Genomic DNA, 51154 nt, shown 5'->3' on the forward strand with positions numbered 1-51154 from the left:
TGCCATCCGTCACTTTTAATATCTCGATAGCTAGACTCAATCCAAGAGCGAAAACCATACCATAAAGCATTACTTTGTTTTGGTTCTAAATCAGTAACAATTAACCAAGGATCTGGATAACCTTCGTCCCATCTTGCCAATAAAGTACAATCCAGGGGATTGCTGCGAAAACAAGTAACATTACCTGACCAACTGATTCCTGTTTTTTCCACTACTGTACCTAAACATTTCCATTCTTGTTCTCCGGCGATTTGATAAGTTCCTTGATGATTTATTCTCTCCGAAAGGATGCCAATTCAAAGTGCAAATTTCTTCAAACAGCCAATCGGCGTATAATCCTCTATCTGCCGAAACGATAACTTGCATTTCAGGAGGTACTGTATCTTTCAATGATTGAAACAGATGAAGCCAATGAGGTTTCCACGAGCCTTTTTCTGTACCTTTAACTATTTTCCAAGCAACTGGAATACCACAACCTTGATAGAGAACATGAAGAGACAACACCGTAAAATTCTGACCAACCGACGTTGCATCTATTGCTAATGGCAACCACTTTTCCTCACTATTCCATAAACTTAAAATCCATGAGAGTAAAGGTGCAAAGCATTTATCGACATCTAATTCTTTCCTTTTTTTTCCCTTCTTTGCCTTACTATCCTGATACCATTCTTTTAGTCTTTGTTTGACTGTATTATTTTTTTCTCCATTTATTTTGGCGATGAATTCAGATACTCTGGTAAGACTACTCGAATTAGTTATTACCATCCCAAAGCTCCAAGTAGCCAAGCCTGCTACTTCAGGCAATGATAAATCACAAAAGTGATTAGAAACAATTTTTGACCAGTCTTTGAGATATTGATTATGTAACATAGCTTAACCAATTAACCAATTTTCTGGATGATTAATCATTTTGACTAATCCACTTAACACTTGATTATAATTACTATATAATTCTCTTCCTTGTTCGGTAGATATATAGTCACATTTAACCGCAAATTTGAGCCAAACCTGAGTTTCTGCGGCTTCTGCTTCAGAGTCATTTAGCTCACGGGGTGACACAGAAGTCCTGATGTAGACAGGGTATGGGGTATCGGGTGTGGGGTGTGGTGAATTTATTTGGCGCTATTCAACGATATAGAAGTATTTTTCTCCTCAAAGAGACCAAAAATACCATAAATGGAATTTTAAATTAAATAATCCGTTGACTTTTTTCCCTACACCTACCCCCTACACCCTACCCCCTGCCTTGAGTTCAACGAAAGTTGTCACCCCGTCAGGTCATTTAGTTTAGCTACAAATGATCCTTTATACCGACGTTTTCTCCAGGCTTCGGCAAAATTAGTACAAACTGACCGGGATGAACGTCTAATCTGGTCAGTCAAAGAGTATCTTTCTTCTATGGGGAACTGCTGGGATAATTCAAAAATAATCATGGCTGTTTCAAACCCTTTTTGATAGATGACCAAATCTTCATGAGTTTTAATGGTTTTTTGCTCTTTTTCTCCCTTGTCCACTTTCCCCCCTTGTCTCCCTTGTCTTACCTCATGATAACTTTTCTGTAAAAAACCTACACTTGTGAGCTCTCCCCCTCTCCTCTTAACAAAACTTAATCTAAGCTTATTGACAATCTTTCTAAATAAGGCTTAAATAAATTTATTGCAAGGATTTAGCAATAAGCAACGTAACAATTGAGAAAACTATGCAAACGTACGATAATCCTACTGTAAAATACGATTGGTGGGCAGGGAATGCTCGATTTGCTGAACTATCAGGTTTATTTATTGCTGCTCACGTAGGTCAAGCAGCGTTGATAACCTTTTGGGCTGGGGCTTTTACCCTGTTTGAGATTTCCTGGTTTGACCCTACTTTACCTATGGGAGAACAGGGATTGATTCTGTTACCTCACCTAGCGACTCTCGGTTTAGGTGTGGGAGAAGGGGGCCAAATCGTTGATACCTACCCTTACTTTGTCATTGGTGCTGTACACTTGATTTCTTCTGCTGTTTTGGGTGCAGGTGCGTTATTTCATACCTTCAGAGTTCCCGCTGATCTTCAAGAAACCGAAGGTAGAGCGCGCAAGTTTCACTTTAGCTGGGATGATCCTAAACAGTTGGGAATTATTCTCGGACATCACCTTTTATTTTTAGGTGCGGGTGCATTATTACTAGTAGCTAAAGCTATGTACTGGGGTGGATTGTATGATAGTGTCACTCAGACTGTACGGGTAATCACTGAACCAACTTTAGATCCTTTGACTATCTACGGTTATCAAACCCATTTTGCCACTATTAATAGTCTGGAAGATTTAGTGGGTGGTCATATCTACGTGGGGATAATGTTAATTGCAGGTGGTTTATGGCATATTATCGTACCACCTTTACCCTGGGCGAGAAAAGCTTTAATCTTCTCTGGAGAGGCGATTCTTTCCTACTCCCTCGGTGGTATCGCTTTAGCTGGATTCGTAGCGGCTTATTTATGTGCGGTTAATACCCTCGCTTATCCCGTTGAGTTTTACGGTGCTCCTTTAGAAATTAAACTGGGAATTGCTCCCTATTTTGCAGATAGCGTAGAGTTACCTTTTGGACAACATACCGCTCGTTGTTGGTTAGCTAATGCACACTTTTTCTTAGCTTTCTTCTTCCTACAAGGGCATTTATGGCACGCTTTACGAGCTATGGGTTTTGATTTCCGTCGCGTAGAAAAGGCTTTAAATTCTCTAGAAGTCTAGTAATATCTTGTCCTTATAGTTAACTAAAAGCAAGGAAATGGCAAAAATTGGCTTATTTTTCGGTACTCAAACGGGAAATACTCAAAGTATCGCTGAATTGATTCAACGGGAATTAGGAGGAGATAGCGTAGTTGATTTACTCGATGTCTCTAATATAGAGACAGATGATTTTAATCACTACGAATATCTGATTATTGGTTGTCCTACTTGGAACGTTGGTGAGTTACAAAGCGATTGGGAAGGTCTCTACGATGAGTTAGATGATCTCAATTTTCAAGGGAAAAAAGTAGCCTATTTTGGTGCAGGTGATCAAGTGGGTTATGCTGATAATTTCCAAGATGCGATCGGTATTTTAGAGGAAAAAATCTCTTCTCTAGGTGCTAAAACCGTTGGTTATTGGTCCGTAGATGGCTATGATTTTAATGAGTCAAAAGCTTTACGTGATGGTAAGTTTGTTGGTTTGGCGATCGATGAGGATAATCAACCTGAGTTGACTAATAGTCGCATTAAAACTTGGGTAAATCAAATACGTAGCGAGTTTGGACTATAACTGTTTTTTCCTTCTTCCTATTTGGGGGAAGGATTTTCATTTGGGAGATTTTTAATGTTAATTGATAGTTTGTGGTTAAATGTTAGTCCTAGTTTAAATGAGTTAGATACTCCTTTACTTGATTGTTTGGCTAAAAAGTTTAATGTTGCTCAATGGCAATATATCCAGGAATTGGATCAGCCTAATTCTCTTTGTATCGCTATGTGTCTATTAGATAGTTATCTCGATAAGTTAAATTATCCCGTAAATCTGTTAGGACATGGTGTTAGTGGTTTATTAGCCTTATTATACGCTCGTCGTTATCCTGAAAAGGTACGTTCTCTAACTTTATTATCCGTTGGTGTCTATCCTGCGGTTGATTGGCAAGCTCATTATTATTTTAAACTGCAAATGTTGCCTTGTTCTCGACAGACTATCCTGAAAATGATGGTGCAGAATCTTTTTAATTATTCTGGTAACTTGAATAGAAAGTTTACTAGATTGTTGGATCAAGATTTACAGACTTCTTTATCTTGCCATAATCTCTATCAACAGTTAAAAGTCTTTCCAGGGGGTGTGTCTGTACCTATGTTAATCTGTGGTAGCGCTAATGATATTGTTATTGATCTAAATTCTTATCAAGGTTGGCAAACTTGGTTAAAACCAGGCGATCGCTTGTGGTTATCTCCCTTGGGACGTTATTTTTTCCACTATTTCTATCCCCAAGCTGTTAGTGAAACTATTCTAGATTATTGGCAATCTTTGACACCTGAAGCTAATAAAATGTTAATCTAAGCTTTAAATTGCTCTCGCTAAATAACGCATTTGAGCTAATTCTTGAGAGTCTAATTTACTAAGATTAGCTAAAACTAGATTCATACGTCCTAAAGATTTAAGTTGTTGTTGATGGCGATCGAGAAAATCCCAATAAAAGAAATTAAAAGGACAAGCAGATTCACCTGTACGATGACGATAATTATAAACACAGCGATCGCAATAATTACTCATTTTATGAATATAATTAGCTGAAGCTGCATAGGGTTTAGAAGCCAAAATACCGCCATCAGCAAATTGTCCCATACCCAAGACATTTGTCTGCATCACCCAATCATAAGCATCGATAAAAACGCTATGAAACCAATGTTCTAACTCCAGAGGAGATACACCAGCAATAAGGGCAAAATTACTCAGAATCATCAAACGTTGAATATGATGCGCATAACCTGTTTGTTCAATTTGCTGCAAAACTTGTTTTAAACAATTCATCTGGGTTAATTGACTATCCCAATAAAATGCTGGTAGAGGTTGGCTATGGTTAAACCAATTCAGTTGAAAATAATCTTCTGCTACAAATTGATAAACTCCTTGCAGATATTCTCGCCATCCTAAAACCTGACGAATAAAACCCTCAACACTATTGAGAGGATATTGTTGTTCATAATAAGCTTGTTCTACCCTTTGAATGACTTCTAAAGGAGTAATTAAACCGAGATTCAGGTAAGGAGAGAGTAAACTATGCCAGAGGGTATATTCTCCTGTTAGCATAGCGTCTTGATAAGTTCCGAAATTAGCTAAACAGTGGGTAATAAAATTTTCTAATACCTCTAAAGCTTGATCACGAGTCACACCCCAACAGAAAGGTTCAACTTCTCCGTAGAGAGGGAAATCTAGAGACTTAACCTTATTAATTACTGCTTGGGTAATTTCATCTGGTGAGAATTGAGTAAGTTTAGGGGTGGTTAAATTAGTTTTGGGAGGTTTACGATTTTGTTGATCATAATTCCATTTTCCCCCCAAGGGTTTACCTTGATCATCTAAGAGTATCTTAAAGCGTTTACGTCCTGCTCGATAAAAATCTTCTAGCAATAATCTCTTGCGAGGATTAGCCCATTCTTGAAAATCTGCTTGACTCCACAAGAAATGATTATTAGGAAACCAACGTAAGGTACATTCTAAGGATAAACCCTCGATTAAAGTTTTAAAGGGGCGATCGCTAGGCTGCATTACCCAGAGTTCGCTGATTTGATACTGAGCTAACCAACTCTTTAAAGGGGTTTGAAAGTCATCACTGATAGCGTAGGTAACCTCCCACCCTTTAGCTTTTAAAGTTGCCCCAAAGTGACGCATAGCTGACCAAACTAGTACCAATTTTTGACGGTGATAGGGTCTTAATTGCGCGTAATCTTGACTTTCAATTAGAATAACTGGACTAGGTGTGGGACAATTAGTTAAAGCTGCTTGATTTGTCCAGAGTTGGTCTCCTAATACCCAAATACCAATGGTCATTGTTCTTCTTTGACGGTAAATTTTTGGATAATTAACTGTATCCCTAAGAGAATTAAACCAATAGCAACTATCCCAAAGACACTCCCTCCTAATGCGACTAAACCTGAAACCAGAGTCCTTACTGTAATAGAGATATTAATAATAATAGGGTTAGTAGAAGTTATAGGTTTAGCGGCAAAAACGCTGTTAATCGCGCGCAACATCGCGAAAAAGGCGATCGCCAATCCTCCCGATAAACTTGCGCCAACCAAACAGCGCCAAGGTGTTACTTTTTGACTTGATGATTCTTCACTCATTTAAGTTGTTCTATAGCCTCTAAAGCGGGTTGATAATTAGGATCAATCCTTAAAGCTTGTTCAAATGAAGCTTTAGCTTCTGTATCTAATTGCAGTTGATAAAGAGTTATACCGCGATTGTACCAAGTATTGGCAGAATTAGGGTTAATCTTGATAGCTTGATTATAGGCTTCTAGGGATTCTTCGTAAAGACCTAAATCACTCAATGCCCAACCTAGGTTATTCCAAGCTGTGGCATAATTAGAATCAAGAGCGATCGCTTGGCGCAAAACTAGCAAAGCTTCTGCAGGTTGAGCTAGGATTAGCAGAATCAATCCTTGGTTATTAAGTATAACCCGAGAGTCTGGTAATCCATAGCTAGAGCGTAGTTTTCTGGCTTCAGTAAAAGCACTTAAAGCTTCAGGGTACTGTTGTAGAGCGAATAATAGCTCGCCTTTAGTTGCCCAATCTGCAGGATTTTTACCATTATAACCCATAGCCGTGTTAAGTGCTTCTAGGGCTGCATCGTATCTTTGTAATTGTTGGAGAGCACCAGCTTGACAGCGCCAAGAGTTATAATCATCTGGTTGTATCTGAGTAGCTCTAGCACAAGCGCCAAAAGCTTTTTCATATTCTTGTTGAAAACCCAAAGCAAAACCTTTAGCAAACCAGGAGAGGGATAATTGATTATTAATTTTAATAGCTTGGTCAAAAGCGGCGATCGCCTCTGAGAATCTATTTAGACGCCAATATTGATTACCCAATTCCAACCAATAAAGGGGATTATCCTGACTAGTTACCTCTAGATTAGGTTGCCAAGAGTTATTAATTAGGGAACTATCTAGAATAGGTGGAGGAGTATTCTCTATCTTAATCATAGCCTTAATCGGTTGTGTAGTTGCCCAATTCAGGAAAGTTTGTACAGGTATTCCCGCACTCAAACCGACTTTGATTCTGAAAGAGGATAAACCCGCTTCCACGAGATATTCACGAATAATTTGGTCATTTTCGTCTATTTCCTTACCATCTGCTCTACCATGAATAGCGATTAAACGACCATTGCTATCTAAAACTGGTCCTCCACTCATACCAGGGGAGGTTAAATTAGTATAGGTTAGTTCATAACCGCGAAAATCCTGGGTAACCTTTTCGGGATTGAGAATATCTGGATTAGAGATAGCGCTAGCCGAATTATCAAACAAGATACCTGGATTAAAGACTAATTTTGGGTTATTAAAAGCCCAACCTGCGACGAAGACATAAGGTTTATGATCATTATCTTGAAAACCCAGCTCATAATCCCGAGTTTGGTAGAGAGGATATTGATAAGAAGAGATAGTAACTACCTGATAATCTTCTTCAGCGCTAAACTCAACCAGTGCTAAATCTAGATAATCTGGGAGTTTTTGGATGTTGTTAGTATTAACCTGATGCTCTTTACCATCATGAGTTAATACTGCCATTTCCTCTCCTGGTAAAATAGATTCTACTACGTGTCTAGCTGTCAGCACATAATAGGTATTACCTTGTCTAGCGATAATTACTCCTGATCCTGGTGTAGATGATAAGAGTTTAACCGTGACAGTGGTGGCGATGGTTTCAATGTCTGGTGGGGTAAGTTCATAATTGGTTGGTTGAGCTAGGGTGTAGGGAAGAGTCAAACTAGCACCGGACAAAGATTCTCTGGAATTAACAACTTGAATATTTTTGCGGGAAAAATAGTACTTTTGTACTGGGGCAAGATTTGGCGTGAAGGCTTGGGGGATTTGGGGTAAGATAATCACTAATGCTGAACCCCTAGGCAAAAGGCAAAAGGCAAAAGTCAAAAGAGCGTTTCTAAATATCTTACTGCTCATCGCTTTAACTATTATTAGAGCCAAAAATGCCCTGATATTCTTCTACTCCTTCGTAAGCGTAGCGATTATAGCCATGGCTTTCAATCATTCTTTCGAGATATTCTACTCTTTCTGCTGGTGCGGGATGAGTTAATAACCAACGAGGAGTTCTATTTTCTCGATCTAACTGTTTAAAAATACCCATAACGCTATGTAAACCATCTGCTGCATAACCACTACTAGCGATTGCTCTTGTTCCGAGGATATCTGCTTGTTTTTCTAAGTCGCGACTATATTCTAAGTTACCCAATGTAACCAAAATATCACTTACTGGTACTATTTGACTAAAGTTTTGTAATAATGAGCCTGTTGCTATTTTTTGGAAGGTATGGGATAAGACTGCATGGGCGATTTCGTGACCGAGTAATCCTGCTAATTCTGCTTCTGAGTGCATTAATTCCAAAATACCTGTATGGACAAAAACTTTACCACCAGGTAAAGCAAAAGCATTGGGGGTAGGATCTTCTACGATCAAAAATTCATAGTCAAAGTCATTTCTACCCATCAACTGAGCTAATTTTTGTCCGATGTTATTGACATATTCTACTTGGCTAGGGTTTTCTACTAGGGTTACTTGTGATTTATATTGTTGAGCGAATATTTCTCCTGTTTGGGCTTCTCCTTGTATGAGTAGAGAGATAACATTGGCATCAGCATAGTTATTCCCTACCATCGTAGATAACAAGATATTACCTATACCTAAACCGATCATTTCTTCTTTGAGATTGGCTTGATATTTTTTGGTATATTCGTCAGCTAATTGTTGGTATTTAGCAGCTTCTGGATCGTCAGGATAACTGAGTGCGAATTGACGCGCGGCGATCGCTGCTTCTAACCATTGTTTCTGTTGTACCAAAACTGCAATTTTTTTCTCTAGGGGTTCTTTTAATTCGGGATATTGACTGGTAACCCTTTCGAGAATCTCTAAGGCTTTATCTGGCTGTTCATATAGTATATAAGCATCAGCATAAAGTAATTGACCTGGCACAAATTCTGGTTGAGTTTCCGTTAATAATCTCAATGGTTCAAAAATTTTGCTCTCTAGATTTTGTTCTATTCCTTCGTTAGCGATACGCCAATATACCTTAGCTGCTGGTTTGAGATTAGCTGTATCAATAACTGCATCGATTAAGTTTTCTGTATGCTGAAAATCTGGTTTAACTTCTCTTTGTATTTCTCTAGCTTTTTCGAGATTGCCCTGTTGATAAAATCTATCTGCTTCTGCTAAGGTTTGATAACGTGAGGGGTTATAGGTTTGGGCGTCTCCTGGGGAAAGTTGATTTAATAATAAGACTAGGGTTAAACTGATCAGGAGCAAAAACCAGAATAGTCTTTGCTGAATCGATTTAATCATGGTTTTTTCCTACCAAAGTGGTGTAGTTTCAGGAGTTTGGGAAGCTTCTTGTAAATAACTTTCAAAGTCTATATAGACTCTTCCTGTCGTTTCGTTAAGTACTGTAGATTGACTAACGCGCACAGCCATTAATTCTAATAAGGTTTGATTGGGATTGCTATCTGGTTTTAAGGTAAACAGTAATCCTTGACAAGGACCTTGATCTTGACTGGTTACACACACTATTGACTGACTATTCATTCTTCCTGTGGTTAGGTGTTTGATCATCCCACTATCATAGTAAGACTGAAAGCGTCGCGAAACTTCTGCACATCGTACTTCTGGAGTATAGCCAGAACCAGCAAAATGATCAGAAACCCAACGAATTATGGGGATACTTTCTGTAGGTGTTTTAGCTACTGTGGTTGGGATACCTTGATGATTTTCACAGACAAAACGAATAGTTTCTTCAGCAACAACTGATTTCTCTAGGGATACCTCAATTAATGCTAGGGAGGTTAAAGTAAGTAGTAGAGTAACTAGAGGTTTTTTCATGATCGCTAATGCTACTTGTTATAATTATCTTATCATATTTTTGTAATTATGGTATTTTGTCTAAATCCTAGTTGTACTAATCCCGATAATCCTGATACTCATAAGTATTGTCAGGGTTGTGGCGCTGTTTTGGCTGATAGTACTCAAGAATATTTGTTTCGTTCACGTTTTCAGGTGATTAAAAAACTAGGACAAGGGGGATTTGGCAGAACTTATTTAGCTAAAGATTTAGATTGTCGCGATCGCTTGTGCGTCATCAAAAAGTTATTAATTCAAGGTAATGATGTTTTAATCCAAAGAGTTAAAGAGTTATTCGACAGAGAAGGAGAACAATTAGATAAATTACAACATTCTCAAATCCCTAAGTTAATCGCTTATTTTGCTTATCAAGATGGACTTTATTTAGTCCAAGAATATATCCAGGGTAAAAATTTATACGAGGAATATCAGCAGCAGGGAAGATTTTCTGAAGAGAAAATTAAGGAGCTATTATTATCTATTCTTCCTGTCCTACAATATATTCATAGTCAACAAATTATCCATCGGGATATTAAACCTGAAAATATCATGCGTCGTGATGATGGCTCTTTAGTTTTAATCGATTTTGGCGCTACTAAGGTTGTTTCTGAAACTGTCCCGAGTCAATCTGTGCTTATTCCTTCTAGTCCTGGTTATAGTCCCTTAGAACAGCAACAGGGAAACGCAAAAGCAGCAAGTGATATTTATAGTTTAGGTGCTACTGCTATTCGTTTATTAACTGGTTGTTTTGTTGATGATTCTAATCAAGATTCTTTATTTGATGATTACCATAATCAGTGGATTTGGCGAGAATATTTAGAGAAAAGTAACCTTAAAATTAATCCTCAATTAGAAGCTATTCTTAATAAAATGGTAGCTGTTTCTTTGGCTAATCGTTATCAAGACGTTGCTGATATTTTAGCTGATTTCAATAATCTTTCTCAAGCATTTAATAATAGTCAAATAAACACCCAAGTGGTCAATATTGCTCCTGTATCTACATCTTCTCCACTTATTTTTAATAAAAAAATGTTAATGTTAGGAGTAGGAATAATCTTTTTAACAATTGGTAGCTTACTTTTTTTCTTCACTAGAGAAAATCCCAATCAATCAGAAATTACTACCTTAGCTTTTCCCGCAGAAGTTAATACATTTGAAGATGAGGAATTAGTAGTTATTATTCGTAAAGATAGTCCTAGTAATTATAGCTATGAAAGTCGTAATAAAAAAACCAACCAGTTTCTCAATCTAAAAGAATCTAGTTGTCAAAATAGGCAATCAGAGCAAGATTTAGAATGTATTTGGAGTAATGAAGGGATTAAATATCAGGTACTTTATAATCCCAATAATCCTAGTGAGATTAGGTTGTTAATTTATGGTTCTTGGGGAGAGGATTCTAACGAGAGAACCCTAAAATTATCTAATACCAAACCTTTATGGTAAATCAAACAACTCTCGGTGTATCTATGGGAAGGGGGAAGAGAGGGGCTGACAAGGGTAGGTTTTTTACAATAAGTTTGTAGTCAAGGTAAGACAAGGCAGACAAGGAGGGAAAGTAGACTCTCGAAGTATATGTATTTAAATATTACCTTGAATCAAAAACACACTTTTTGAATTGTAGTATCTACCTTGTCCCCCATTCTTCGTTCCTTCCTTGTCTCGTCTTCACCGAAATGTTAAAAACCTACACCTGTGAGGAAGAGAGGGGAGCTCCGGAGCAGGGAACTTCTGAGTATGATATATAGGAATAATAACACCGTTCCACCTAACCCCTAGCCCCTAACTCCGAACTAACCTATAGGGAGATAGAAATTAGTTAAATCCTAATCTCTAGATATTGACCAATCATTTGCTCTTCCCCTGCGCGAGAAATAATCGTTTGTCTAGTACGATAATTTTTACCGATTAGCTTCAATTCTTCTTCAAACGTAGAGTTATTATACTCTGTCTTTAAATAAAGAGTTTGACTATTGAGCATTTTATATTGAGCTTTGACTGGTTTAGGAGTAGCAAAACCGCGATCGCGATACAGAAAATTATCCCTAATACCAAATATAGTTTCTCCATGGGATAGTTTACGAACTCGATTGATATAATTGCTTTCCCAAGTTACTTTTGCTCCTCCAAAGAAATAGTTTACATCTTCGATTTGGTGCAACTTAGCTAAATCAGCTAATTCTGTTGAACCAGATTCTAGGAAACAAATTTGTATAAAACTTATTACCTCTTCTGGATCTACTTCGTTGGTTAAAGTGTAGTAACGTCGTTGAGATTTCCACTCACCGTGAGAATTACGAAAGAACTCTAGAGATTGAGTAATATTAGAGATTGCAGTTTGATTCAAGAGGGTCATTAAGTTACCTCAATAATTTATGATCCTTAAAACAGACCTTATGTCAAGTTATTTAGCTAAAATAGCTACAATTCTTAATATAACTTATTTAATTTAAAATTTTGTAAGTACAGATACTTAAGGCAAGATGAAAAACGTTATTTATAGAAAAGTTATCTTTAGGGAATAGCTTTCAAGCTAAATTTGAACTACTAATTAAAAATATTTTGCTATCGCTAAACGACTCAATCCTAATGGAGGTAAGCGGACTCGAACCGCTGACATCCTGCGTGCAAAGCAGGCGCTCTACCAACTGAGCCATACCCCCTTAGTGGTGTTTAAAAACTCATTTGTTTTTTATCCACTTTTGCTATTATACACAATATCAAAAAAAATGCAACCCTAAAAATGAAATTTGTTATAGCCAGTTTTTATAAGTTCGTCAGTTTACCTGATTTCGTCTCTCTTAAACCCTCTTTGTTGTTAAAATGTCAGGAGGAAGGCATTAAAGGGACAATTCTGCTAGCTGCTGAGGGGATTAACGGGACTATTTGCGGATCTAGTGAGTCTATCAGCAATATTTTAGCCTTTTTGCGCTCAGATTCTCGTTTAGCTGATTTACCTAGTTTAGAATCTAGTTGTGATTTTGTCCCCTTTGACCGTCTCAAGGTTAGACTGAAAAAAGAAATCGTTACTATTGGTATCCCGGAAGTCGATCCTACCTGTTGTGTGGGAACTTATGTCAAACCTCAAGATTGGAATAAGTTAATTAGCGATCGCGATGTTTTACTAATCGATACTCGTAACGACTATGAATATGAATTAGGCACTTTTCGAGGTGCAATTAATCCTCAAACTGATGCTTTTGGAGAATTTCCCGACTATATACGTTCTCGTTTAGCCGAAAATCCTAACCAAAAACTCGCTTTATTTTGTACTGGTGGGATTCGGTGTGAAAAAGCTACCTCATTTTTACTCGCTCAAGGCTTTAAAGATGTATATCATCTAGAAGGAGGGATTCTACGTTATCTAGCGGAAATACCACCCACAGAAAGTCTCTGGGAGGGTGAATGTTTTGTTTTTGACCAAAGAATTACACTTACCCATGGATTAAAACTAGGTCATCAGGTAGTTGCTAAACCCTTAGCAATCGGATATAATGGTTAATTGTCTATAAAATAAAGCGGGACTGGCGGAATTGGTAGACGCGCTAGATTCAGGTTCTAGTGTTCGCAAGGACTTCCGGGTTCAAGTCCCGGGTTCCGCATTATTGACGACGTTATGATAGAATTCCTCTAGGACTTTGACAGCGGTTATCCCCATTCAGCACTATTAATTTAGTGAGGTGAGGAATCCCCATCCTTTTAGGGTGGGAGGATGTCAATAACTATTTGAGTACGCCATTGAACATCTAATCCTAGTCTAATCGCTATGTCAAGATATTCTAATTCTTGCGTAGCGATCGTACTAGTAAGACCAAGCCTTGTTAAATCCCGTAAACCCAATAGTATCTAAAAAGATATCAGCAATAGTAAATAAATGCCAATAGTCAGTAAGATTTTTTGAGTAGGTAAGAAGATACAATAATCTTCTGCATCTAAATTGTAATCACTAAAAGCTTGTCTAATCCTGTTCCATAATTGCTGATAGATTAAGTCATTATTGCCTTTATGTACTTGAGGATGAACAAAGATAAATTTAGCCTCTGTTACTTGAGAAGCGATCGCAGGATATAAATAATCGTCTTGAATTATTGTTTGTATTAAATAAGACTAAAAAAGCTGGATTACTTAAAAAGGGTTTAAGACATCACGATACTGCTGAGAGTCATATAATAATATGATCCATAATAAATCTAACTTAATGATTACTAGTATAAAAAATCCTTTGATTAAAGAGATTAGGAAACTACATCAGAGTAAAACGAGACACAATCGCCAAGAAATACTATTAGAAGGAACTAATCTTTTAACCGCAGCAGTCGAGGTAAACTATCCTCTAGAGACGGTATGTTATACCCAAATATGGCAAGAAAAACACCCCCAACTCTGGGAAAAACTATCTCAACAAAGTAAGAGAGTAGAAATAGTTACACCAGAAGTAATTGGGGCGATCGCTACTACAGTCAATCCCGATGGTATTGTCGCTACCGCAACTAGACAGTCTCTAGTGAAACCTCCCTTAACCCTTAATTTAGGTTTAACGATCGAAAGATTGCAAGATCCAGGTAATTTAGGTACGATCATCAGAACAGCAGTAGCAACGGGTGTAGATGGACTCTGGTTAAGTCAGGGTAGTGTAGATTTAGACCATCCTAAGGTATTGAGAGCTTCAGTAGGAGCTTGGTTTAAACTACCCATGGGAATGACTTCTAGTTTAGCTGATTTGATCGTTAATTATCAACAACAGGGAATGCAAGTTATTGCTACCTTACCCCAAGCTGAGAAAACTTATTGGGATGTAGATTTTACTTTACCGACAATTATTTTAGTTGGTAATGAAGGGGGAGGTTTATCACCAGAGTTAATCGCGATCGCCCAAGAGAAGGTAAGGATTCCCCAAGTTGAAGAGGTAGAGTCGTTAAACGCAGCGATCGCCACTGCTTTATTGTTATATGAAGCCCAAAGACAGAGAAGATGACGTTTCCCTACCTTAAGGGAAGAGAAGGTTAATGGGAGTTTTTGAGTAGCCAAGCTACTAGTTTTTCTTCTGACATTTCACCAGCAGCTAAAGCTAACATTACTTTAACTACCTCTGTCTCAGGAACAATCAGATCGAAACCGTTTACTTTGAGAAAAACTGCCATAACTACAAAACCACAACGTTTATTGCCATCAATAAAAGGATGATTTTTAACTAATCCCCAACCATAAGCTGCTGCTAACTGATAAATATTGACATTTGAATTATAAAAATAAAGGTTTTGTGGTCTAGCCAGAGCCGAAGATAGTTTTCCCTCATCAAGGATTCCGGATACCCCACCAAACAAGCTTATTTGTTGTCCATGAATTGCTTTGGTTTGAGCTTCATTTATCCAAATATATTGATTCAATTAGCCAACTCTCGTAGAGCGTTATGATATCTATGTGTAATTTCTTGACTCGCTTCCATTACTGCTTCAAATTCAGAGCCACAGCTAGTTAATTCTATACCCTCAGTAGTTTCATTAACATAAAGTGTATCTCCTTCTTGCCAATTGAGTTTTTCCATTATCTCCTGAGGAAAGGTTGTTCCTAAAGAATCACCAATCTTAGTTAATTTTAATTTGATCATTTTTTATCCATTCAACTAGCTATAATTGTATTTTTTGTCAAGGCGCAAAAATTGCGCCCGACAATTAGTTTTATTCCCACTCTATAGTTCCAGGTGGTTTAGATGTTATATCATAAACTACTCGGTTGACTCCTTTGACTTCGTTAACGATCCGATTAGAGATTTTTTCTAGTAAATCATAGGGAACTCGCGCCCAATCTGCGGTCATTCCATCTTCACTAGTAATTAATCGTAAGACTATGGGATGAGCATAGGTTCTGGTATCACCCATTACACCAACACTACGGATAGGTAATAACACAGCAAAAGCTTGCCAAAAGTCGTTATACATTCCCTGTTGATGGATTTCATCTCTCACGACATAATCAGCATCGCGAAGGATTTTTAATCTTTCAGGAGTCACTTCACCGATGATGCGAATCGCTAAACCAGGTCCGGGAAAAGGATGACGACGGATAATCTCATCAGGTAACCCGATCGCTTTACCAACTTTACGGACTTCATCTTTAAACAATTTCCTGAGAGGCTCAACCAATTTAAAGCGTAAGTCTTTAGGTAATCCACCGACGTTGTGATGACTTTTAATTTTAACTGCGACTCTTTCTCCCGTTTTAGGATCAACATTACTATCAGCCGATTCGATGACATCGGGGTAGAGAGTTCCTTGGGCTAAATAATCAAAAGGTCCTAGACGTCTTGATTCTTCTTCAAAGACTTGAATAAATTCATGTCCAATGCGTTTACGTTTTTCCTCTGGATCAGTCACACCTTTTAGTTGGGCTAAAAAGCGATCGCGACCATTAATATAGACTACTGGTATATGAAACTTTTGGTCAAATAATTCTACTAATCTTTCTGGTTCACCTTTACGCATGAAACCTTGATCGATAAACATACAGGTTAATTGGTCACCGATCGCCTCATGAAGGAGAAAAGCGAGGGTAGAGGAATCTACACCACCTGACAAGGCTAATAGTACTCGTTTATCTCCTACTCTAGCGCGTATTTCCCTAATTGCTTCTTCTACGAAAGCTTCTGTTGTCCAGGTAGGTTCGCAGTTACAGATATGGTAAACAAAGTTACGAATTAAAGCTATTCCCCCTTGAGAGTGAACTACTTCGGGGTGAAATTGGACACCAAAGAGTTTTTGTTCATGATTAGCGATCGCAGCCCCTGGGGTATTATCTGTATGGGCTAAAATAGTAAATCCTGGAGGTAATTCTGTACAGGAATCTGCGTGACTCATCCACATTGTTGAGCCATCTTCCACGTTGGTGAGTAAATCTGTGGGGTCATTAATGTATAATGGTGCTTTACCGTATTCTGCTAATTCTGCTCTTTCTACCTTGCCACCTAATTGTTTTACCATGAGTTGCATTCCATAGCAAACTCCTAGAATAGGTATTCCTAGATGCCAAATTTCGCGATCGCATTCTGGGGCATTAGGATCATATACTGAATTAGGACCACCCGAGAGAATAATTCCTTTAGGATTGAGTTGACGTATTTGCTCTGCGGTGGTACGGTATGAGAGAACTTCTGAATAGACTTGGGTTTCTCTAATTCTTCTAGCGATTAATTCAGAATATTGAGAACCAAAGTCGAGAATTACGATCATTTGGCGATTAAGTTGATTGCTTAGGGATACAGTGGCTAAATCTGCTGTATCGCTGCTATTGGTTTCGATGTCTGTACTCACTCTTTAAATTTATCCTTCCTTTGTTCTATTGTACAATTAAATTTGAGATAATTTTTTGTCCTTGGGTACTAGAGATAATCACCTGACGTTGACGATCAAAGAGAAGACATCCTACTTTTAGCTGATCGTTGTTACTTTGTTTTTTGATATATGCTTGTGAACGTTCATCGATGCTAGAAGCGATCGCCTCATAGACTTGATCTACCCAATTACTATTATTTTGAATATCTTCCTGACGTAAATAAGTTAAAGCTTCTTCTGTAGTTTGACTAGCAAATACTGTTTTTATTATCCTACTTGGTGGGTCTAAAACTGCTAAATTAGAGGTAAGAATTTCTAGACGACCATCTGCTAAGTCATGGTGTGTATGAAAGATTCCCCCTGCTAATTTAATTAACTTCCCATGATAACCAAACAGTAACAAAGACTTTAGGGAAGTTAACCCCGCAGCTGCTAACATTGGACCTAACCAGTTAGCGGTTTTAATCATTTGTTGGGGATTTATACCCATTTTGGCGGCTAAATCCAAGCCATTTTCTCCCACACAAAAAACCAAACTATCAAACTCAGAGGCTTTTTGCAACAACTCTTGATGATATACTTCTAACTGTGCAGGAGCGCTCAAGGGTTGAGATATACCAGTCGTTCCAAGTAGTGACAATCCTTCAACCACCCCAAAAGCTTCATTAGAGGTTCTTTCTGCTAACTTACGACCTTCGGGTATAATAATAGTTACCTGAATATATTCAGTAGGAGAGATTAACTGAGAGACTAGATTAACCGTCAACAAACGTTGAGCATAACTATATATTGCTGCTTTGTTATCATAATCAACTAGTCTCCCCACTCCCTCTCCACCAACAATAGTAACTGGTGTCTTAGCTGTGGTTAGTCTTTCTACGATAGCCCAGATAGGAGTATTGCGGGTTAAATCCAGGTTATCACCAGGATCGCTGCGAGTAATGGCTAAAGCTTGATAATCATTAAGTTTAGCTGCTTGTTCGATGGGTATAGTTACCTTTTGGGGAGGATCTAATAAATCTATAGTCACCGTCTCGGGTGATGTTTCTAGCAAACAACGATAAGCAGCTAAAGCTGCTGCACAAGCAAATACAGGTAGGGTATATCCAGAACGAGGTTGATTAGTAGCTGTCAATTTTAGTTAATTATATGTATCCTAAAGAATAAAGTTAGCACGAGAAGCGATAGTGAATATAGTTGATTACCTCCGTATCAGTTTAATTGACCGTTGTAACTTTCAATGTCAGTACTGTATGCCTGAAGGAGCAGAACTTGATTATATTTTAAAACAAAACCTGCTAACTAAAGGAGAAATTTTAACCCTTCTCCAAGAAGTATTTATCCCCCTAGGATTTCAGAAATTTCGTCTCACAGGTGGTGAACCCCTTTTACGTCCTGATGTGGTAGAAATTGTTAGAGAGATTGCTACTCTCCCTGCAACAGAAGACTTAGCCATCACTACTAATGGCTTTCTATTGCCATCTCTAGCCCAACCACTCTACGACGCGGGTTTACGAAGGATTAATATTAGTATAGATTCCCTTGACCCTGATAATTTTGCTCGCATTATTGGTAAAAAAGGGCGTCAACATTGGCAACAAACCTGGAAAGGTATCCAAACCGCTTACCAAGTAGGTTTTAACCCTCTTAAACTCAATGTAGTAGTGATTCCTGGGGTTAATGACCAAGAAATCCTGGATTTAGCGGCTTTAACCATTAATCAAGCGTGGCACGTACGTTTTATCGAATTTATGCCCATTGGTAATCAAGACTTATTTCAACAACAAGCTTGGATTCCTTCAGCCCAATTACGAGAACAAATTCGTCAACGTTGGGGGTTAATCGAGTCGCAAATCACGGGTAATGGTCCTGCTGATGTGTTTAAAATACCTAAAGCGATGGGTACTCTTGGTTTTATCAGTCAGATGTCAGAATGTTTCTGCGATCGCTGTAACCGTATGCGTCTCTCGGCTGATGGTTGGTTACGTCCTTGTCTGCTTAATGAAACTGGACAAATTAACCTTAAAACCGCTTTACGTGAAGGAGTAGAATTAACTCAGATCAGAAAACAGGTGGCGCAATTATTAGCTATTAAACCAGAAATTAACTATAAAAACAGAGACTCAGGTACTCAAGGAGAAACCTATTCTCGGACTATGTCCCAAATTGGCGGTTAAAGCCATTCTAACTCTCTTTGGACTAAATTTATAGCTAATCTTATTGCTCCAGAACCTATAATCATCTTATATTTCTTAGTAGAATTAGTCGCATTTGTATCTAGCATAACTATATTACCATGCCACAGATTATTATCTCTTGTCCACTTAATCTTAGTCAATTGTTCAACCTTGGTTAAATCAAAAACATGACTACTTCTATTATAAGTTAAATAGAGTAACCTTCCTAAAACTTCTAAGCCAACACTTGTACCTAAGATACAATTATCTCTGAAGTGATAAACATCTTCTACGGTTAAATCATTAATATTATTGTTAAAAATATAACTAGTTTCCGCACATTGATTAAAAAATAAACTCAAACAATCTATTAATAATTTAGCGGAATTTTCTACCGAAAAACTTTTTAAATCATCATCTGCATTATTAGTAAAAGTCAAACTGATAAATCTCACCAGGTTATTAGTGGTATAAATTAGCTTTTTCTTAGCTGAAGCAGAAGCCTTGATTTTTTCGGTTTTATCCTGAAACATAGGGAATTGGTCGATGAGAATTTTACTGATTCCAACTCTTCCTTCAAATTCACCAAATGATAATAATAAAGACTTATCTAAAGCCTTAGTTAAAGCCATATCGCGGAAATCTGTTTGACATTGTCTAAAATCTTTCTCCAGAACTATAGTAATCGGAAAGTCGTTATTACCAATTAATTCTGCTTGGGGACCTTCGATTAGTTCATGAATAGCTCTTTTTCTATGCTGACCATCGGTAATATCTAGTTTAACGCTTCTAGGGATAATAACCAAACAAAAACCACGACCTAAATTAATAATCTCGATTTTCTCAGGATCAACATTAGCGGTTAATGTTCCTACTAACCAAGGTTGATCATTTTCCACTCTACCAAGAATATACTCCTTAATTTCCTCGGCGTGACCTTTTACTTCTGGTCGATTTTTCCCCGAGTCAGGATCATTGTTAGTAGAGGGTTTCGCTTGTAAAAGCGTTGGTAATTCATGGGCTGGTACGTTTATTTGTAACATAGTGCGCTTGCCTTGCTCAAAAATTAAGCCTGGATAACACTTGTCCCTGTAATATTTGTTAAAATATGTTTGCAGAAAGTTGGCTAGTTCTTGATTTTCACTCATAATTAGGTTAAAAGTAGTTATAAGTTAAGTATAACAGATTGAAACATGACTAATTCACAAATACCTCTATTTCCTCCAAGGACTACTGCTGAGTTAGTAGATGATATCGCTAGTCTAAGTCAAGAAATACAGGATTTATACTGTTTAGACGATATACCCTGGGTAGTTGGCTATAGTGGGGGTAAAGACAGTACAGCAGTCTTGCAATTAGTCTGGAATGCGATCGCCTCTCTGCCACCAGAGAAACGACATAAAACTATTTATGTAATTACTACAGATACTAGGGTAGAAAATCCTATCGTTTCTCTTTGGGTTAGTAAATCCTTAGAAATAATGAAGTTAGCAGCCCAAGAGCAGCAAATGCCCATTGAACCCCATTTATTACAACCTTCAGTAAAAGATAGTTTTTGGGTATGTTTAATTGGTAAAGGTTATCCCTCACCAAGAACAGGATTTCGTTGGTGTACTGATCGTCTGAAAATTCAACCAGTTAATCATTTTATCCGTCAAATGGTGAGAAAACATGGGGAAACTATCATTATTTTGGGCATTCGCAAAGCTGAGAGTATAACTCGATCAGCTAATATGAAAAAACATGAAGCGGGGAGATTAAGAAATCATCTTAGCCCTAACGATCGCTTACCTAATTCTTTAATTTATTCTCCTATAGAAGACTGGCGAACCGAGGAAGTCTGGTTATATTTAATGCAGTGGCCAAATCCCTGGGGTAATGATAATAAAAACTTATTTAGTATGTATAAAAATGCGAGTGCAGACAACGAATGTCCCCTTGTAATTGATAACTCGACACCTAGTTGTGGTGATTCTCGTTTTGGTTGTTGGGTTTGTACTATAGTAAGTCAAGATAAATCCATGGAAGCAATGATCCAAAACGATGTAGAAAAAGAATGGTTACAACCACTTTTAGATATTCGTAATGAATTAGATGTACAAGACGATCGCGATAAACGAGACTTTCGTCGTATCCATGGTAACGTAGCCTTATTTGAAAGAAATATCTCTGGTAATATTAGTGTTGAACCAATACCAGGACCATATACCAAAGAATCAAGGGAATATTGGTTAAGAAAACTTCTGCAAGCCCAAATAGAAATACGCAAGAATGCACCAGAAGATATGGGAGAAATAACCCTAATCAGCGAAGGAGAATTAAGAGAGATTAGGAGAATCTGGTTAGAAGAAAAACACGAATTTGAGGATAGTTTACCTCGCATTTATCAAGAAGTAACAGGAGCAGAATTTCAAGACGATAACCTCAGTAGAGTTAATATCCTTTTAGGTGGGGATGAATGGGATTTACTTCAAGATATCTGTCAAGAAGATCAAATGCACCTAGAATTAATGGCAAAATTATTAGATACAGAACGTCAATACTATACCAAATCAAGAAGGGTAGGGATTTATGATACCCTAGAGAAGTGTTTTGCAACTAGTTCACGCGATCGCACCTCAGCTATTGAAAGAGCACATCTTAGCCGAAACCTACAAAACGCTGTAGCAGAAGCAGACGTAGATACAGTCAAACAACTTACCTGGGGAACATTAAAATTCCCTAATCAATCCTAAACATGATTTTTCGCGAACTAGTTTTAGAAAACTTTGGACCATATCGAGGACGTCACGTTATCGATTTAAGCATAGAATCTAATCGTCCCATTATTTTATTGGGGGGGATGAATGGGGGAGGTAAAACAACCCTCATGGATGCGATTCGTTTAGCTTTATATGGACAACGAGCACAATGTTCCACTCGTGGTAACCTTAGTTATAGCGATTTTCTCAGTCAATGTGTACATTCCCAAATAGCTATGGGAGAAGGAACTAGGTTAGAATTAGCCCTAGAACATGTACGTCATGACCAATGGGTAGATCTTAGGATAGTTAGAAGTTGGACAAAACCCCCCAAAGATGGTAAAGATCAATTAGGTATCCTAGAAAATGATTGGCCCGATACAGCTTTAGCTAATACCTGGGATGAGTATATTGAGAATATCCTACCCATTGGTATCTCTAATCTATTTTTATTTGATGGAGAACAAGTTAAGGAATTAGCCGAATTAGAATCACCACCAGAAACCGTAATTAACGCTATCTCCACTCTGTTAGGTTTAGAATTAGTGGAACGTCTCGATACAGATTTAGACGTGTTAGCTAATCGTAAACGTAAAGCTTTAGCTAGTAAAACTCAGTTAGCTACTTTAGAAGCGATCGAAGGGAAGTTACAACAACAGCAAGAAACTGCTACTAAAACTAAAGAAGAGTTAGTCTCCCTAGAAAATCAACTTCTCAAAGCACAACAAAAACATCGTGACACCGATACAGACTTTAGAATTGAAGGTGGAAAAATAGCCGCCGAAAAAAGTAAATTAGAAACTGAACTTAGGAATATCTCTCTGTCTCGGGATAATCATCGTGATCAGTTACGTCAGTTAAGTCAGGAGTACCTACCTCTAAGCTTGATTTTACCACTACTGCAACAAGCTAAAACTCAAGCTCAAATAGAGTTAGAATATCAAGAAGCGAAAATAACCCGAGATGTATTAGGGAAAAGAGATGAGAAGTTATTAAATTATTTAGCTCAACTGGAGTTAACAGAAGAGATAATTAGTAAAGTTAAGGAGTTTCTCACTACAGAAAATCAACATCTAACCGAGAAAATCACTAATCATCCTACTCCCTGGTTGGGTTTGGATACAGAAGGGTTAAAAGCTTTAGAAAATACGCTCGAGAATCAGTTACCCCAACAGATGGAGTTAGCAACAATAACTCTCACCACCTTGACAGAATTAGACAAACAAATCGAAAGTTATGAGAGACGTTTAGCTGTAGCTGCTTCTCCTGAAGCTTATGAAAAGTTAGCAGCAGCTGTACAACAAGCCCAACAAGAGTTATTATCAGCTCAAAGTGCTTATGATTTGGGTAAACGTCGTTGGGAAGAAACCTTAAAAGCGATCGCTTCTACTAAAAAAGAGTTAGAACAATATACCGAACAAAGTTTACAGTATCAGGATAATGAGCATATTATTCAATCTATCACTAAGGTTAAAAAAACTTTACAATTATTTCGCGAACGTCTCACCCTGAAAAAACTCAATAAATTAGAAACAGAAGTAACCGACTGTTTTCGTTATCTTCTCCATAAATCGGATTTAGTCTATCGTGTCTCTATTGATACCCAAAACTTCTCCCTGACTCTCTACGATTACCAAGGAAAATTAGTACCCAAACACCGACTCTCCGCGGGAGAAAAACAAATGTTAGCGATCGCCTTTTTATGGGGTTTAGCTCGTGTATCAGGACGTAGTTTACCTATAGCTATAGATACTCCTCTTGGTAGGTTAGACTCCTCCCATCGTTATAATCTAATTGAACGTTATTTCCCCTCTGCTTCTCATCAAGTAATTCTCCTTTCTACTGATACCGAGATAGCACAAACAGAAGTTAAAATACTACGAAAAAATCAGGCGATCGCCCGTGAATATCTACTTAAATACGACTCTAGTCAACGTCAAACCGCTGTTAAACCAGGTTATTTCTGGTGATTGACACTCCCCCTACTCCCCCTCTCCGAAGTCTCCCTTCTGTTATATTTTTAGCTTTCTTTCAATCCATTTCAGATTAATCTTTGCCTATCTTGCTATAATGAATAAAAATTTAACAAAACTTTAAAAAAGGGGGGAAGAGATGGTTAGTACACCCACAAAAAGATTAACTATGCAAACAAGTAGTCTAGTCCAAGATACAACAGCCATACGTTCCCTAGATTGGGATCGCGATCGCTTTGATATCGAATTCGGTCTCCAAAATGGCACTACCTATAACTCCTATATCATCAAAGGAGAAAAAACTGCTCTTATCGATACATCTCATGCTAAATTTCGCAATCTTTATCTAGATAACCTTAAGCAACTAATTGATCCAAGTACCATAGATTATTTAATTATCAGTCATACAGAGCCAGATCATAGCGGTTTAGTTAAAGATATTTTACAACTTGCTCCCGAAGTAACCGTAATTGGGTCAAAAGTAGCCTTACAATTTTTAGATAACTTTCTTCATCAACCCTTTAAACGTCGTCAGGTAAAAAATGGGGACCAATTAGACTTAGGTAATGGTCATGTTTTAGAGTTTGTCAATGCACCAAATCTCCATTGGCCCGATACTATCTTAACCTATGATCACCTCACTCAGACAATTTTTACCTGTGATGTTTTTGGGATGCACTATTGTAGTGATGCTCTCTTCGATGAGAAATTAAGCAATATAGCCCCAGATTACCGCTTCTATTATGAATGCTTAATGGGTCCTAACGCTCGTTCCGTAATAGGCGCTATGAAGCGTATGCAGCCCTTAGGAGAGATAAATTTAGTAGCTAATGGTCATGGACCTTTACTCAAGTATAATATTCAAGAGTTACTGCAAAATTATTGGGATTGGAGTCAACAAGTCGCTAAAGCAGAAAAAACTGTAGCTTTATTCTACCTCTCAGACTACGGTTACAGCGATCGCCTCTCTCAAGCTATCGCCAAAGGAATCAACAAAACCGAAGTAGCGGTAGAAATGGTAGATCTCAAAACCGCAGATCCCCAAGAAGTACAAGAGTTAGTTAAAGAATCACAAGCAATCGTACTAGGAATGCCTTCTCTTTCAGGTAACAACCTCTCAGAAACCACCACCAACTTAGGAACGATTTTAGCAGCAGCGCACCCACCCCAATTAATTGGTCTCTATGAGTCCTACGGCGGTGATGACGAGCCAATTGACCCACTTTTGACTAAATTAATCGAAACAGGGCTACAACAAGCCTTTAAACCGATAAAAGTGAAAAATACTCCCGATGAAGCCCTCTATCAACTCTGTGAAGAAGCGGGCACAGATTTAGGTCAAGCTTTAACCCAACAAGAGTTAATTAAACAACGTAAATCCCTAGATAATGAATTGAGTAAAGCCATTGGGCGCATTAGTGGAGGCTTATATATTATAACCGCCCAAAAAGGTGATAGCCGTAGTGCGATGTTGGCTTCTTGGGTATCTCAAGCTAGTTTTGACCCACCAGGTTTAAGTATAGCTGTCGCTAAAGATAGAGCAATAGAATCTCTGATGCAAGTAGGCGATCGCTTTGTCTTAAATATCCTCGAAGAAGGTAATTATCAAAACTTGATGAAACACTTCCTCAAACGCTTCCCCCCCGGTGCGGATAGATTCGCAGGAGTTAACACCCAAACCGCTAGTAATGGTTCACCAATTCTCACCGACGCTTTAGCCTACTTAGAATGCGTTGTGAGTAGTAGAATGGAAACTAGCGATCACTGGATAGTTTATAGTGAAGTTAGCCAAGGAAGAGTATCTAAAGCGGAAGGATTGACCGCTGTTCATCATCGCAAAGTAGGTAATTATTACTAAGTTATCCAAGTTGGAATAGGCTTAAAATATTTAGGTCTATTTCCATTTCAACCAATCGTTAATTAAAACTAATTATGACACCTGCTGTTTTAGTAGAAAACTTACAAAAATCCTATGGCTCAGTAACCGCGGTTAAGCAAATATCCTTTAAAGTACAACCAGGGGAAATATTCGGGTTACTAGGTCCTAATGGTGCAGGAAAAACTACGACAATTCGTTGTATCTGTACCCTAACTAAACCCGATGGGGGTAAAATAGAAGTATGTGGTCTATCGGCGATCGCCAATCCTACCGCGGTACGTCGTCAAATCGGTTATGTAGCTCAAGAAGTAGCGATCGATAAGATTCTCACGGGTCAAGAATTACTAGAGTTACAAGCAGCATTATATCATCTCCCTCGCACTCTAGCTAAACAACGTATCCCTGAATTAATCGAATTACTCGGCTTAACTAACTACGCTAACCAAAAAACAGGGACTTATTCTGGTGGGTTGCGTCGTCGTCTGGATTTAGCCGCAGGTTTACTCCATAAACCCGAAGTGTTAATCTTAGATGAACCTACTGTAGGTTTAGATATCGAAAGTCGTCTGGTAGTTTGGAATTTTTTACGCAGTTTAAAAGAACAAGGTACAACAGTACTAATCACCAGTCACTATCTAGAGGAAATTGATGCACTCTGCGATCGCCTGGCTATCATTGACCAAGGTGTAGTTATCGCCGAAGGTACACCTAGTCAACTTAAAGATAGAATAGGAGGAGAACGCATTACCTTACGTCTCAAAGAATTTGCTACAGTAGAAGAAGCAGAACAAGCTACTCTAGCCCTAAAAACTCTACCCTTTGTGCAAGAAATCATCACTAATCAAGCTCAGGGTAATTCTCTCAACCTGGTAGTAACTCCAGAAGCTAACTGTTTAAGCCAAATAGAGCAAACTTTAACCAAGGCTAACTTCTCTATTTTTAGTATGACCCAATCTCGCCCTAGTTTAGATGATGTCTATCTAGCAGCTACAGGAAAAACCCTGATGGATGCAGAATTAGCAGCACAGGGTACAAGAGATCTCAAAGCTGAAAAAAAACAACAAATGAAATAAGTTAAATAACTATGAGTCAAAGTCTAACAACTACCCAATTTAGAGAAAATACCTTATCTACGACTAATCCTGTTGGGGATTTTATTCAAGAAACCCTAGCTTTAACCAAACGTCTATTTATTCAACTATTAAGACGTCCTTCCACTCTAGTAGCTGGGGTGATTCAACCCTTTATCTGGTTGATCTTGTTTGGTGCTCTTTTTTATAATGCACCTGTTGGTCTTTTTGGTGATGATACCAATTATGCTAGATTTCTCGCTCCAGGAATTATCGTCTTTACCGCTTTTTCTGGTGCTTTAAACGCAGGGTTACCCGTAATGTTCGATCGCGAGTTCGGTTTTCTTAATCGTCTTCTCGTCGCTCCTCTTGCTTCTCGCTACTCCATTGTAGCTGCATCTACTATTTATATAGTGGCGCTGAGTTTTATTCAAAGTAGCGTAATCGTTATGGCTAGTGCTTTTGTAGGGGCAGGATTACCTAATCTAGTAGGATTAGCAGCGATCGCCCTGATTGTACTCTTAATAGTCTTAGGGGTAACCGCTTTAAGTTTAGGTCTAGCTTTTGCTTTACCTGGTCATATAGAATTAATCGCGATCATCTTTGTCGCTAATCTTCCCCTACTTTTTGCTAGTACCGCTTTAGCTCCACTTAATTTTATGGCAGTATGGTTACAAGCGATCGCCCTATTTAATCCCTTAACTTATGCGATCGAACCGATTCGCTATCTTTATCTACATCCCGATTGGAGTTTAACTAGCACTGTTTTACAATCTCCCTGGTTATCCCTTAACTTTACTCAAGTTATTTTCGTACTGTCACTCTTTGCTATTTTTGCTCTGATTGCGATTCAACCTCTGTTACGTCGTCGTCTATCATAAGTAAGATCATGTTTACTTTAAAATCCCTTTCCCTAACCTTATGTTGTTGTGTTTCCTGGTTTTATCTGTTATCTCCTGCTTTAGCTCAAGTTAATTCTACAGATAATCCCAACTATCAACAAAGCGAGTATAATTCTCTGACAGGTCCTGCGGGATTAAACCCTCTTGATTTGATTCATCGTGCTAATTTCGGTACATCGAGAACCTCAGACCAATTTCAAAGCGATAGTCAACAAAACTTAGACAACGCTGCAACGGACTTTAAACGTCAGCAACAAGAACTCTGGGAAAATCAACAACAAACTACCCCAGAATAATAATAAGTAAACCAAGAATGGTTATAGCCGGCAAGAGGGAGGCGATGGGGGCTCTTAAGGGTAGGTTTTTAACATTTCGGTGAAGATGAGACTCTCGGAGGAAAGAAGACAGGTAGAAAAGGTGGATAATACACCTGACGGTGTTTTTGTACTATAATATATATACTTCCTTGTCCACTTTCCCAGATTGTCTTCGGAGTCTCACCCTAACTACAAAATCTTGGTAAAAAACATACCCCTGAAAGAGAGAGGGGAGTAGGGAGTATGATATATAAGAATAATAACACTGTTCCACCGTTCCACCGTTCTACCTAACTCAACAAAAGCATTTTATTTTCCATACCTTGACTTTGGCATCCTGGTAATTGTGGACAATAGCCATAGTAACCATCGAGATCTTTTTCGACAATAATACTAATTTTATAAAACATTGAATAACTCCCGAAAGCATAGGATAATGATAGTATTTTCCAATACCGTTTTGACCCAGTAATTATGCAGTTTGCTAAACGCTTAGACAAGATTCCTCCTTACTTATTCGCTGAACTCGATCGCCAAAGAGATGAACTCATCAGCAAAGGTGTTGATATCATTAATATGGGAGTAGGAGACCCTGATCAGCCTACACCTGCACACGTGGTTAGTACTATGCACCAAGCTATTGATGATCCTTCTACCCACAATTACCCTCCCTATCAGGGTACTAAAGAATATCGTCAAGCTGCGGTAGCGTGGATGGAAAAACGCTTTGGTGTGACTGGATTAAATCGGGATCTTGAGGTAGTCTCCTCTATAGGTTCTAAAGAAGCTATTCATAACACTTTTTTAGCTTTTGTTGAACCAGGAGATTATGTACTCATACCTGATCCTGGTTATCCTGTTTATCGCACTTCTACTATTTTTGCAGGTGGCGAATCCTATGTCATGCCTTTGTTACCTGAAAATCAGTTTTTACCTGATTTAAGCACTATTCCCTCAGATATAGCCCGTCAAGCTAAATTATTGTGGATTAATTATCCTAATAATCCTACAGGGGCGATCGCTACTTTAGAGTTTTTCGGTGACTTAGTGGCTTTTTGTCGAGAATATGATATCCTACTCTGTCACGACCATGCCTACTCAGAAATGGCTTATGATGGTTATCAACCTCCTAGTATCTTACAAGTTCCTGGAGCTAAAGATGTAGCGATTGAGTTTCACAGTACATCAAAATCTTATAATATGACAGGATGGCGTGTAGGCTTTGTGGTTGGTAACGCTACTGGGATTAAGGGATTAGGTCAAGTTAAAACTAATGTAGATTCTGGTGTCTTTAAAGCTGTCCAAAAAGCCGCGATCGCCGCTTTCGGAACTCCCCCTACTGACTTAGCTAAGCTCATGTCTGTCTATCAACGTCGTCGGGATCTGATTGTGGAAGGGTTACAATCTTTAGGATGGCCCATCGAAGCGCCTAAAGCTACTCTCTATGTTTGGGTACGCGTTCCTTCTGGTTATACTTCGACAGAATTTGTTAGCCTATTACTAGAAAAATGCGGTATTCTTGTTCCACCAGGAAATGGTTATGGTCAAGCGGGAGAAGGTTTCTTCCGTATTGCTTTAACTGTAGCTGATGAACGGATTAAAGAAGCGATTCAACGTCTTAAAGAGGCGGGAATTAGTTATCAATAACCATGATTAAAGGGGTAGTTCTGAGTGAACTTACCCCTATGGTTATGCTTCTAAACTGAGTAAAGCTTTACTGTGGACTACAGTAGCTATAATCACGGTTTCTGCTTCTATTTGGTAAATTACCCGATAACTGTAAGTTAAGACTTCCCTCAGATTAGCATCATCACACTCAAAAACAGGATTACCTGCAAAGGGCGAATGACGTAACTGTCTGACTTCCTCTAGTAATTTTCTGACCATAGCTGCAGCATAGGAAGGCGAGTCACGCGCAATATAACTCGCGATCGCCTCGATGTCTCCAATTGCTTCTGAAGACCAAACTACCTGATAAGCCATTTACCTAGAATTCCCTCCGCTTCTTCTTGTTTAAACTTTTTACCCTGTTTGACGATTTCTAAGCCTTGATGAATTTTTTCGATAACATAGATATGGTACTGAATGTCTTCTACAGCAAATTCCTCGGGTAATTTAGTTAAGAGCGATACTAATTTTTGTTTGAGTTTCTTCATCAGGCTTGATTTGGATTAGAAATTGGCTCTGAGTTAATATACTATCCGATTATGGTCAATTTTACTTTAAGAATATGTTAAGTATTTTTACTATCAGAAGCATTTTTATGTAATATTTACTTGATTAAGCGTTATACATAATATACTAATAATTAAAGACAAACCAGGTTGTAAGCACTAACTAAGGATGTCAAGTATGACAACTAATCAATCAATCAACCTCAATTCTATTTGTGATGGAGTAGTCAGGATACTTTTTTTAATTCACAACAAGCATCCGAACTGGTTAAAAGAACAGTTTAGAAGTTATCCATGGCAAGATGTTAATTTTCAAAACAAGTTCAAACAAAAATTACAAAAAAAATTTAACAACATCGAAAATCATGATGATTTAATCAATAAGTTAATAGATTTACTCTCTTATTTAGTTTATCCAATTTTTTTCAAATCTTTTTATTTTCGAGAGTTTATGCACAATGCTATTAACTATCATTTCACGAATAATCATCAACAAGAACTAGATTTTTACTTAGCCATTTTATTATTAGATACCGAAAATCTCTATCTTGATATTAACAGCGAAAAATTTTTAAGTACAGTATGTTATTATCCCATTAAGTTAAAATTTGCTTTTGGTAATTGGCGCAACCTAGGCAAAAAAGACGTAGAATTTTACGAGAGAGGATATGAATTATTACACGTTCCACCTGGAAAAAATAGCGCTGATTTAAAAATGATTTCCTTTGGGTCATCAATTTGGTTAAATTATCCTAAAGCAAAAGAAGTCTTAATCTGTTCTTCTGATGGAGATTTAAATCATTTATCAACAGCATTACAACATCATGGTCTGACGGTTTATAAAGTCTCTCGTCGTGGCGATGAGTTAATAGTTTTGAATAGTCAAACTGCACAAATGCAAAGATTTGCTCTCAGTAAAATTACTGAATATCCTAGTATCAATCAATGTTTTGAGGAAGTAAAAAGTCTAATAACCAGTGAACAAAAACGAACGGGTAAAATCTGGATTAAACTAACACGTCTGATCCAAATGTTTAAGAAAAAGCTCAATTTAAATTTATCAGAAGTAATAGAATATTATTTCCCCCAACAAGGAATAGAAGAGGTATTATCAGACTCAAAACATGGTTTAGTGTTTCATAAACCTACTTCAGATAGTGATGTATATCTAACGGTTTTTACTGATAAAGTTGACGAAAGTATTAAAGAAAAAGAAATAGTCAAAATAGATTCTCCCGTTAACTTAGAAATCGTTTTAGTGAGAATCATCCGTAAACTAATTCAAGAATCAAACCAAGAATATGTACCTATCAGTCAAGTAGCGAGTGAGTATCAAAAGAAGTACCAAGTTTCTATTACTAAAACCATGGAGAAGCTGCAATTAGGCAAAAAATTTGCCCAACTGATCGCTTCCTATGAATCTTTAGAACTTAAAAAGCAAGAAAGTGTTTACTATGTAGGAATTAATTATTGATTATACCATAACGAGCAGAGGATTGACCGGATAACCAACACCACATCTGATCACCTAAACAAAAATGCCACCATTCCCCGGGATGACGACAGAAACCAGCGTGACACATAACCTCATTTAGTAACTCTCGGCGTTGGTGATATTCTTGAGAAGATGAATCCTGTTGAGCCAAATAATAATCGGGATGAGATCGCGGGGATAACTCATCAATAACCGAACCAAAATCAAGAATTAAACCCCTATCATCAATTATAGTCAAATCTACTGCACCTCCTGTGCTATGGGGAGGGGGAGTCAGGGGGTTAGTACTAGGGATAGCCCAAATCTGATAGACTTGTTCATAAATAGCCTCAATTTCAGTAGGAGTTAAATTATCTTTAACCAATCCCTGAGAGATTAAACAGCTATTAAAGGTATAGTCAACCATAAACTGTTGTACAGCAACAGGACGATAAGCGTCAAAAATATGCAAGCGCCAATTAGGGTAAAGTTGTTGTAGATTGTTTTGGGCGTTTTGTAAAGCTTCGACAACCCCTTCACGCAGATAATAGGGAGATAACCCCCCATAATTTGCCCCTAATTTAAGATAGGGGGGAGGAGATTCGACAGAGAAGATATCTAGGGGAATCGCTACCAAAGATTCTCCACAGTCTTGAATAGCTATCTGATGATAGGGTTTTAACATTTGTCTCAATCTATTTCAAATAATATTGGGGATAAACGGGTAATCGTGGAACTAAACGCCAACCCGCGCTAGCTAGAATATCGCTGAGTTTATCTATTTGTAAATGCTCAAAATCAGGGTTAACCACGTCTATTGGTCCAATTCCGCCTAAATCCCTTGCTCCTGCTTCTAGACAAGCTAAGATAAATTTAACGTCAGGTACTAAATTAGGGGGAATCTGAATAGTGATACTTTCAGGAAGAAGCGATCGCGCAATTTTGATTAAATCAATCAACTCTTGAGGAGAAAAAGCAGCAGCAGTAAAAGATTGTTTTTGACCGGGGCTATGAGGTTGTAAAATAACCTCTTGGATATGACCCCATGAGGATTGTATTTGAGCGATCGCTTCTAAGGTTTCGATTCTGTCTTGGGGAGTTTCCCCTATCCCTAAAAGTAAGCCTGTAGTAAAGGGTATCTGTAATTCTCCCGCCCAAATCAGTTGTTGTAAACGCAATTGGGGGACTTTACTAGGTGCGTGTTTATGTACAGTTTCTAATAATTTTGGTGTCAATTGTTCTAACATTAAGCCCATGGAGACATTGACTTCTTTGAGTTTAGCCATCTCAGTAAAAGTTAATGGACCTGCGTTAGTATGGGGATAGAAACCTAGATCTAAAGCTAATTTAGACAAATCATAGATTAACTCTAACCAAGCTTGACGTCTAGACTCTTGGGGGTGAACTTCCCCTGAGAGAATCAGAATTTCTGTGACACCACTATTTTGTAGCTTTTCTAATTGTCTTCTTGCTTCTGTAAGGGTTAACCAAGGACTTTTCCCTACATCAGTGCGAAAGTTACAATAACTGCAACGATTAAAACATTCATAAGTAGGAACTAGGGTATAACTAGGACTATAAGTAATGATCTGCTTATTTGACATAATTACCAATCTGACTCTTGATAATCGATTTCGAGCGGTTCCCAATTTTCCCCTAAACTCTCGGTTAAGGGTTGAACTACTTTGTCTAAAGCGTCTTTAACAAAACCTTTGACGAATTCATCTTTACGACTGAGTTTAAACTGTTCTTTAACTACTTCTGTAATGCCACCGTCTCCCCAATCCTGATCTTGGCGAAAATATTCGACAAAACTTTTACCCGCAATGCGCGTTAAATAAGCTGCGGTTACTCCTTGAATCGCTTTTCCTAAAACATAGGTAGCTATATTCAATTGCAATAATTTGGCGAATAAGTCTATAGCACCTTTGACTACACCTAGACTAATTAGGGTTTTACCTAAAGATAAGGCTAACTCTTGTCCGCGATCGCGATTTAGTTCACAACCATAGACTTGACCGATTTCTACCACCATTTGGGCGTTAACAGCAGCTGTAGCTAACATATCCACCACGGGTAAGGGAGTCATAGCGATTACTCCTGCGCCAATCCATTGATAGCGATCGATGATTCTGTCTGCTTGTCTTTTCCGTTGTTCTTCCAGAAGCGATCGCGCTTGCTCTCCGAGACGTTGAGATTGTAAGAGAATGTTATCAGCGATTAAATCTTCACCTTCGGCGCGTAAAATCGCTACTAAACGACGAATCAAGGGGAGAATCTCTGGTTCAGGATTTACTAAATCACCACTAGCTAATTTTACTGGTTGGGGGTTAGCAGCGATGGCGATGATATCTTGAGGAGATAAAAAAGCTTTCACCCTCCGTTGTAGAGTAGTCAAGATTAACTCCCCATCTTCATCGCTATAGAGGTCAATTTTATTAAAGATTAACAGCGATCGCTTACCGATTTCTACTAAAGTTTTTAAAGGTTCATATTCTGACTGACGTATATCATTATCAACCACGAACAATAATAAATCAGCTTCGGTAGCCAATTCACAAGCTAAATTTTCTCTTTGGTTTCCTTCTATCCCCATTTCTAGGATTCCTGGAGTATCAGTAATAACGATCTTTCTGGTTAATCCTGGTAGATGAAGAGAGTAGCTTTCTCCTAGTTTAGTAGTTCCCATAGTTGCTTCAACTTGACCGACTATTTCTCCGAATAAAGCGTTAACTAGGGAAGTTTTTCCCGCTGATCCCGTTCCAAAAATAATGACCTGATACTCTCCCCTGGCTAAATTTTCCTCTATTTCCTGAGACCGTTTTAACAAAGCTTCTCTAGCTACTTCATCCTGTACTTGTTCTAATTGTTTACGTATCGCTTTGAGAGTTTCGCTAGCTGCTGTGGTTTTTTCTAGGGGAACTTCTAATTTTTTTCTCCCTGATTTTGGGGATTTACGAGAACCTCGCAACCAAGGTATATTAAAGTAATAGAGGAAAACCCCGATCAATGTGGCTAGTAAAGCTATCAACAAGATTACCAACAGATTAGCTAACAAAGTACTAGTAAAAGCAATCTGAATATAGAGTTGAGAGATAGACCCAATTAGCCACAACATCAACCCAATAATCAAACCTACACCGAAGATAATCGTCAGGAAACGAGGTAAAGACATAAGTTACCCGCCGCTAATTTTTGCTTTATATCCTAGTTTAATCAAAGTTTGTCGGATCTTTTCTTTGTGGTCTCCTTGAATCTCAATAGTATTTTCTTTGCTTGTACCTCCACTACCACATTGGGTTTTTAACTGTTTGAGTATTTGGTTAAGAGTTTCAGGCGTAGTGACAAAACCGCTGATAATCGTTACGATTTTACCCTTACGTCCCGCTTTTGAGGTTTGTATTCTCAGGTTTTGTTGTTGGGGTGGTAAATCAAGGGTTTCTGCTTCTTCTGTTTCTCTCGTACCGAATTCTTGGTAAACGACGCGTTTTTTTTCTGAAGGCATAATATTTTAGGTACTCATGCAATAGGAAAATGAAGAATGAAGAATTAATTGTTTTTTCGCACATTCTCAATTCTAAATTTACCTCACAACATAAATCTTAACCTTAACCGAGTAGTATTGCTCCTAACACCTAATACCTAACTTCGTTACTTTTATTTACATAGATTGTCCTGGAAATCCATTTACAATAGAGATAGATAAACACTCCTATGGAGGTGAGAAGATAGTGTATCAACAACTAGAATCACCACCAACCAACCAAGGTACAGTAGTTGCCATTCGCGGAAGTGTCGTAGATATAGCTTTTGACGATACTTTACCTGAAATATTTACTGTACTTAAAACAGGAGAAAATCAAGACATTCTCGTTGAAGTCTTTACTTATCTAGATAGTCATTTAATCAGGGGTTTGGCTTTAACCCCTACCCAAGGATTAGCTAGAGGAACAAAAGTTATTGATACAGGTCATTCTTTACAAGTTCCCGTAGGTAATCGACTCTTAGGAAGAATGTTAAACACTTTTGGGGAAACTCTTGATCATGAACAACCCCTTACAGGTGGAGAATGGCGCTCAATTTATGGCGCTGGAATACCCCTGAAAGAAAGATCAACTACTACCGAAATTTTTTACACAGGAATCAAAGCGATTGATGTTCTCTCACCTATTGAAAGGGGAGGTAAAGCGGGGTTATTTGGAGGTGCAGGAGTAGGAAAAACCGTCTTAATCAGCGAACTCATTCATAATTTGGTTGCTCACTATCAGGGAATTAGCATCTTTTGTGGGATTGGGGAACGTTCCCGAGAAGGTGAAGAACTCTATAGAGAGATGAAAGAAGCGGGAGTATTAGACAATACTGTAATGATTTTTGGTCAGATGAACGAATCTCCTGGGGTTCGTTTTCGGGTAGGTCACGCAGCCTTAACTATTGCTGAATATTTCCGCGATGATCAACAACGAGATGTTCTGTTAATGATTGATAATATCTTTCGCTTTATTCAAGCAGGTGCAGAAGTTTCGGGTTTAATGGGTAAATTACCCTCTCGTGTTGGTTATCAACCTACCCTAGGTACTGAATTAGCCGAATTAGAAGAAAGAATCTGTAACACTTCCCAAGGAACAATTACTTCTGTACAAGCTGTTTATGTACCCGCTGATGATTTCACCGATCCCGCTGCTGTACATACTTTCTCTCATTTAAGTGCTTCTATAGTACTATCTCGTAAACGCGTTAGTGAAGGACTCTATCCCGCGATTGATCCTCTACAATCAGGATCTCAAATCCTCACACCCCAAGTAGTGGGCGATCGCCATTATCAAATAGCCCAAGCAATCCGCGCAACTCTCGCTAATTATGAAGAACTAAAGGATATCATTGCTATCCTAGGTTTAGATGAATTAGCAGGGAGTCAACGACAAATAGTCTATCGCGCGAGAAGACTAGAAAGATTTCTTACTCAACCTTTTTTTACTACTGAACAGTTTACGGGATTAAAAGGTACTAGCGTTAAACTAGAACAAGCTTTAACGGGTTGTGAACGGATTCTCAACGATGAATTTAACGATTATCCCGAAGAGTCTCTCTATATGATTGGTGACATTAATCAAGTTAAAAAACTATGAAATTAAAAGTCCTTGTCCCTGATCAAGTTATTCTTGAGGAAGAAGTCAGTAAAATCATTGCTGAGGGGGCTAATGGTAGTTTTTGTCTTTTACCTCATCATCTAGACTTAGTAACGGTTTTAGTTCCCGGGATATTAGAGTTTACGCACTCAACCAGAGAATATCTAGCTATAGATGAAGGAATCTTAGTTAAACATCAACAGGAAGTTTTGGTATCCACCCTTAACGCAGTGAGAAGTAATTGTCTCGAAAGTCTCAAACAAACCCTAGCTGAACATTTTCAGGTATTAGATGAACAAGAAAAACTCACTCGTTCGGCTTTAGCTAAGTTTGAAGCTAATATTATCCGTCATTTTGCGGAGATAGGTCAATTATGAATAAGTCTAGACCTTTTTGGCATAGTTTTCACCACCAAATTAGTAAAAAAACTCAACGCAAACTCAAAGCTAGACAAGAAGCTAAAACCGTTTGGTTTGGTTTGGGTATGTTTGGTATGGTAGGTTGGTCTGTAAGTATTCCTATCTTAATTGGTATCGCGATCGGTAGTTGGATAGATAAACATTTTGCTAGCCCCTATTCTTGGACTTTAATGTTTTTATTTATTGGTGTGGTTGTGGGGTGTTTTAACGCTTGGTATTGGATTAGTAAAGAAAGCAAAATTAAATAGCAGTCAAAAACTATGAATCTAACTCCAGATCAAATCATTCTTTGGCAACGAGGATTTATCACTATCAATGCTACTCTAGTTTTTACTTGGCTAGTTATGGCTTTACTAGTCTTATTTTCTTGGTTAGTCACCCGTAAACTTTCCCCAAAAATCAGTATTAGTCGAGGACAAAATATTTTAGAAGTAATAGTCTTAACTATTAATCAACAAATTGAGGAAATCAGCCAACAAAAAGCAGATGATTATTTACCTTTTATTGGGACTTTGTTTATTTTTATCGCTGTTTCCAATCTTTTAACAATTTTCCCTGGTTATCATCCACCCACAGGTTCACTATCTACTACTGTTGCTTTGGCTATTTGTGTTTTCTTTGCTGTTCCCTTCTACGGTATCAAAAAACAAGGATTATTGAACTATTTCAAACGTTACTATCTTCAACCTACACCGATTATGTTGCCTTTTAATATTATTGGTCGGTTTTCTAATACGATTTCTTTATCAGTTAGACTATTTGGTAATGTCATGAGTGGCACGATGATTGTAGCTATCCTCTTATCTATCGCTCCTCTATTTTTACCAATAGTTATGCAAGCTATGGGGTTAATAACTGGTTTGATTCAAGCTTTTATTTTTGCTATTTTAGCTACGGTTTTTATTAGTGCAGCTACACAAGTAGAAGCAAAAGATTTAAATACAATTGAGGAAACAAAATCATGAATACTCTAACTATTATCGCTGCTATTTCTATCTTTACAGCTGGTATAACTATGGGTATAGGCTCTATAGGCTCAGCTTTAGGGGAAGGAAGAGCATTATCTCAAGCTTTAATCGCTTTAGCCCAACAACCAGACGAAGCTAATACAATTACCCGAACTCTTTTTGTGGGAATGGCTTTAATAGAATCTACATCTATTTATTGTTTAGTAATTAGTTTAATCTTGATTTTTGCTAATCCTTTTTGGGGTTATTTTTTAAGTCACAGTGGAGGCTAAATTATGCTGATTGATGGCTTTACTATTTTCGCTCAAATAGTTAATTTTTTGATTTTAGTTGCTCTGTTAAAGCATTTTCTTTATCAACCAATTCTGAAGGCGATGGAGCAAAGAGAGTCCAATATTAAAAACCGTGTTAGAGAAGCTTCTCTACAACTAGAAAACGCCGAAAATCAAGCTTTAATCTATCAAAAAAAACAACGAGAATTAGAAGCTAAAAAAGAAGCTTGGTTATCAGACGCTCAAGCAGAAGTAAGGGAAGAGAAAGAAAGACTTTTACAACAAGTTAAAGAAGAAGTAGAAGAGGTAAAGTTAGTACTATCTCAACAATTAGAGAGAGAAAAAGAAGCTTATTTAGATAACTTTCAGCAACAAATTAGTCAACAAGTTATCTCGATTACTCGTCAGATTTTGAAAGATTTAGCTAATAGGGATTTGGAGGAAGAAATAATTAATGTCTTTAGACAAGGTTTAACTGATAAGAAATTATCCCTTAGCGAGCCAATTATTATTAAAACCACTTTTGCTTTAACTTCAGAACAACAACAAAAATTACTGGAGGTTTTAGCACAAAATCAAGTTGAGTTTCAAACCTTACCAGGGTTAATCTGTGGTATTGAATTAAGCAATCAAAGTTATCAATTAACTTGGAATGTTGAACAATATTTACAGGGATTAGAACAAGCCCTAAAATGTAAAAGTTATCTTGCTTAAAGATTCAATATGTCTAACCAAATACCCAATTTAAAAACCTTTGTTACCGAAAGTTTGCAAACAACCAATGATATTGTTAGCAATTATTATCCTCAATTAGAAGTAGCAGAAATTGGCAAGATTACTTATCTAGGAGAAGGTATCGCTAAAGCAACTGGGTTACCATCAGTAGGAATTGAAGAGTTAGTAGAATTACCAGAAAATCAATTAGCGATGGTGTTTAATCTAGATCCAGAAGAAGTAGGATTAATTCTTTTAGATAAAAGTCGAACTATTACAGCAGGTTGTCAAGTAAGACGTACAGGTAGAGTATTAGATACACCAGTAGGAGAAAGTTTATTAGGTAGGGTTGTAGATGGGATAGGTCGTCCTCTTGATGGTGAGGGTACTATTGTACCAGTAGAATTACGTCCGATTGAAAAACCAGCACCAAAAATAATGGCAAGAGCCCCAGTTACAGTACCCTTACAAACGGGTATAAAAGTAATTGATGCTTTAATTCCCATCGGAAAAGGACAACGAGAGTTAATTTTAGGCGATCGTCAAACGGGAAAAACCGCGATCGCCCTAGATACTATTCTCAATCAAAAGGGTAAAAATGTTATTTGTATTTATTGTGCTATTGGTCAACGTAGTTCAGCGGTAGCTAAAATTATTGCTCAGTTAAAATCACGAGATGCTCTGAGTTATTCTATTGTAGTGGTAGCTTCGGGAGATAGTACTCCAGGATTGCAGTACGTCACTCCCTACGCAGCTACTACTATGGCTGAGTATTTTATGGATCAAGGAAAGGACGTTTTAATTATCTATGATGATTTGATTCAACACGCGAGAGCGTATCGAGAATTATCTTTGTTATTACGTCGTCCTCCCGGAAGAGAAGCTTTCCCTGGTGATATATTTTATATCCATTCTCGTTTATTGGAAAGAGCGACTCATTTACGTCCCGAGTTTGGGGGTGGATCTCTAACCGCTTTACCCATTGTAGAAACCGAAGCACAAAATTTATCCGCTTATATCCCTACTAACTTGATTTCCATTACCGATGGACAAATTTATCTCACCCCTACCTTATTTCAAAAGGGTATTTTACCCGCGGTAGATGTGGGTAAGTCTGTATCGAGAGTAGGTGGAAAAACCCAATTACCCGCTTATCGAGAGGTAGCAGGTGCTTTACGGTTATCCTACGCTCAATTTACAGAATTAGAGGCTTTTTCTCGTTTTGATACTAGATTAGATAGTAAAACTCGTCAAACCCTAGAAAGAGGACGTAGAGTTACAGAGGTATTAAAACAGTCTTGTTATCAACCCATACCAGTAGCTGAACAAATCATAGTCTTATTAGCGGTTACCCATGGTTTTTTTGATTCTCTACCCTTAGCAGAAATAGCTACAGCAGAAAGTATGATCCGTCAAAACTTTAGAGAAAGGTTACCCCGTATCTGTGAACGTATCGAAAGGGGAGAAAAACTAACCCACCATGATTTAACACATATTCATCAACTTTTTTCATTATGCCATCTTTAGAAACCTGGAAACGAAAAATAGAGACTGTAGAAGATTTACAGTTAGTGGTTAAAACCATGAAAGCTTTAGCTGCGGTTAATATTCATCAATACGAGAAAGCTGTAAACTCCTTAATTGAATATGAACGCACTTTGACGATGGGGATACAGATTTTACTCAAAAATCATCCCCAAGCGTTATTAAGTATGAAAGCAATCGTTAATCAAAGATTAGCTGTGGTTGTCTTTGGATCAGATCAGGGTATGTGTGGTCAATTTAACGAAAAAATAACTCAATTTACTTTAGATAATCTTGAATCAGTAGAGTATCCCTGGGTTTTAACTATAGGGGGAAGAATTAGCGATCGCCTCGAAGCTAAAGGTTATCAGAGTCAACTATGTTTAAGAGTACCTAGTTCTTTAACTGGAATTACCACAATTGTACAAGAGATTGTCATAACTCTAGAAGATTGGCTTAGAGAAAAACAGATCAATCAGATTTGGGTATTTTATAATCAATTTCAGTCGGGGGTAGTTTATCACCCTGAAAAGGTGCAGATTTTTCCGTTAAATTTAGTCTGGTTACGTGAGTTACAACGTCAAAAATGGGTTTCTTCTACCTTACCCATGATCACTCTTCCCCCCAAATTTTTAGCTTCTGCTTTATTTCGTCAATATTTCTTTGTTTGTCTTTATCGCGCTTGCGCAGAATCCCTCGCTAGTGAAAACGCTAGTCGTCTCGCTTCGATGCAAGCTGCTGAAAAGAATATTACTGAGAGATTAACCGAGTTACAAGCACAATTTCAACATCAACGTCAAACTAATATTACTGAAGAGTTATTAGATATTATCGCTGGTTTTGAAGCACTAAGTTATACTAGTATTTGACGTGCGGAATGTCGGATTCAGGCTAGATAATAGAAGTACATATTAAGTATGGAAAATCCACTCTTGACTGTGGACTTTCCAGTTTCTTAAAGATTCTCTTGCCAATCTAGACGCACAAAATAAGCTTCACGTCCCCAAAAGTCTTTACTCAGACTGATGTTAACTAATTTAAGGTTAAAAGGAATCCCTGTCGTAAGATATTTTTGCACTGAACTACCTATTTCTGGTGCTAGTTGTAAACTCAAATTAGCTGCTACACCCAAACCGAGTAATTGGGTTAAGGGATTGCGAGGTAAAAGTAGATGAGTTCCTATAGCTAAACCTGTAGCTAAAACCATGGCTACTGATAAATTAGTGCCACAACGTGGGTGAATTGCTAAGTTCCATTCTCCCTTTTGTAAACGTTGTAAAGCGTTATTGACTGCTCTTTTGAGATGATCTAGATTAACCTGACCATAGAGATAAAATCCTTTTTCTGTGGATAATCCTCCTAGGCTTTGGTTATCTGTTCCCTGACTTAGTAGCCAAATTGTCCCGTGTTCTAATGCGTGTACTTGTCGAAGTGTGAGTAATTCTTGTAAGCCAGGAATAAACCCTAAATTTTGTAGTAATTCGCTGTCTTGTTCACGACGAGGTTGAAAATAGGGAGTTTCCCAAAAACTTTGATTAGTAGTGCTATTCATAGATACTCCTAGAGATTAAGGATAAAAACTCAATTTAGGTAACCCTAGGGTTTCTTCCCAACCCATCATCAGGTTGAGACATTGTACAGCTTGACCCGCTTGACCTTTAATTAGGTTATCAATCGCTGACATGACGATAACGCGATCGGTACGGGTGTCAACTTCTAAACCGATATAACAGAGATTTGTTCCCCAAGCCCATTTAGTTTGAGGATAGATACCATTGGGTAAAATTTTCACAAAGGGAGAGTAACGGTAAAAAGCGCTATAAATGGTCAGTAAATCATCTCTAACTAAACCAGGATCGCGTAATGTTCCATAGACCGTAGCTAAGATACCGCGTACCATGGGGATTAAATGGGGGGTAAACTGAATTTTCACCTCAAATCCACTTAAATCTGTACAGATTTGTTCTATCTCTGGTGTATGTCTATGTTTAGCTACACCATAAGCTCCTAAACTCCCTTCTGCTTCGGCTAGAAGTAAGTTAGTTTTGGCTTGGCGTCCCCCTCCCGATGCTCCCGATTTGGCGTCGATAATCGCTGTTTCGGGTAAGATTAGACCTTGTTTAAATAAGGGTGCTAACGCTAGTAAACTAGCGGTAGGATAACAACCCGGACAACCAATTAGTTGACCTCCTTTAATTTTATCTCGATATAGTTCTGGTAAACCATAAACGGCGGTTGAGGCGATCGCCTGGTCATGACGTTCTTCTTTATACCAGCTAACATAGGTATCTAGGTTAAAAAAGCGATAATCTGCCGATAAGTCTAACACTTGACAACCTTTGGCTAATAATTGCCCAGCCATTTGACAAGCTAAACCATTGGGTAAACCTAGAAACACTACCTCACAACGAGAAGCGATTAGGTCTAGATCGATACTTTCTACGGTTAGATTAAAAGAATGGGTTAAATGGGGATAGATTTCAGCGTATTGTTTACCCGCGCTACTATCTCCCCCTAGATACACGATTTCTACTTCGGGATGGTCGAGGAGTATTCTGACAAGTTGTATTCCACCGTATCCGGAAGCGCCGATAATTCCTACTGGTATTTTTGGTTTGCTCATAAATTTATCTTCAGCTTTTTAAACATTTTAAGCATAGTAAGTGAGATACTTCTACAGCAAATTAAGTAGTATAGTAAACTAATTTGAGCTAACAGCCCGGAGCTTCTAGCTTCATAGGTTGGTACAATACTCTTATTTCTTATTAAGGTCTAATAATTAATGGTCAGAAAATTTAGGAGCAGATGCAGTAGATTAGGCGATCGCCGAAGGTCTTGATCTCGATGGTTCACCAATTCCTGAACAGAAACTGAAGTTAGATCAACAGGTGATGGCTTTAGAAGCGGGGAGACAACGTAGCGGGGTGAGTAATACTATGCGCTCTCGGATCGTGCGGATTGGGGCTAAACATCTCCCCCAAGCTGAGTTGAATCAATTCTCAAAGATAAAGAAATAGCCTTCTACTATAACTCTTAGTGGTCATTTCCGTTGTATAATGGAATGTTTATCAGATTGAACAGGAGCAATTTTTTATGGCACAAATGTATTATAATGAAGATGCCAATCTAGATTTATTGACTGATAAAACTGTAGCTATTATTGGTTATGGTTCTCAAGGTCACGCTCACGCTCTTAACCTTAAAGATAGTGGGATTAATGTTATAGTTGGGTTATACCCTGGCAGTAAATCTACCCCTAAAGCTGAAGCTGCGGGTTTAAGGGTTTATAACGTTGCTGACGCTTCGGCTAAAGCTGATTTAATCATGATTTTACTACCTGATGAGGTGCAAAAAAGCGTCTATACCCAGGAAATTCTCCCTAATCTCAGTGAGGGTAAGATCCTAGCATTTGCTCATGGTTTTAATATACATTTTGGTCAGGTTGTTCCTCCTGAATTTGTCGATGTGATTATGGTAGCACCAAAAGGACCAGGACATCTAGTTAGACGTACCTACGAACAAGGAGAAGGTGTCCCCTGTTTATTCGCAGTGTATCAAGACGCTTCAGGTCAAGCACGCGATCGCGCTATGGCTTATGCTAAAGGTATTGGTGGTACACGCGCAGGTATCCTAGAAACTACTTTCGGTGAAGAAACCGAAACCGATTTATTCGGGGAACAAGCGGTGTTATGTGGTGGTTTAACCGCGTTAATCAAATCAGGATTTGAAACCCTCGTAGAAGCGGGTTATCAACCTGAATTAGCTTATTTTGAATGTCTCCACGAAGTTAAGTTAATCGTTGACTTAATCGTAGAAGGCGGATTAGCGAAAATGCGTGATAGTATTTCTAATACAGCAGAATACGGTGACTATACCCGTGGTCCACGCTTGGTTAATGACGCCACCCGCGCTGAAATGCGTCAGATTCTTAAAGAAATCCAAGCTGGTCAATTTGCGCGGGAATTCGTCCTGGAAAATCAAGCGGGTAAACCAGGATTTACAGCTATGAGACGTCAAGAAGCAGAACACCCAATCGAAGTAGTGGGTAAAGATTTACGCGCTATGTTTAGCTGGTTGAAGAAATAGGAAATTATCAATAGCGTGGTAGAGTTAATTTTAACCGCGCTATTTATTTTCTTTCGATTTGCCTGATAATTTCATCGTTTCTACCGTAAGGACTTTCTATCTCTTTGTCGGGGAAGATACTGACTAGATAGTTATTAATTTTTTGACGAGTGGAACTGCTATATTGACCTAGATTTGCTGGGAGGAAACTATCCCCTACCGCTACATAAGCTACTAGCAACAGGGGAACAATCTTCCCTAAACTACTTTTGAGCATAAAACTACCCCAATTAACTAAGTATTTGTACTAAGAAAAAGTTGGTTTTTACTAATACTAACCTGCTCCCTAGTATAGCTTGATAAATTAGTTAATGGCAAGGGATCTTAAAGGGAAAAGGGGGGAGAAGGGAGAGGGGAGAATTCCGAAGAAAGGAATACGGAATACCGTTCCACCGTTCCACCTAATACCTAACCTCCTCGGAACCCTATATTATTCGTCTTCTAAATCTTCTCTAGTAGCGGCAACACCGCCACTAACGGTAACTAAATCGATTTGTTGACGATAATAATCGACGCTTTTGACTTCAACTTCTACGTATTCTCCTAATTTATAAGCGGTATGATTTTTACGTCCTATTAGACAACTATGACGTGAACGATATTCATACCAATCGTCTTTGAGAGAACTAACGTGGACTAAACCTTCAACTAAAAGGTCTTCTATTTCTACAAAAAAGCCATAGGATTGAACACCAGTAATTAAACCTTTAAAAATCTGACCTGTACGTTCTTTCATTTTTTCAGCTTTTTTCAATCCTCTTAAGTCTTTTTCTGCGTCTTCGGCTATTTTTTCCCTTTCGTTAAGATGATGAATAATATGGTGTAACTCTTCTTCTAGTTCTTTTTGTAAAGAGGGTGGTAAAACACTCCAACTGATTTGACCATGACAACTATTACTGTATAAATCAACACCTTTTTTGGAGTTACTACTACGGCGATCGCGTCCTTGGCTAAATAAAGCTTTAATTATTCTTTGATTCCATAAATCAGCGTAGCGTTGTCCTGGTGAGATAAAATGAGTATATTCATCTTGATAAGCTAAACCAAAATGGTTACCAGGTTTACTGCTATATTTAACAGCTTTTAAAGTTCCTAAGAGTAAATGATTGAGGACTTTACGAGAAGGAGATTTAGCGAAAACTTCCGTTAGATGGCGACAATCTTCGGGTAAAATATCTTCATCGCTACTCAGACTCATATCTAAGCCGAGATTAACACCTAATTTGAGTAAATCTTCTAATTCATCCCAATCGGGTACGGATTGATGAGAAAAGATTCCAGGGAGATTAAGTGCGTATAGATGTTCAGCGAAGAGTTTACCTGCTAGAATAATCATCTCACTTAATTGCGCTCTTACCGCTAAACTAGAATCAACGATAATTACGCCGCTTCTTCCTTCGTCTTTATAGGGGGGTTGACTTTGATTGAGGGTTATTTCAAAACTACCTCTTAAGGATCGTTGGGCTTTAACTTCGGGTATAATTTTTTCAAACAATTGGGTTAGTTTTTCTTTTAGCGGCAACATTTCTGCAGCTGTTTCCTCGTCACTAGCTAAAAGAGACTGTATCTGTTGATAGGTTAAATGTTGATCTACTTTAATAACGCTTGGGAAAATGTTATATTCTTTTACTTGTCCTGATTGATCTAAAGTAATGACAATAGAAACTGTCAAATGTTCTGTTTCTGGGGTTAGACTATAAAGGTTTTTAACTGCTTCGGGAAATAAGGGTAAAATTCTCTCTCCTAAATAGATAGAAGTACCTCTTTTTTCTGCTTCTTCAATTAAGGGTGAATCTTCCTGAAGATAATGGGCTATATCTACGACATGAATACCAAATTCCCAGTCACCTGTAGGGGTAGTTTCTAGGGTAAAAGCGTTTTCTCGCCAATTATTCAGCGCGTCAGAATCTGATTCTATCGTAATAGTGGGAATTGCGCGCAAATCCTGACGACTTTCTAAATCCTCACTAGTAATTGTTTTAGTTAATTCTTGGGCTAGATTGAGAAGACTATCAGAGAAATCTTGGGGTAAGTCGTGTTTACAGCTAACTATATCTGTATCTGCTGCTGCTTCAGCGTCACTACCTAGGATACGGGTAATTTTAGCTAGAGGTGGATATTGTCCTATCGGATAGCGTAATACATTGATGTGCACTAAATGCTCAATAGCATCAGCAGGATTATTACCATTAGCTATTAATTGTAGTTCAAAAAGCAGGCGATCGTCTAGGGGAATAGCGATAAAGTCTTCATCTTCTTGGATTACCCTAGCTAGTAAGGAGGGGTTAGCCCTTTCTAAGATTAACCTAACTTCTCCTTCGGGTGAACGTTTTCTTGTCCCTTCTTTGGTGACTTTAACTAAAACGCGATCGCCATTCCAAGCGTTACTTAGATTACTTTCACGTACATAAATATCTTCTGCTTCTTCCTCATCTTGAATTGCGAAGCAAAACCCTTTACTCGAACATCTGAGTTTAGCTTCGATTAACTCTTCTGTATTGTTGCGACGGTATTTACCCCTTTCTTTAGCGATTATACCTAATTTTTCTAAAGCATCTAGGGCTATTTGTAATTTTTCTCTACTGATTTCGTCTTGACAATCGAGATTTTTTTCGAGAATTTTACCTGCAACTAATTTATTTTCACTAAATTGGGCTAAAAGTGTAGCGATAGAAAATTCCATTCAAAATCATCCTTGGTACTAAGTTGTCTATTCCAGGTCAAAAAACGAGTAATGGAGAAAGTTCGTCTTCTACCCTTGGGTTAAACTAAAATTTTTGGCTTTTTGTAACGGAAAAATTGTAGTTATGCTAACATCATAATTTATTTTAGCCCACATTAGAGTTTAGAGTAACCCTCGATAACGAATAAAAATTAAAATCACAGCCCAAGAACCCAAAGCTACTTTCAGAGCGACTAAGATATTTAAAATAGGAATAATCCCACCACTAACTAAAGTACCTAATTCACCTTGGGGTAAAGCGAAACCACAAAGAGTCAATATTGCTAAAAAAATAAAAATCACTACCGAGACTTTTTCCCAGATAGCTGCTGAAAAACGTAGATAGATTGCTTGTAACCATTCTGGAGAAGCTGTAATGGCTATCAATCCAATAGCTGTACCTCCTGCTACTCCTGCAGCAAAACCACCACCGGGACTTAAATGACCTCTAATCGCTAATTCAATACTCACTAACGCACTTATTGTAGCACCTAAACGAGCTAAAACGATCGAAGGTTCATCGGTGAAGCGTTCTACTTTTACTAGGGGTTTTTCGTTGGAGACTAGATAACCTGCACCTAAAATAGCTAGAGTAAATACCACTACCTCAAAGACAGTATCATAGAGGCGATTGCGAAAAATTATCCCTGTTACCGCATTGGGAACGCCACTATCTGCTACTATCCCTTCTATATATACATAGGATTCTTCTACATCTACTGCGGGATTAGGAATAACTAACATCTTGATAAATAGCGCGATACCTGCGAGTATATATATCCATCTCATGGGTGTTTTTGCTCCGTTGTTTTACAATAATCAAGACTTAGGTTGGTGGAATTCCAATCGCGATCGCTTGCGATAATGTCATAGAGTCGTTGAACTCTTATACTGGTAAGATAAACCTGGTCAGTTTCTAAACAGGTAGCGTGTATTTCTTTGGCTAAGAGAGCTTTTTCTAAGGCTACGTCGTCTTCATAGGGGACTAATTCTAGACGCATGTGACGTTTAACGAGGATTTGACGCAAACTAGCTAATATTCTTTGAAAATCAACGTTTTTATTATTCTTACTTCCTTCTAGTACGCCTAAACGCATAATCAGTGAAGAACGTACCGCTACTACATAAAGGGTTATGGAGAGCATTGTACCTACTAAAGCTTCGGTTAAAGCTACGTCAGCTCCACCTAAGACAGCGTAAACCATCGCAGCTATTGCACCTAATACCCCACGGATAACTAAAGCGTGGTAGGGGTTAACTTGGATGACTACCAAGATTGCGCTCAAGGGTAATAACGCTACAATAAAATAAATATATGGTTCATTCATTGCTATCCTCAATATTACTACTAGAACAATAAGCTAATACGTAACCCAGTACTGTATTCCAAATCGCTAAAGAAATTATCCCTAAAATCAATAAGGGCCATTCTCGGGGTATCTTGATTAATAATCCTATCACGATTAACATTGAGCCTAGGGTATCAGAAACTGAGAGACTATGGAGTTTAAATAACACTGAGCGATCGCTCAGTAAATGAGATGTCCCCCAAAACCACAAAAATAAACCGATAATTATTAAGAAATTACTCAACAGATTGCTCATAATCATAATCATTGATGCGTTTAATTAACTGTGCTAATAACATTAAAGCTGCATTCCCTACACTGAGAATAATGATACCTACTACCCCAATCATCCAATCGTCATGCCAAACTGAGATAACTAAAATCATGATGGATGTTTTGGTAGCAATACTGGCGAAAGCTAACATTTTTTGCCAAATCTCGTCATATTGCCAAGATTGATAAATGGGGATTAACAAACTTACAATCATGGTAATAATTAATATATTCATTGTTTTTACCTTTTAACCCAATGTACTTGATACCAACCGTTTTGATCATATCTAACTACTATCGTTTTTGGTGTGAAAGTAATTAGAAAGATATCTAGAAAAATTAACCCTGGTGTTCGTGCTGGTTTCACTCTTTCTCTAAGTATTTCTTCACGATTATGGGGACGAAAGATAATTTCTATAGCTTCTTTATAAGCAATGGGAATCGCTGCGACAATTTTAACCAGAATATCTATCCATTCTTTTAAGGTTTCTTTTTGGACACGTCCTTGGGGTAAAATCAGAGCAATAGTCACACCAATGACGATATTAACTAAACTCAAATCCGAGGTTAACAAAAACCAAATAGCTAAGCGTAAAACCAAATTGAGAGGATTAATTCTCATACTGTTAACACCATCCAAAATATTAGAATCAACATTAAACTCATAAAACCAATTAGGTTGTCAAATTGTTCTAAAACCCGATTTAAGGTTATATTGATTTTGCGGAAAATTAGCCCATAAGCTAAACAACCTGCCAAGATAATTATTAAAGCTTTGCTTAAATTAGCTATGGTATAAGCTTCTAAATAGAAAGCATTCCCTAAGCATAAACCAACTATTAAAACAATTACTCCAGACCAAAAAGTTGGTCTAACCTGTTGTTTTCCTCCAAAGGGTAAAAAGATAAATTTAGCGTAAACTATCGATGTAGAAACAGCTGCTATATTCATGATTACAATTTGCCAAGGTAACAGGTTTTTAACTGTTAAACTTTTAGCTGCAAAACCTACTAATAGAGGAAATCCCATCATCGATAAACTCGCTATAGTTAACACTATCCAGAGAGGAGTATTGATTTTTTGGCGTTCTAATTCTCGAAAATCTCGACTTGGTAATGTTCCCGCTGTTAAGAAAAGCGACGCTTTAGCTAATCCATGACTTAACGCATAAAATCCCCCTACCGCGGGAGCTGCGAGAATCCAACCTAGTTGAGAAATAGTACTTAAAGCGAGGGTACGTTTGGTATCTTGTTCAAAAATGGCATAAACACCCCCAATCAGAGCCGTAGCCACTCCAAAAATCCTCAGAATCTCTCCCACCCCATCGCTAACCTCAGCGAAGCGTAAGAGGGGAAATACCCCGGCTTTCACCACAACTCCTGATAAGATAGCTGATACCGGTGTTTCTGATTCTGAATGGGTTAAGGGTAACCATAATCCTGAGATAAATACTCCTCCTTTGCTTAATAGTGCCATAATCATTAAAGCTAAGGCTTCTGGTGGAGCATTGTTTATCCCTGTTATGGCAAAGGAATAGTTAGCTTTATAGACTAATATTGCTCCTATTAGATAAAAAAGCATAGCTACGTTACTAATAAATAAATAACGTAATGCTACCCAAATTGAGCGATCGCTGCGAGGATAAGCAACTAATAAAAAAGCTGCTATACCAATTACTTCTAGCGCTACGTATATACTGATTAAATCAGCACAAATAAAGATAGCATTGACACTACCATGGAGAATGGTTAACTGAGTATAAAAAAACGCTGTTTTTCCAGTATGCCAACAGTATAAAATTACTGCTAGAGTTACTAAAGCGTTGGTGAGGATAAAATAACCACTTAATTGGTCAATTTCGAGAACCACACCAAAATTATCTAGTAGATCTAAATCTAAGGAGGTTTGAGAGATTAATAACCAAACTGCATAAACTATGGATAGACAAGCAGTGGTTAAGCTTAAATATGCTCCTAGTTTCGGGAAGAGATAAATAACAAATCCTAGTAAT

53 protein-coding genes, 2 tRNA genes and 3 pseudogenes are annotated in these 51154 nt (G+C 37.9%); 26 read left to right on the forward strand and 32 right to left on the reverse strand.

Features of this window, described 5'->3' with window-relative positions:
- The 3 genes and pseudogenes from EA365_10830 to EA365_10840 form a co-directional block, all read right to left on the reverse strand.
- Positions 1–870: pseudogene (locus EA365_10830) on the reverse strand (transposase).
- Between the two features lie 3 nt (positions 871–873).
- On the reverse strand, positions 874–1116 hold the full coding sequence (locus EA365_10835; protein ID TVQ44069.1) for a four helix bundle protein: 243 nt from the start codon (positions 1114–1116) through the stop codon (positions 874–876).
- 149 nt (positions 1117–1265) lie between these two features.
- A complete protein-coding gene (locus EA365_10840; protein TVQ44070.1) occupies positions 1266–1514 on the reverse strand; it encodes a four helix bundle protein in 249 nt (82 codons plus the stop codon).
- 185 nt (positions 1515–1699) lie between these two features.
- On the opposite strand from EA365_10840, the gene EA365_10845 reads away from it, so the two are divergent.
- Genes EA365_10845 through EA365_10855 form a run of 3 tightly spaced genes read left to right on the forward strand, consistent with a single transcriptional unit; the run spans position 1700 to position 4052 of the window.
- The gene (locus tag EA365_10845; GenBank protein ID TVQ44071.1) at positions 1700–2728 is read left to right on the forward strand and encodes a chlorophyll a/b binding light-harvesting protein; all 1029 of its coding nucleotides are present in this window, start codon (positions 1700–1702) and stop codon (positions 2726–2728) included.
- A 37-nt stretch (positions 2729–2765) separates the two neighbouring features.
- On the forward strand, positions 2766–3278 hold the full coding sequence (gene fldA / locus EA365_10850; GenBank protein TVQ44072.1) for a flavodoxin FldA: 513 nt from the start codon (positions 2766–2768) through the stop codon (positions 3276–3278).
- 54 nt (positions 3279–3332) lie between these two features.
- The gene (locus tag EA365_10855) at positions 3333–4052 is read left to right on the forward strand and encodes an alpha/beta hydrolase (protein TVQ44073.1); all 720 of its coding nucleotides are present in this window, start codon (positions 3333–3335) and stop codon (positions 4050–4052) included.
- Positions 4053–4055: 3 nt separating this feature from the next.
- On the opposite strand, the gene EA365_10860 is transcribed toward EA365_10855, so the two are convergent.
- Genes EA365_10860 through EA365_10880 form a run of 5 tightly spaced genes read right to left on the reverse strand, consistent with a single transcriptional unit; the run spans position 4056 to position 9601 of the window.
- Positions 4056–5543: a cryptochrome/photolyase family protein gene (locus EA365_10860; GenBank protein TVQ44074.1), complete on the reverse strand. Its 1488-nt coding sequence runs from the start codon at positions 5541–5543 to the stop codon at positions 4056–4058.
- Positions 5540–5839 carry a DUF3082 domain-containing protein gene (locus tag EA365_10865; protein ID TVQ44075.1) on the reverse strand — a complete coding sequence of 100 codons (300 nt, stop codon included), beginning with the start codon at positions 5837–5839 and terminating at the stop codon, positions 5540–5542. Before EA365_10865 ends, EA365_10860 begins: the two co-directional genes overlap by 4 nt.
- Complete coding sequence (locus tag EA365_10870) at positions 5836–7698, reverse strand: tetratricopeptide repeat protein (protein TVQ44076.1); 1863 nt, start codon at positions 7696–7698, stop codon at positions 5836–5838. Before EA365_10870 ends, EA365_10865 begins: the two co-directional genes overlap by 4 nt.
- A complete protein-coding gene (locus EA365_10875) occupies positions 7679–9067 on the reverse strand; it encodes a peptidase M48 (GenBank protein ID TVQ44077.1) in 1389 nt (462 codons plus the stop codon). Before EA365_10875 ends, EA365_10870 begins: the two co-directional genes overlap by 20 nt.
- 9 nt (positions 9068–9076) lie before the next feature.
- On the reverse strand, positions 9077–9601 hold the full coding sequence (locus tag EA365_10880; GenBank protein TVQ44078.1) for a hypothetical protein: 525 nt from the start codon (positions 9599–9601) through the stop codon (positions 9077–9079).
- Positions 9602–9649: 48 nt separating this feature from the next.
- On the opposite strand from EA365_10880, the gene EA365_10885 reads away from it, so the two are divergent.
- The gene (locus tag EA365_10885; GenBank protein TVQ44079.1) at positions 9650–11062 is read left to right on the forward strand and encodes a serine/threonine protein kinase; all 1413 of its coding nucleotides are present in this window, start codon (positions 9650–9652) and stop codon (positions 11060–11062) included.
- Between the two features lie 373 nt (positions 11063–11435).
- On the opposite strand, the gene EA365_10890 is transcribed toward EA365_10885, so the two are convergent.
- Complete coding sequence (locus tag EA365_10890) at positions 11436–11972, reverse strand: phycobiliprotein lyase (protein ID TVQ44080.1); 537 nt, start codon at positions 11970–11972, stop codon at positions 11436–11438.
- 234 nt (positions 11973–12206) lie between these two features.
- Positions 12207–12279 (reverse strand) — tRNA-Ala (locus EA365_10895).
- An 80-nt stretch (positions 12280–12359) separates the two neighbouring features.
- On the opposite strand from EA365_10895, the gene EA365_10900 reads away from it, so the two are divergent.
- The 3 genes from EA365_10900 (at position 12360) to EA365_10910 (ending at position 14591) form a co-directional block, all read left to right on the forward strand.
- The gene (locus EA365_10900; protein ID TVQ44081.1) at positions 12360–13118 is read left to right on the forward strand and encodes a rhodanese-related sulfurtransferase; all 759 of its coding nucleotides are present in this window, start codon (positions 12360–12362) and stop codon (positions 13116–13118) included.
- A gap of 16 nt (positions 13119–13134) precedes the next feature.
- Positions 13135–13218, forward strand: a tRNA-Leu gene (locus EA365_10905).
- 596 nt (positions 13219–13814) lie between these two features.
- Positions 13815–14591 (forward strand): RNA methyltransferase, encoded by a 777-nt coding sequence (locus EA365_10910; GenBank protein TVQ44118.1) that lies wholly within the window; start codon positions 13815–13817, stop codon positions 14589–14591.
- Between the two features lie 28 nt (positions 14592–14619).
- Here EA365_10910 and EA365_10915 read toward each other — a convergent pair whose 3' ends face one another.
- The 4 genes from EA365_10915 to EA365_10930 form a co-directional block, all read right to left on the reverse strand.
- Positions 14620–15003, reverse strand: coding sequence for a type II toxin-antitoxin system death-on-curing family toxin (locus EA365_10915; protein TVQ44082.1), 384 nt, complete (start codon positions 15001–15003; stop codon positions 14620–14622).
- Positions 15000–15221 carry an AbrB/MazE/SpoVT family DNA-binding domain-containing protein gene (locus EA365_10920; protein TVQ44119.1) on the reverse strand — a complete coding sequence of 74 codons (222 nt, stop codon included), beginning with the start codon at positions 15219–15221 and terminating at the stop codon, positions 15000–15002. Before EA365_10920 ends, EA365_10915 begins: the two co-directional genes overlap by 4 nt.
- A 73-nt stretch (positions 15222–15294) precedes the next feature.
- Complete coding sequence (locus tag EA365_10925) at positions 15295–16842, reverse strand: glutamine-hydrolyzing GMP synthase (GenBank protein ID TVQ44120.1); 1548 nt, start codon at positions 16840–16842, stop codon at positions 15295–15297.
- A 106-nt stretch (positions 16843–16948) separates the two neighbouring features.
- Complete coding sequence (locus EA365_10930; protein TVQ44083.1) at positions 16949–18079, reverse strand: cobalt-precorrin-5B (C(1))-methyltransferase; 1131 nt, start codon at positions 18077–18079, stop codon at positions 16949–16951.
- 52 nt (positions 18080–18131) lie between these two features.
- Here EA365_10930 and moaA point away from each other — a divergent pair, with 52 nt between their 5' ends.
- Positions 18132–19121 (forward strand): GTP 3',8-cyclase MoaA, encoded by a 990-nt coding sequence (moaA, locus tag EA365_10935; protein TVQ44084.1) that lies wholly within the window; start codon positions 18132–18134, stop codon positions 19119–19121.
- On the opposite strand, the gene EA365_10940 is transcribed toward moaA, so the two are convergent.
- A complete protein-coding gene (locus EA365_10940; protein TVQ44085.1) occupies positions 19118–20269 on the reverse strand; it encodes a DGQHR domain-containing protein in 1152 nt (383 codons plus the stop codon). The two genes, moaA and EA365_10940, sit on opposite strands and share 4 nt — an antisense overlap.
- 45 nt (positions 20270–20314) lie before the next feature.
- Between EA365_10940 and dndC the strand changes: the two genes are divergently transcribed.
- The 6 genes from dndC to EA365_10970 all read left to right on the forward strand — a co-directional run bounded on the left by dndC (position 20315) and on the right by EA365_10970 (position 27982).
- The gene (gene dndC, locus EA365_10945) at positions 20315–21856 is read left to right on the forward strand and encodes a DNA phosphorothioation system sulfurtransferase DndC (GenBank protein ID TVQ44086.1); all 1542 of its coding nucleotides are present in this window, start codon (positions 20315–20317) and stop codon (positions 21854–21856) included.
- Between the two features lie 2 nt (positions 21857–21858).
- Entirely contained in the window at positions 21859–23832 is a 1974-nt protein-coding gene (gene dndD / locus EA365_10950) for a DNA sulfur modification protein DndD (GenBank protein ID TVQ44087.1), read from the forward strand.
- A 142-nt stretch (positions 23833–23974) separates the two neighbouring features.
- A complete protein-coding gene (locus EA365_10955; GenBank protein TVQ44088.1) occupies positions 23975–25693 on the forward strand; it encodes an MBL fold metallo-hydrolase in 1719 nt (572 codons plus the stop codon).
- Positions 25694–25767: 74 nt separating this feature from the next.
- The gene (locus EA365_10960; GenBank protein TVQ44089.1) at positions 25768–26787 is read left to right on the forward strand and encodes an ATP-binding cassette domain-containing protein; all 1020 of its coding nucleotides are present in this window, start codon (positions 25768–25770) and stop codon (positions 26785–26787) included.
- 11 nt (positions 26788–26798) lie between these two features.
- Entirely contained in the window at positions 26799–27665 is an 867-nt protein-coding gene (locus EA365_10965; protein TVQ44090.1) for an ABC transporter permease, read from the forward strand.
- An 8-nt stretch (positions 27666–27673) separates the two neighbouring features.
- A complete protein-coding gene (locus tag EA365_10970) occupies positions 27674–27982 on the forward strand; it encodes a hypothetical protein (GenBank protein TVQ44091.1) in 309 nt (102 codons plus the stop codon).
- Positions 27983–28323: 341 nt separating this feature from the next.
- Here the strand turns inward: EA365_10970 and EA365_10975 are convergent.
- A pseudogene (locus EA365_10975) lies at positions 28324–28413 on the reverse strand (type II toxin-antitoxin system HicB family antitoxin).
- Between the two features lie 64 nt (positions 28414–28477).
- Between EA365_10975 and EA365_10980 the strand changes: the two are divergent.
- Positions 28478–29650: a pyridoxal phosphate-dependent aminotransferase gene (locus EA365_10980; GenBank protein TVQ44092.1), complete on the forward strand. Its 1173-nt coding sequence runs from the start codon at positions 28478–28480 to the stop codon at positions 29648–29650.
- Between the two features lie 42 nt (positions 29651–29692).
- On the opposite strand, the gene EA365_10985 is transcribed toward EA365_10980, so the two are convergent.
- A complete protein-coding gene (locus tag EA365_10985) occupies positions 29693–29986 on the reverse strand; it encodes a type II toxin-antitoxin system RelE/ParE family toxin (GenBank protein TVQ44093.1) in 294 nt (97 codons plus the stop codon).
- Positions 29971–30159 (reverse strand): hypothetical protein, encoded by a 189-nt coding sequence (locus tag EA365_10990; protein TVQ44094.1) that lies wholly within the window; start codon positions 30157–30159, stop codon positions 29971–29973. Before EA365_10990 ends, EA365_10985 begins: the two co-directional genes overlap by 16 nt.
- Positions 30160–30346: 187 nt before the next feature.
- Here EA365_10990 and EA365_10995 point away from each other — a divergent pair, with 187 nt between their 5' ends.
- Positions 30347–31651, forward strand: a complete 1305-nt coding sequence (locus tag EA365_10995) for an NYN domain-containing protein (protein ID TVQ44095.1) — start codon at positions 30347–30349, stop codon at positions 31649–31651.
- Here EA365_10995 and EA365_11000 read toward each other — a convergent pair.
- Genes EA365_11000 through EA365_11015 form a run of 4 tightly spaced genes read right to left on the reverse strand, consistent with a single transcriptional unit; the run spans position 31641 to position 35156 of the window.
- Positions 31641–32336 carry a D-alanyl-D-alanine dipeptidase gene (locus EA365_11000; GenBank protein TVQ44096.1) on the reverse strand — a complete coding sequence of 232 codons (696 nt, stop codon included), beginning with the start codon at positions 32334–32336 and terminating at the stop codon, positions 31641–31643. The genes EA365_10995 and EA365_11000 overlap by 11 nt on opposite strands.
- Positions 32337–32346: 10 nt before the next feature.
- Positions 32347–33255 (reverse strand): 7,8-didemethyl-8-hydroxy-5-deazariboflavin synthase subunit CofG, encoded by a 909-nt coding sequence (gene cofG, locus EA365_11005; GenBank protein ID TVQ44097.1) that lies wholly within the window; start codon positions 33253–33255, stop codon positions 32347–32349.
- Between the two features lie 2 nt (positions 33256–33257).
- Positions 33258–34826 carry a DUF697 domain-containing protein gene (locus EA365_11010; protein TVQ44098.1) on the reverse strand — a complete coding sequence of 523 codons (1569 nt, stop codon included), beginning with the start codon at positions 34824–34826 and terminating at the stop codon, positions 33258–33260.
- Positions 34827–34829: 3 nt separating this feature from the next.
- A complete protein-coding gene (locus EA365_11015; protein ID TVQ44099.1) occupies positions 34830–35156 on the reverse strand; it encodes a translation initiation factor in 327 nt (108 codons plus the stop codon).
- Between the two features lie 226 nt (positions 35157–35382).
- Here EA365_11015 and EA365_11020 point away from each other — a divergent pair, with 226 nt between their 5' ends.
- From EA365_11020 to EA365_11055, 8 genes are read left to right on the forward strand one after another with little or no spacing between them, the layout of a single operon-like run.
- On the forward strand, positions 35383–36777 hold the full coding sequence (locus EA365_11020; protein TVQ44100.1) for a F0F1 ATP synthase subunit beta: 1395 nt from the start codon (positions 35383–35385) through the stop codon (positions 36775–36777).
- Entirely contained in the window at positions 36774–37154 is a 381-nt protein-coding gene (locus EA365_11025) for a F0F1 ATP synthase subunit epsilon (GenBank protein ID TVQ44101.1), read from the forward strand. Before EA365_11020 ends, EA365_11025 begins: the two co-directional genes overlap by 4 nt.
- Positions 37151–37444: an ATP synthase subunit gene (locus EA365_11030; protein ID TVQ44102.1), complete on the forward strand. Its 294-nt coding sequence runs from the start codon at positions 37151–37153 to the stop codon at positions 37442–37444. Before EA365_11025 ends, EA365_11030 begins: the two co-directional genes overlap by 4 nt.
- Positions 37445–37456: 12 nt before the next feature.
- Complete coding sequence (locus EA365_11035) at positions 37457–38161, forward strand: F0F1 ATP synthase subunit A (protein TVQ44103.1); 705 nt, start codon at positions 37457–37459, stop codon at positions 38159–38161.
- Complete coding sequence (locus tag EA365_11040; protein TVQ44104.1) at positions 38158–38436, forward strand: F0F1 ATP synthase subunit C; 279 nt, start codon at positions 38158–38160, stop codon at positions 38434–38436. Before EA365_11035 ends, EA365_11040 begins: the two co-directional genes overlap by 4 nt.
- Before the next feature lie 3 nt (positions 38437–38439).
- The gene (locus tag EA365_11045) at positions 38440–39150 is read left to right on the forward strand and encodes a F0F1 ATP synthase subunit B (GenBank protein TVQ44105.1); all 711 of its coding nucleotides are present in this window, start codon (positions 38440–38442) and stop codon (positions 39148–39150) included.
- 9 nt (positions 39151–39159) lie between these two features.
- Entirely contained in the window at positions 39160–40677 is a 1518-nt protein-coding gene (locus EA365_11050; protein ID TVQ44106.1) for an alternate F1F0 ATPase, F1 subunit alpha, read from the forward strand.
- On the forward strand, positions 40665–41543 hold the full coding sequence (locus tag EA365_11055) for an ATPase F1F0 subunit gamma (GenBank protein TVQ44107.1): 879 nt from the start codon (positions 40665–40667) through the stop codon (positions 41541–41543). The genes EA365_11050 and EA365_11055 overlap by 13 nt, the downstream gene beginning before the upstream one ends.
- A gap of 86 nt (positions 41544–41629) precedes the next feature.
- Here the strand turns inward: EA365_11055 and EA365_11060 are convergent, their stop codons facing one another.
- Positions 41630–42226 (reverse strand): hypothetical protein, encoded by a 597-nt coding sequence (locus EA365_11060; protein TVQ44108.1) that lies wholly within the window; start codon positions 42224–42226, stop codon positions 41630–41632.
- Positions 42227–42241: 15 nt separating this feature from the next.
- Positions 42242–43297, reverse strand: coding sequence for an N-acetyl-gamma-glutamyl-phosphate reductase (locus tag EA365_11065; protein ID TVQ44109.1), 1056 nt, complete (start codon positions 43295–43297; stop codon positions 42242–42244).
- 199 nt (positions 43298–43496) lie between these two features.
- On the opposite strand from EA365_11065, the pseudogene EA365_11070 reads away from it, so the two are divergent.
- Positions 43497–43711 (forward strand): annotated as a pseudogene (locus EA365_11070) (DUF4090 family protein).
- A 65-nt stretch (positions 43712–43776) separates the two neighbouring features.
- Entirely contained in the window at positions 43777–44760 is a 984-nt protein-coding gene (gene ilvC / locus EA365_11075; GenBank protein ID TVQ44121.1) for a ketol-acid reductoisomerase, read from the forward strand.
- A gap of 43 nt (positions 44761–44803) precedes the next feature.
- Here the strand turns inward: ilvC and EA365_11080 are convergent, their stop codons facing one another.
- The 8 genes from EA365_11080 to EA365_11115 form a co-directional block, all read right to left on the reverse strand.
- Positions 44804–45016 (reverse strand): hypothetical protein, encoded by a 213-nt coding sequence (locus EA365_11080; protein TVQ44110.1) that lies wholly within the window; start codon positions 45014–45016, stop codon positions 44804–44806.
- 213 nt (positions 45017–45229) lie between these two features.
- On the reverse strand, positions 45230–47482 hold the full coding sequence (locus EA365_11085; protein ID TVQ44111.1) for an RNB domain-containing ribonuclease: 2253 nt from the start codon (positions 47480–47482) through the stop codon (positions 45230–45232).
- A gap of 162 nt (positions 47483–47644) precedes the next feature.
- Positions 47645–48310 (reverse strand): cation:proton antiporter, encoded by a 666-nt coding sequence (locus tag EA365_11090; protein ID TVQ44112.1) that lies wholly within the window; start codon positions 48308–48310, stop codon positions 47645–47647.
- A complete protein-coding gene (locus EA365_11095; protein TVQ44113.1) occupies positions 48307–48849 on the reverse strand; it encodes a DUF4040 domain-containing protein in 543 nt (180 codons plus the stop codon). Before EA365_11095 ends, EA365_11090 begins: the two co-directional genes overlap by 4 nt.
- Entirely contained in the window at positions 48842–49126 is a 285-nt protein-coding gene (locus EA365_11100) for a sodium:proton antiporter (protein ID TVQ44114.1), read from the reverse strand. The genes EA365_11095 and EA365_11100 overlap by 8 nt, the downstream gene beginning before the upstream one ends.
- Positions 49107–49379 (reverse strand): hypothetical protein, encoded by a 273-nt coding sequence (locus tag EA365_11105; protein TVQ44115.1) that lies wholly within the window; start codon positions 49377–49379, stop codon positions 49107–49109. Before EA365_11105 ends, EA365_11100 begins: the two co-directional genes overlap by 20 nt.
- 5 nt (positions 49380–49384) lie before the next feature.
- Positions 49385–49765 (reverse strand): cation:proton antiporter, encoded by a 381-nt coding sequence (locus tag EA365_11110; GenBank protein ID TVQ44116.1) that lies wholly within the window; start codon positions 49763–49765, stop codon positions 49385–49387.
- The coding region (locus EA365_11115; protein TVQ44117.1) for a cation:proton antiporter at positions 49762–51154 on the reverse strand (1393 nt) is incomplete at its 5' end. The genes EA365_11115 and EA365_11110, both read right to left, overlap by 4 nt.

Source organism: Gloeocapsa sp. DLM2.Bin57, from assembly GCA_007693955.1.
GTDB lineage: Bacteria > Cyanobacteriota > Cyanobacteriia > Cyanobacteriales > Gloeocapsaceae > Gloeocapsa.

Excerpts from the sequence above, each read along its gene's own strand:
- EA365_11065 (TVQ44109.1), bottom strand. The coding sequence starts at position 43,297 with ATGAGCAAACCAAAAATACCAGTAGGAATTATCGGCGCTTCCGGATAC.
- EA365_10900 (TVQ44081.1), top strand. The coding sequence starts at position 12,360 with ATGAAATTTGTTATAGCCAGTTTTTATAAGTTCGTCAGTTTACCTGAT.
- cofG (TVQ44097.1), bottom strand. The coding sequence starts at position 33,255 with ATGTCAAATAAGCAGATCATTACTTATAGTCCTAGTTATACCCTAGTT.
- EA365_11045 (TVQ44105.1), top strand. The coding sequence starts at position 38,440 with ATGCTGATTGATGGCTTTACTATTTTCGCTCAAATAGTTAATTTTTTG.
- EA365_11035 (TVQ44103.1), top strand. The coding sequence starts at position 37,457 with ATGAATCTAACTCCAGATCAAATCATTCTTTGGCAACGAGGATTTATC.
- EA365_10910 (TVQ44118.1), top strand. The coding sequence starts at position 13,815 with ATGATTACTAGTATAAAAAATCCTTTGATTAAAGAGATTAGGAAACTA.
- EA365_11030 (TVQ44102.1), top strand. The coding sequence starts at position 37,151 with ATGAATAAGTCTAGACCTTTTTGGCATAGTTTTCACCACCAAATTAGT.
- EA365_11080 (TVQ44110.1), bottom strand. The coding sequence starts at position 45,016 with ATGCTCAAAAGTAGTTTAGGGAAGATTGTTCCCCTGTTGCTAGTAGCT.
- EA365_10885 (TVQ44079.1), top strand. The coding sequence starts at position 9,650 with ATGGTATTTTGTCTAAATCCTAGTTGTACTAATCCCGATAATCCTGAT.
- EA365_10860 (TVQ44074.1), bottom strand. The coding sequence starts at position 5,543 with ATGACCATTGGTATTTGGGTATTAGGAGACCAACTCTGGACAAATCAA.
- EA365_11060 (TVQ44108.1), bottom strand. The coding sequence starts at position 42,226 with ATGAATAGCACTACTAATCAAAGTTTTTGGGAAACTCCCTATTTTCAA.
- EA365_11100 (TVQ44114.1), bottom strand. The coding sequence starts at position 49,126 with ATGAGCAATCTGTTGAGTAATTTCTTAATAATTATCGGTTTATTTTTG.
- EA365_10855 (TVQ44073.1), top strand. The coding sequence starts at position 3,333 with ATGTTAATTGATAGTTTGTGGTTAAATGTTAGTCCTAGTTTAAATGAG.
- EA365_11025 (TVQ44101.1), top strand. The coding sequence starts at position 36,774 with ATGAAATTAAAAGTCCTTGTCCCTGATCAAGTTATTCTTGAGGAAGAA.
- EA365_11015 (TVQ44099.1), bottom strand. The coding sequence starts at position 35,156 with ATGCCTTCAGAAAAAAAACGCGTCGTTTACCAAGAATTCGGTACGAGA.
- EA365_10865 (TVQ44075.1), bottom strand. The coding sequence starts at position 5,839 with ATGAGTGAAGAATCATCAAGTCAAAAAGTAACACCTTGGCGCTGTTTG.
- EA365_11105 (TVQ44115.1), bottom strand. The coding sequence starts at position 49,379 with ATGAATATATTAATTATTACCATGATTGTAAGTTTGTTAATCCCCATT.
- EA365_10970 (TVQ44091.1), top strand. The coding sequence starts at position 27,674 with ATGTTTACTTTAAAATCCCTTTCCCTAACCTTATGTTGTTGTGTTTCC.
- EA365_11040 (TVQ44104.1), top strand. The coding sequence starts at position 38,158 with ATGAATACTCTAACTATTATCGCTGCTATTTCTATCTTTACAGCTGGT.
- EA365_11095 (TVQ44113.1), bottom strand. The coding sequence starts at position 48,849 with ATGAATGAACCATATATTTATTTTATTGTAGCGTTATTACCCTTGAGC.
- EA365_11085 (TVQ44111.1), bottom strand. The coding sequence starts at position 47,482 with ATGGAATTTTCTATCGCTACACTTTTAGCCCAATTTAGTGAAAATAAA.
- dndC (TVQ44086.1), top strand. The coding sequence starts at position 20,315 with ATGACTAATTCACAAATACCTCTATTTCCTCCAAGGACTACTGCTGAG.
- EA365_11010 (TVQ44098.1), bottom strand. The coding sequence starts at position 34,826 with ATGTCTTTACCTCGTTTCCTGACGATTATCTTCGGTGTAGGTTTGATT.
- EA365_10965 (TVQ44090.1), top strand. The coding sequence starts at position 26,799 with ATGAGTCAAAGTCTAACAACTACCCAATTTAGAGAAAATACCTTATCT.
- EA365_10875 (TVQ44077.1), bottom strand. The coding sequence starts at position 9,067 with ATGATTAAATCGATTCAGCAAAGACTATTCTGGTTTTTGCTCCTGATC.
- EA365_10940 (TVQ44085.1), bottom strand. The coding sequence starts at position 20,269 with ATGAGTGAAAATCAAGAACTAGCCAACTTTCTGCAAACATATTTTAAC.
- EA365_10845 (TVQ44071.1), top strand. The coding sequence starts at position 1,700 with ATGCAAACGTACGATAATCCTACTGTAAAATACGATTGGTGGGCAGGG.
- EA365_11090 (TVQ44112.1), bottom strand. The coding sequence starts at position 48,310 with ATGAGATGGATATATATACTCGCAGGTATCGCGCTATTTATCAAGATG.
- EA365_10990 (TVQ44094.1), bottom strand. The coding sequence starts at position 30,159 with ATGAAGAAACTCAAACAAAAATTAGTATCGCTCTTAACTAAATTACCC.
- fldA (TVQ44072.1), top strand. The coding sequence starts at position 2,766 with ATGGCAAAAATTGGCTTATTTTTCGGTACTCAAACGGGAAATACTCAA.
- EA365_10925 (TVQ44120.1), bottom strand. The coding sequence starts at position 16,842 with ATGATCGTAATTCTCGACTTTGGTTCTCAATATTCTGAATTAATCGCT.
- EA365_10955 (TVQ44088.1), top strand. The coding sequence starts at position 23,975 with ATGGTTAGTACACCCACAAAAAGATTAACTATGCAAACAAGTAGTCTA.
- EA365_10985 (TVQ44093.1), bottom strand. The coding sequence starts at position 29,986 with ATGGCTTATCAGGTAGTTTGGTCTTCAGAAGCAATTGGAGACATCGAG.
- EA365_10890 (TVQ44080.1), bottom strand. The coding sequence starts at position 11,972 with ATGACCCTCTTGAATCAAACTGCAATCTCTAATATTACTCAATCTCTA.
- EA365_11055 (TVQ44107.1), top strand. The coding sequence starts at position 40,665 with ATGCCATCTTTAGAAACCTGGAAACGAAAAATAGAGACTGTAGAAGAT.
- EA365_11110 (TVQ44116.1), bottom strand. The coding sequence starts at position 49,765 with ATGAGAATTAATCCTCTCAATTTGGTTTTACGCTTAGCTATTTGGTTT.
- dndD (TVQ44087.1), top strand. The coding sequence starts at position 21,859 with ATGATTTTTCGCGAACTAGTTTTAGAAAACTTTGGACCATATCGAGGA.
- EA365_10960 (TVQ44089.1), top strand. The coding sequence starts at position 25,768 with ATGACACCTGCTGTTTTAGTAGAAAACTTACAAAAATCCTATGGCTCA.
- ilvC (TVQ44121.1), top strand. The coding sequence starts at position 43,777 with ATGTATTATAATGAAGATGCCAATCTAGATTTATTGACTGATAAAACT.
- EA365_11000 (TVQ44096.1), bottom strand. The coding sequence starts at position 32,336 with ATGTTAAAACCCTATCATCAGATAGCTATTCAAGACTGTGGAGAATCT.
- EA365_10995 (TVQ44095.1), top strand. The coding sequence starts at position 30,347 with ATGTCAAGTATGACAACTAATCAATCAATCAACCTCAATTCTATTTGT.
- EA365_10980 (TVQ44092.1), top strand. The coding sequence starts at position 28,478 with ATGCAGTTTGCTAAACGCTTAGACAAGATTCCTCCTTACTTATTCGCT.
- EA365_11050 (TVQ44106.1), top strand. The coding sequence starts at position 39,160 with ATGTCTAACCAAATACCCAATTTAAAAACCTTTGTTACCGAAAGTTTG.
- EA365_10880 (TVQ44078.1), bottom strand. The coding sequence starts at position 9,601 with ATGAAAAAACCTCTAGTTACTCTACTACTTACTTTAACCTCCCTAGCA.